38 protein-coding genes, 1 tRNA gene and 1 CRISPR repeat array (2 of these 40 cut by a window edge) are annotated in these 57,671 nt (G+C 58.5%); of the genes, 15 read left to right on the forward strand and 24 right to left on the reverse strand.

The annotated features are described in order from the left end of the window. A protein-coding gene (locus P8A25_RS06220) for a tetratricopeptide repeat protein (RefSeq protein ID WP_404838796.1) crosses the window boundary here: on the forward strand, window positions 1–686 show its 3' end. The gene continues 1,732 nt to the left of window position 1, outside the view; 686 of the gene's 2,418 nt are visible here — the last part of the coding sequence; its start codon lies off the left edge, out of view; the stop codon is at window positions 684–686. A gap of 451 nt (window positions 687–1,137) precedes the next feature. Here the strand turns inward: P8A25_RS06220 and P8A25_RS06225 are convergent, their stop codons facing one another. From P8A25_RS06225 to P8A25_RS06235, 3 genes are all read right to left on the reverse strand, one after another. Continuing rightward, window positions 1,138–1,968 carry an aldo/keto reductase gene (locus P8A25_RS06225; RefSeq protein ID WP_215442656.1) on the reverse strand — a complete coding sequence of 277 codons (831 nt, stop codon included), beginning with the start codon at window positions 1,966–1,968 and terminating at the stop codon, window positions 1,138–1,140. 713 nt (window positions 1,969–2,681) lie between these two features. Further along, entirely contained in the window at window positions 2,682–3,242 is a 561-nt protein-coding gene (locus tag P8A25_RS06230; protein WP_022397217.1) for a sugar O-acetyltransferase, read from the reverse strand. Between the two features lie 278 nt (window positions 3,243–3,520). Beyond that, complete coding sequence (locus P8A25_RS06235) at window positions 3,521–4,585, reverse strand: alpha/beta hydrolase (protein ID WP_215442655.1); 1,065 nt, start codon at window positions 4,583–4,585, stop codon at window positions 3,521–3,523. A gap of 260 nt (window positions 4,586–4,845) precedes the next feature. Between P8A25_RS06235 and P8A25_RS06240 the strand changes: the two genes are divergently transcribed. Next, window positions 4,846–5,706 (forward strand): AraC family transcriptional regulator N-terminal domain-containing protein, encoded by an 861-nt coding sequence (locus tag P8A25_RS06240; protein WP_404838802.1) that lies wholly within the window; start codon window positions 4,846–4,848, stop codon window positions 5,704–5,706. 178 nt (window positions 5,707–5,884) lie between these two features. Further along, window positions 5,885–7,407: direct repeats of the CRISPR family, unit length 31 nt; unit sequence GTTTCAATCCACGCACTCGTGAGAGTGCGAC. A 398-nt stretch (window positions 7,408–7,805) separates the two neighbouring features. Here P8A25_RS06240 and P8A25_RS06245 read toward each other — a convergent pair. The 5 genes from P8A25_RS06245 to P8A25_RS06265 all read right to left on the reverse strand — a co-directional run bounded on the left by P8A25_RS06245 (window position 7,806) and on the right by P8A25_RS06265 (window position 15,542). Beyond that, complete coding sequence (locus P8A25_RS06245) at window positions 7,806–8,960, reverse strand: acyltransferase (protein ID WP_022395957.1); 1,155 nt, start codon at window positions 8,958–8,960, stop codon at window positions 7,806–7,808. Window positions 8,961–9,471: 511 nt separating this feature from the next. Next, entirely contained in the window at window positions 9,472–13,053 is a 3,582-nt protein-coding gene (locus tag P8A25_RS06250; protein WP_215458368.1) for a bifunctional proline dehydrogenase/L-glutamate gamma-semialdehyde dehydrogenase, read from the reverse strand. A gap of 159 nt (window positions 13,054–13,212) precedes the next feature. Next, window positions 13,213–14,202, reverse strand: coding sequence for a hypothetical protein (locus P8A25_RS06255; protein WP_215442652.1), 990 nt, complete (start codon window positions 14,200–14,202; stop codon window positions 13,213–13,215). A 14-nt stretch (window positions 14,203–14,216) separates the two neighbouring features. After that, window positions 14,217–14,666: a R3H domain-containing nucleic acid-binding protein gene (locus P8A25_RS06260; protein WP_022395960.1), complete on the reverse strand. Its 450-nt coding sequence runs from the start codon at window positions 14,664–14,666 to the stop codon at window positions 14,217–14,219. A 240-nt stretch (window positions 14,667–14,906) separates the two neighbouring features. Then, window positions 14,907–15,542 carry a hypothetical protein gene (locus P8A25_RS06265; protein ID WP_102722439.1) on the reverse strand — a complete coding sequence of 212 codons (636 nt, stop codon included), beginning with the start codon at window positions 15,540–15,542 and terminating at the stop codon, window positions 14,907–14,909. Between the two features lie 191 nt (window positions 15,543–15,733). On the opposite strand from P8A25_RS06265, the gene katE reads away from it, so the two are divergent. Both katE and P8A25_RS06275 read left to right on the forward strand, forming a co-directional pair. Continuing rightward, the gene (gene katE / locus P8A25_RS06270) at window positions 15,734–17,989 is read left to right on the forward strand and encodes a catalase HPII (protein ID WP_215442691.1); all 2,256 of its coding nucleotides are present in this window, start codon (window positions 15,734–15,736) and stop codon (window positions 17,987–17,989) included. 450 nt (window positions 17,990–18,439) lie between these two features. Further along, on the forward strand, window positions 18,440–19,900 hold the full coding sequence (locus P8A25_RS06275; protein WP_102727144.1) for a hypothetical protein: 1,461 nt from the start codon (window positions 18,440–18,442) through the stop codon (window positions 19,898–19,900). A gap of 757 nt (window positions 19,901–20,657) precedes the next feature. Here the strand turns inward: P8A25_RS06275 and P8A25_RS06280 are convergent. The 5 genes from P8A25_RS06280 to P8A25_RS06300 form a co-directional block, all read right to left on the reverse strand. Continuing rightward, window positions 20,658–20,732 (reverse strand) — tRNA-Val (locus tag P8A25_RS06280). Between the two features lie 74 nt (window positions 20,733–20,806). After that, window positions 20,807–23,497: a cytochrome c biogenesis protein CcsA gene (ccsA, locus tag P8A25_RS06285; protein ID WP_215442651.1), complete on the reverse strand. Its 2,691-nt coding sequence runs from the start codon at window positions 23,495–23,497 to the stop codon at window positions 20,807–20,809. Between the two features lie 50 nt (window positions 23,498–23,547). Next, entirely contained in the window at window positions 23,548–24,123 is a 576-nt protein-coding gene (rbr, locus tag P8A25_RS06290; RefSeq protein WP_022397298.1) for a rubrerythrin, read from the reverse strand. 84 nt (window positions 24,124–24,207) lie between these two features. After that, window positions 24,208–24,834 (reverse strand): hypothetical protein, encoded by a 627-nt coding sequence (locus P8A25_RS06295; RefSeq protein WP_102727141.1) that lies wholly within the window; start codon window positions 24,832–24,834, stop codon window positions 24,208–24,210. A gap of 23 nt (window positions 24,835–24,857) precedes the next feature. Beyond that, entirely contained in the window at window positions 24,858–27,383 is a 2,526-nt protein-coding gene (locus tag P8A25_RS06300; RefSeq protein WP_102722446.1) for a DNA translocase FtsK, read from the reverse strand. A gap of 427 nt (window positions 27,384–27,810) precedes the next feature. On the opposite strand from P8A25_RS06300, the gene P8A25_RS06305 reads away from it, so the two are divergent. The 3 genes from P8A25_RS06305 to P8A25_RS06315 all read left to right on the forward strand — a co-directional run bounded on the left by P8A25_RS06305 (window position 27,811) and on the right by P8A25_RS06315 (window position 32,673). Continuing rightward, window positions 27,811–28,569 (forward strand): hypothetical protein, encoded by a 759-nt coding sequence (locus P8A25_RS06305; RefSeq protein WP_215442650.1) that lies wholly within the window; start codon window positions 27,811–27,813, stop codon window positions 28,567–28,569. A gap of 65 nt (window positions 28,570–28,634) precedes the next feature. Then, on the forward strand, window positions 28,635–30,605 hold the full coding sequence (locus P8A25_RS06310; RefSeq protein ID WP_215442649.1) for a family 20 glycosylhydrolase: 1,971 nt from the start codon (window positions 28,635–28,637) through the stop codon (window positions 30,603–30,605). 19 nt (window positions 30,606–30,624) lie between these two features. Next, window positions 30,625–32,673 (forward strand): sulfatase-like hydrolase/transferase, encoded by a 2,049-nt coding sequence (locus P8A25_RS06315; RefSeq protein WP_215442648.1) that lies wholly within the window; start codon window positions 30,625–30,627, stop codon window positions 32,671–32,673. A 35-nt stretch (window positions 32,674–32,708) separates the two neighbouring features. Here P8A25_RS06315 and P8A25_RS06320 read toward each other — a convergent pair whose 3' ends face one another. The 6 genes from P8A25_RS06320 to P8A25_RS06345 all read right to left on the reverse strand — a co-directional run bounded on the left by P8A25_RS06320 (window position 32,709) and on the right by P8A25_RS06345 (window position 36,882). Next, window positions 32,709–33,665 carry an acyltransferase family protein gene (locus tag P8A25_RS06320; protein WP_215442647.1) on the reverse strand — a complete coding sequence of 319 codons (957 nt, stop codon included), beginning with the start codon at window positions 33,663–33,665 and terminating at the stop codon, window positions 32,709–32,711. A gap of 165 nt (window positions 33,666–33,830) precedes the next feature. After that, a complete protein-coding gene (locus P8A25_RS06325) occupies window positions 33,831–34,274 on the reverse strand; it encodes a GNAT family N-acetyltransferase (protein WP_022398277.1) in 444 nt (147 codons plus the stop codon). 83 nt (window positions 34,275–34,357) lie between these two features. Then, on the reverse strand, window positions 34,358–34,957 hold the full coding sequence (locus P8A25_RS06330) for a GNAT family N-acetyltransferase (RefSeq protein ID WP_022398276.1): 600 nt from the start codon (window positions 34,955–34,957) through the stop codon (window positions 34,358–34,360). A 164-nt stretch (window positions 34,958–35,121) separates the two neighbouring features. Further along, window positions 35,122–35,379 (reverse strand): hypothetical protein, encoded by a 258-nt coding sequence (locus tag P8A25_RS06335; RefSeq protein WP_253231699.1) that lies wholly within the window; start codon window positions 35,377–35,379, stop codon window positions 35,122–35,124. Between the two features lie 432 nt (window positions 35,380–35,811). Continuing rightward, window positions 35,812–36,243: a hypothetical protein gene (locus P8A25_RS06340; protein WP_022398274.1), complete on the reverse strand. Its 432-nt coding sequence runs from the start codon at window positions 36,241–36,243 to the stop codon at window positions 35,812–35,814. Window positions 36,244–36,360: 117 nt separating this feature from the next. After that, the gene (locus tag P8A25_RS06345; RefSeq protein WP_215442645.1) at window positions 36,361–36,882 is read right to left on the reverse strand and encodes a phosphoribosyltransferase; all 522 of its coding nucleotides are present in this window, start codon (window positions 36,880–36,882) and stop codon (window positions 36,361–36,363) included. A 120-nt stretch (window positions 36,883–37,002) separates the two neighbouring features. Between P8A25_RS06345 and P8A25_RS06350 the strand changes: the two genes are divergently transcribed. Beyond that, entirely contained in the window at window positions 37,003–37,545 is a 543-nt protein-coding gene (locus P8A25_RS06350) for a hypothetical protein (protein ID WP_215442644.1), read from the forward strand. On the opposite strand, the gene P8A25_RS06355 is transcribed toward P8A25_RS06350, so the two are convergent. After that, window positions 37,502–38,089: a hypothetical protein gene (locus tag P8A25_RS06355; RefSeq protein WP_215442643.1), complete on the reverse strand. Its 588-nt coding sequence runs from the start codon at window positions 38,087–38,089 to the stop codon at window positions 37,502–37,504. The two genes, P8A25_RS06350 and P8A25_RS06355, sit on opposite strands and share 44 nt — an antisense overlap. Window positions 38,090–38,344: 255 nt before the next feature. Between P8A25_RS06355 and polA the strand changes: the two genes are divergently transcribed. Both polA and P8A25_RS06365 read left to right on the forward strand, forming a co-directional pair. After that, the gene (polA, locus tag P8A25_RS06360) at window positions 38,345–41,179 is read left to right on the forward strand and encodes a DNA polymerase I (RefSeq protein ID WP_404838602.1); all 2,835 of its coding nucleotides are present in this window, start codon (window positions 38,345–38,347) and stop codon (window positions 41,177–41,179) included. Between the two features lie 93 nt (window positions 41,180–41,272). Further along, complete coding sequence (locus tag P8A25_RS06365; protein ID WP_215442641.1) at window positions 41,273–43,315, forward strand: alpha-galactosidase; 2,043 nt, start codon at window positions 41,273–41,275, stop codon at window positions 43,313–43,315. Between the two features lie 151 nt (window positions 43,316–43,466). Here P8A25_RS06365 and P8A25_RS06370 read toward each other — a convergent pair whose 3' ends face one another. The 4 genes from P8A25_RS06370 to pepT form a co-directional block, all read right to left on the reverse strand. Beyond that, window positions 43,467–44,576: an efflux RND transporter periplasmic adaptor subunit gene (locus P8A25_RS06370; RefSeq protein WP_102728226.1), complete on the reverse strand. Its 1,110-nt coding sequence runs from the start codon at window positions 44,574–44,576 to the stop codon at window positions 43,467–43,469. 27 nt (window positions 44,577–44,603) lie between these two features. Further along, a complete protein-coding gene (locus P8A25_RS06375) occupies window positions 44,604–45,059 on the reverse strand; it encodes a YbjN domain-containing protein (protein WP_022398267.1) in 456 nt (151 codons plus the stop codon). Window positions 45,060–45,281: 222 nt separating this feature from the next. After that, window positions 45,282–46,706, reverse strand: coding sequence for an adenylosuccinate lyase (gene purB, locus P8A25_RS06380; RefSeq protein ID WP_102722081.1), 1,425 nt, complete (start codon window positions 46,704–46,706; stop codon window positions 45,282–45,284). Between the two features lie 345 nt (window positions 46,707–47,051). After that, window positions 47,052–48,305: a peptidase T gene (pepT, locus tag P8A25_RS06385; protein WP_022398265.1), complete on the reverse strand. Its 1,254-nt coding sequence runs from the start codon at window positions 48,303–48,305 to the stop codon at window positions 47,052–47,054. A 116-nt stretch (window positions 48,306–48,421) separates the two neighbouring features. Between pepT and P8A25_RS06390 the strand changes: the two genes are divergently transcribed. The 5 genes from P8A25_RS06390 to P8A25_RS06410 all read left to right on the forward strand — a co-directional run. After that, on the forward strand, window positions 48,422–51,178 hold the full coding sequence (locus P8A25_RS06390) for a tetratricopeptide repeat protein (protein ID WP_215442640.1): 2,757 nt from the start codon (window positions 48,422–48,424) through the stop codon (window positions 51,176–51,178). A gap of 36 nt (window positions 51,179–51,214) precedes the next feature. Beyond that, complete coding sequence (locus P8A25_RS06395) at window positions 51,215–52,048, forward strand: NAD(P)-dependent oxidoreductase (protein ID WP_102730452.1); 834 nt, start codon at window positions 51,215–51,217, stop codon at window positions 52,046–52,048. Between the two features lie 13 nt (window positions 52,049–52,061). After that, entirely contained in the window at window positions 52,062–53,612 is a 1,551-nt protein-coding gene (locus P8A25_RS06400) for a hypothetical protein (RefSeq protein ID WP_102728231.1), read from the forward strand. Between the two features lie 565 nt (window positions 53,613–54,177). Next, window positions 54,178–54,792: a PEP-CTERM sorting domain-containing protein gene (locus P8A25_RS06405; RefSeq protein WP_146019589.1), complete on the forward strand. Its 615-nt coding sequence runs from the start codon at window positions 54,178–54,180 to the stop codon at window positions 54,790–54,792. Between the two features lie 84 nt (window positions 54,793–54,876). Continuing rightward, window positions 54,877–57,671: the 5' portion of an autotransporter-associated beta strand repeat-containing protein gene (locus P8A25_RS06410; RefSeq protein WP_215442639.1), read on the forward strand. 583 nt of this gene lie beyond the right edge of the window; 2,795 of the gene's 3,378 nt are visible here — the first part of the coding sequence; the start codon lies at window positions 54,877–54,879; its stop codon lies off the right edge, out of view.

Consider the following 57,671-nt stretch of genomic DNA (forward strand, 5'->3'; position numbering starts at 1 on the left):
CCGCGGAAACGGACAACCTGGGCGTGCAGGCCTATGAACAGGGAGAATACGCCAAGGCCATTGACTACTTCAGCAGGGAAAGCAACGATACGGACCTCTCCAAGTCGGAACGCGCCTATGCCAGCTTCGGCATCGGCAACTCCTACTACCGCATGAACAAGCCCGGTCTGGCCGCCCTCAACTACCGCCGCGCGCTGGAACTCTCCCCGTACTTCACGGAAGCCAGATACAACCTGCAATTCATCGAACGCAAGGAGGGGGCCATCCTCCCCGCCAATACCACGGAAAACCAGTGGCTCACTTACATCAGCCATGATGCGCTCGGCCCCATCTCCATCCTGTCCGGCGCCGTCATGCTCACCTTCCTGGCGCTCCTGACCGTCACCCGCAGGCACGGGGCGCTGCTGACCATCCTGGCCACCCTCAGCGGACTGGTCACCGTGGCGGCCATCATGAACTACATCATGTACCCGGAAACCCCGGAATCCATCCCGGCGGACCGGCTGCTGGTCGTCACCCAGAAAACGCCCGGCAGGCACGCGGCGGACATGAACAGCCCGGCGGTCATCACCCTGCCGGAATCCACCCCGCTCATCCTGCGCGCGGAACGCGGCTCCTGGTACTACGCCAGCACCTTCCAGAACACGCCCGTCTGGATACCCAGGACGGACGCGCAGCCGCTGTAACGCTTTTTATCCCGCCCTCACCATGGGCCGCCCTTCCCGGAACACCGTATTTCCGGAAGGGCGGCCTTTTTTACGGCTGCGTTAAAACCCTCTTCGCAACCGGAAGAGGCTGGAACCAGAAAATGGCAGCACCTCTGATGCACCGTTCATGAGTGTTTTCCTCCCTTTTCCACTATGTGGCACGGAGATTTGCCGCCTTTCCCTGCTTCCTTTTTCCATTTCAAGTAGAAAAAATCTCCGGAAGGTCCCCTTCCGGAGACGCACAGGCGATTCCCCGGTCTCCATGAACAAAAAAAGCCAATGCCCCATCATGTCCACAGGGCACGCGTGTATTAAAAACCGTTCGCTGGCGCCCTTCCGCCCCAGTTGACGCAAGGGCTTGCGGCGCTCCTGATGATGCGGGAAAAATGCGTGCGTCCCGTTTCGCCCGCGGGCCGGCCCGCACCATGGCTCACCAGGAATCCAGATGCACCTTCCTGCCCGGAGGCGGAAAAGCCTCGTCCAGCAAATCCACATCCTCCGCAGTCAGCTTAATGGACAAGCTCCGGTAATTCTCCTGAACATGCATGACGGAACCGGCCTTGGGGATAGCAATCATTCCGGGGCGGCGCAGAATCCAGGCCAGCGCGATCTGCACCGGGGTGGCCTCATGCTTCTGCGCAATCTCCATCAGAACCGGATTGCGGGACAGCCGCCCTTCATCCGCAGGCGAATAGGCCATCACGGGAATGTGGCGCTCCCGGCACCACGGCAGCAGGTCGTACTCCACGCCGCGATGGGCCAGATTATAAAGAATCTGGTTGGCGGCGCAGGAGACTCCCCCCGGGACGGCATAAAAACGCTCCATTTCCGGAACATCCATATTGCTGACGCCCCAAGCCTTTATCTTACCCTCCTGCTGCAGCTCAATCATGGAGGCAACCGTATCTTCAATGGGATGGGGACCGCTCCAGTGAAGCAGGAACAAATCCACGTAATCCGTCCGCAGCTTGTTCAGGCTCCGTTCGCAGGCGGCCTTGGTTCCGGTCCTGCTGGCGTTGCCGGGCAGAACCTTGGTAACCAGGAAAACACGGTCGCGCAATCCGCGGATCGCCGTTCCCACCAACTCCTCGTTGCCATACATCTCCGCCGTGTCAACCACGCTCATGCCAAGCTCAATGCCCGCACGCAGCGCCTCTACTTCTTCGGCTTCCCTCAAGGCGGATTTTCCCATCTTCCAGGTTCCCTGCCCCAGGGCGCAAACCTTCCGATGGTCCGGAAAAATTACTGAGTGTTCCATCATCAACTATTCTTTCTACCTGATCGTACAATTCCATGCTGTATAAACCTTTGACAGCATGCGAGAAAAAAAGCTCAAGAATCAGGACGTTTCCCATGGCCGCCTCATCCAACTTCTTCTCCCCTTCTCCCGGCGCGGCGCAAAACACCACTCATTAAAACATTACTCAACATGCTACTGGTGAAAGCATTTTAAAACAACCTCCCATCCCATCCGGGCATGCTGGCATCAAAAAACCCGCGCAACCGTCCTGTCATACGTGCTGCGGGGGCACCCCGCCTCCTGCCTGAAAAAATCTTCTCCGTCCCTCTTCGGCAGGAGGCCGACCCTCCGGCACTTCCCCTCTTTCCCGTGAACTTTAACCCTCCGCTCCTTCCGGAAAAAGAACTTCTCCCGGCTCTTCACACGAACGGCAGCCGCACGGCGGGAGAGGTACTCCGAACTATTCAGGCTGAAAATTGCCGGTGCCGATAGCCCAGGCCATAACCGTCCTCCTTCCGTGTGGCGACAGTACCTTCCGGGAAAATCCGCCTCTGCGGACAACCGCAGCCGCCCCCTCTCCGTTCAGCCCTGCAAAGGTAAAATCAATCAACCGGAGTCCACGCCATTTCTTATCACGGCGCCGGCATCCGTCAACGCCTTAATCCCTCCACGGGCATTTCAACGCCGTTATTTCCCGGGATCTGCGGCTCCTTTTCGTTGCTCGCCCTGAATCGTCATTGCCTGATATTCCTGATGACCCGGGCCGGAACGCCGCCTACAATCGCGTTGGCCGGAACATCCCCGGTGACGACGGCTCCGGCGGCCACGATGGCATTTTCCCCCACCGTCACGCCGGGCAAAACGGTAGCCCCGGCCCCTATCCACGCCTTCCGTCCTATCACGATGGGGAGCCCATAAACATGACGGCGCAATTCCGGTTCCTCCGCGTGATTCTCCGTAATCAGCTTCACTCCCGGACCGATCAGCACGCCGTCACCAATCGTGATTCCGCCACGGTCCATGAACGTGCAGCCGCAATTCACGAACGCGTTCCTGCCGAACCGTGTAAAACGGCCGAAATCGGTATAAAAAGGCGGCACGATCCAAGTCGTTTCATCGATCAACTCCCCCGTCAATTCGCTCATGACAGCCCGCGTCTCTGCGGCATCATGGTAGCCTGCATTCAACTCTCCGGTGATGCGGAAGGCCCTCGTGATCAACTCTTCTATGACCGGGTACTCGGGATCGTCCAACCGTATCAACTCTCCCCGGCGCATTCTTTCCAATATATCCATCTGTTTTTCTTTTCAATTCTTCAAGTGACAATATCCATGGACCATTCCGCGCCCAGGGAACTACCGGGCGCCCCGGCAACGGGAAAGCGGAGAACCCTGAATAAAATCCATCCACTTACTCTTCTTGTACGCCATGGCCTTCTGCCAATGATGCAATAAAAGAGGCTCTCCCGTTCACACGGTCCCAATAAGACCTTCCCTTCCGTTCTCTAATCGTGTGCTCCGGGAACATTACCGGGAAAAAGCTTCCATGTGATACTCCCGGGCAGCACCAGGCCTCACTTCAGGTTTTTACTGAAAAAATCCGTCAATTTGTCAAAAGGGATCATATTCACCCGGTCGTACAGGTCCACATGCCCGGCCCTGGGCACCCGGTAAAGCTCCTTCGGCTCGGCGGCGCGCTTGTAGGCGTCTTCGCTGAACTCCCTGGAATGAGCTTCCTCCCCGGTGATGAAAAGCAGGGCGCGGGGAGAAATCGTCTCAATATCGGAAAACGGATAGAAATTCATGAACTTCACGTTGCTGGCAAGCGTCGGATGCGTGGTAAGCTCCGGCGACTGTCCCTCCGGAGTAAACTCGCCGCGGGGAGTGCGGTAGAACTCAAAAAACTCCCGCTCAATGGGACTGGAATCTTCGCGAAGTTCATGCACGGTCCCGCCGGTATTCTTGACGGGTCCGCCGGAAAACTCCACATACCGCTGCTCCGCCGCTTCCGCCAGAATCTTCTTTCTCTGACCGGGTGTCTGCGAATTCCGGAGACCGTTCCGGCTGGCAGCCCCCATGTCGTACATGCTGACGGTCGCAATGGCCTTCAGGCGGGGATCAATCTTGGCGGCGCTGATGGCAAAACTGCCGCTGCCGCATATCCCGATCACGCCGATGCGGTCCCGGTCCACAAAAGGCCGCGTGCCCAAATAATCCGCGGCCGCGCTGAACGCCTCCGCATACATATCCGGAGAAACGGAATTCCTGGGTTCTCCGTCGCTCCCGCCCCAGAACGGTAAATCCAGGGCCAGCGTCACAAATCCCCGTTCCGCCATCTTCGCGGCGTACAGGTTCGCGCTCTGCTCCTTCACCGCTCCCATGGGATGGCCCACGATAATGGCGGGGCACCTGGCCTCCTTATCCATGTCCTTGGGCAGGAACAGGTTCCCGGCCACCTTCATGCGATACTGGTTATTGAACTTAACCTCCTGCTGGGAGACCCGGCCGCTCTTGTAAAAATTGTCCGCGTCCGAGGGCTTGTCCGCCGGAGAAGCCATGCTGCCGGACACGGCAAAAGCGCCCAGCGCGGTTGCCGCCAGAATTCCGGCGTTACGGGTGATGATAAATTTCGTATTCATTGGTTGTTCCTTCCTGTTTTATTGTTCCGGCGTTCCCACCGGACCCTGCCAATATTAACAGGCAGAGGAAAAAACAGGTAGCCCGGTCCTCCTGCATTATTGCCTGATCCTGCAAAATGAAACAAAATGAAGTTGCTCCCGCACCCTGCCTTGAATAACATGAAGCCTTCATGAAGGAAAAAGAAAAGGAACAGGGGGAAACGTCCGCCTCCCTGCCAACTCCTGCTTGCCGTCAACGGAAACCGCTGCGCCTTGCCGGAATGATTGCAGGCTGGACGGATGGGAAACACCAGGTGAGCACGGCCATTCCCGGGCTGGAGCTCCACCGCTGGGAATCCCCCACGGAACCGCACAGCTATATGTTTTCCCCCCATCTTTGCCTGATCGCACAAGGAACCAAGCAGATCCTGCTGGGGGACGAAGCCTACCTATATGATGCGCAAAGTTTTGTTGTTTCCTCCGTGGAGCTTCCCCTCGTCTCTAAAATCATGGAGGCCAGCCCGGAAAAACCTTACCTGGGATTGACGCTGGAACTGGATTTACAGGAAATCTCCCAACTGATGCTTCACGACAGCGTGGCCACGCGTCCGGAACGCCCCACAGACCGGGGCATCGGCATCAGCAAAATGACTCCCGCCCTGCTCAATGCAGTGGAACGCCTGATGGAACTGCTGGAAACTCCCGCGGACATCCCCGTCTTCCTTCCCCTGGTGCGGCAGGAAATCTATTACCGTCTCCTGATGGACGAACAGGGAGGGAGCCTGAGACAGATCGTCGTGGCTGAAAGCCATAGCAGCCAGATAGCAAAAGCCATTGACTGGATAAAAAAGCACTTCGACCAGCCGTTGAGCATCGGGGAACTGGCAAGCCGCGCCGGCATGAGCCCGTCCAGCTTCCACCAGCACTTCCGTACCCTCACGGCCATCAGCCCGCTTCAATTCCAGAAACGCATCCGCCTCAATGAGGCCCGCCGCCTGATGCTTGTGGAAAACATGGACGCAGGAAACGCCTCCTTCCGCGTTGGGTACGAAAGCCCTACCCAATTCAACCGGGAATACAAGCGCATGTTCGGCAACCCGCCGCGGACGGACATTAAAAGGCTGCAAACCATGCCAATCTGAGAGGTAAACGGAAGGGAGCCGTCATCCCGTTCCACTACGGATTCTTACCGTCCTTTCTTAAAATAACAGGGGAACAGACCAAACACCAAACGATACGGTTGCGGAAAATAAAGCTTTGGTCTGCACCTCTTTCAAGAAGCAGTGCATGAGAGGCTTGCGCCCCGCGCAGACATGTGGACTTTCAATTAACGCACTCGTGAGAGTGCGACCGCAGGACGAACACGCTCCGCTGAAACCCAGCGAGTTTCAATCCACGCACTCGTGAGAGTGCGACTCCTTCTTCTTTAGGGCCGTTCGTACCTTCCCGGTTTCAATCCACGCACTCGTGAGAGTGCGACTCTCCGCAAAATCGGATGTTTCCTGCTCATTCTGGTTTCAATCCACGCACTCGTGAGAGTGCGACTGAAAAACAACTTACTCAACAATCACTAAAACATGTTTCAATCCACGCACTCGTGAGAGTGCGACTGAAAAACAACTTACTCAACAATCACTAAAACATGTTTCAATCCACGCACTCGTGAGAGTGCGACTCAGTTTCCGGGAATTCCCGTGCCTCAATACCCGGTTTCAATCCACGCACTCGTGAGAGTGCGACAATTGCGGAAGAAATTTTAGGGGATCTGATCGGAGTTTCAATCCACGCACTCGTGAGAGTGCGACTATTAGCAAAGATGTTCCCGGTCTTATTGTATATAGTTTCAATCCACGCACTCGTGAGAGTGCGACCTATTTTTAGGCATTAAAGTTCGTCTAGAAGTGGGTTTCAATCCACGCACTCGTGAGAGTGCGACTCGATCACTTCGTTGGCGACCATCCAGGCGTCGGTTTCAATCCACGCACTCGTGAGAGTGCGACCGGGCTGGGGCTGCCTATCGTGCAGCAAATGGCGGTTTCAATCCACGCACTCGTGAGAGTGCGACGGCAACGTTGCTCCGAACTGGGACAGGTCCACCGTTTCAATCCACGCACTCGTGAGAGTGCGACACTGCAAGCTATTTTGTTGTGAGGGTTATTTATCTGTTTCAATCCACGCACTCGTGAGAGTGCGACCCGCCGAATTCAAGCAAGCCCTGACGGAAATTCAGTTTCAATCCACGCACTCGTGAGAGTGCGACATTAACACCATTAAGAGCGTAAATCAAGACGGGTTTCAATCCACGCACTCGTGAGAGTGCGACCAACGCGCCAGCCAAACAGGCCATCACCGCCAAAGTTTCAATCCACGCACTCGTGAGAGTGCGACTTCATTTGCTATCCGGGGTTGGTTTCCTACGTCGGTTTCAATCCACGCACTCGTGAGAGTGCGACCGCGGACGACAAGCTTTTTGGCACGACCGGCAAAGTTTCAATCCACGCACTCGTGAGAGTGCGACCGTCGCCCATGCCCGGTACCTGATGGACGACAAGGGTTTCAATCCACGCACTCGTGAGAGTGCGACGCTTCGACTTCCTCCACGGTACACGGAGGGGGAAGTTTCAATCCACGCACTCGTGAGAGTGCGACCCGCGTCAAAATCGAGAGTAAGGAGGACATGGCGTTTCAATCCACGCACTCGTGAGAGTGCGACAAACGAAATCGAGGAAAAGATCGGCATGTCCATCGTTTCAATCCACGCACTCGTGAGAGTGCGACCCAGGACGTCAAGGAGGCCCTGGCGGAAGTGCTGGTTTCAATCCACGCACTCGTGAGAGTGCGACGGCCTGGACGCCTATGGCTTGAGTATCAACAGCGCAACGGGTGTTTTGCGCCAACCTCCCATGGAGGCACACATATTCCAGGCCGTAAAAAAGAGATGATAGTTGTCAAGATTAGAACCCCAACGGATTACGTAAATCGCCGGTGTCCCGGGAATTTTCTGTGAGCTTGGGGTTGGCGGAAGGGAGACCGGGAGACGCGCTTTTCATGCGTTAAAAAGCCCACATCTCCGGCAACCAGGGCCTGTGCACGATGCAGGAATATCCTAGCCTGTTCCCTCTTTCCCGTCCAGAATTTTGCAGGCCCCTCCCCGGAAACCGCCTTATTCTCTTTTCCACAAAAGAAAAGGCGCCCCGGGACTGCCGTGGTCCCGAAGCGCCCTGCGGAAAATATCCGCGGTTTACATAATGCTTTTGCGCGTCCACCTGTTCAGGCTCAACAGCCATACCAGCGCCAGGGAGACGGCGGAGGCCAGGCAGGCCAGCAACGGTATTTTCACGGCGGCGGGGAGCCCCCCCATTCCAATGAAGTTCACGAAGTCATAGGAACACTGGACAAAGAAGAAGTGGCACAGGTACACGCCGAAGGTGAGCGCCGCCACCTTGCCCAGCACCGGGCTGGGCTTGATCCTGAGCCTGCTGACGATGGCAAAGATGGCAAAGGTCATCAGGAAGACGTTGATGCCGGAGAAGTACCAGAGTACCTCAAGCTTGGAATATTGGCCGGGGAAGTGCTTCTGCGTTTCCAGGAAGCCGAAGAACGTGACGGCAAAGCCGACCAGGAAGAGGGGAACAGTGATGGCGAGCATCTTTTTCCAGCTCCAGGCCAGCGGGTATTTGGCCAGGTAATGGGCCAGCACCATGTACCCCAGGAAGCCGGCAAAGTTATAGAACATGCCGTACGGGTTCCAGTCGCAAACGCCCAGAATGCCCATGTTGCCGTAATTGCCTTCATAGCCCAGCGCCGGGGCAAGCATCTGGAGGTAGGGGAGAGTCATGCTGAATACCCAGATGCCCAGGAAGATTTTCACATCCTTCCTTTTGGCCTGCGTCAGCCACGCGCTCATGATGGGCATGAAGAGGTAGAGACCCACCAGCATGTATACGTACCACAGGGGCGTGGTGTCATAGTTGAAGTTGAAGAGAAAGGTGTAAAGCTTGCCAACGGTGGCGCTCCAGGTGTAGTTGTCCATCACGATGTTGGGGCTGGCCGTATGCACGCCCGCGGCAAAGTAGCCGAAGTAGAGCAAGGGAAGCACCAGGGACCAGACGACGAGCGGAATCAGCACCCTTTTGAGGCGCTTGGAGTAAAAAGCGCCCATTTCCATGGTGACGGGAAAGAGCAGCACGCCGGAGATCATGGCGAACAGCGGCACGCACGGCCGCACCAGACTGCCCCAGAAGACGGCGGATTTAAAGTTGAAGGTGCCGTCAAAACTGCCTACGAACGGATCGCAGCAATGGGCCACTACAACGAGAAAACAGGCCAGGATGCGCAGGAAGTCAACCCAGGCGATGTGGGTGCCGTGGGAGGTCAGTGGTTGGTTGGTGCTCATGGATGTGTGGTAGGGAAAATTGCCGCATCGTCGCGGACGTTCCAGGAAATATACCCGTTTCCCGGAAACGTTCTATCACAAAATGGGGAAAAGAAACAAAAGCGCCCAGGAACAGGCCTACGAGAGCGGAAGAAAGCCCGGGAAGAAGCTAAAAACAGCGGCAAGACAGTCAGAAGAGGCCGCGTTTCCTGTGGATTTCAACTTTTTTGCCGCCCGAAGGGCGCAAGGAACGCCGCAGGCCCTCTTCCGTGCTACTTTAACTTTTCACCGTTTGCCGGAGGGAATTTCCTGTATCCGGCAGAGTTTATCTTTTGCCCAACCGGGTAAGCCCGGTTTTCCCGCCCTTGCAAGAAAAATCCCTCCGCAGGGCTTCGGCGGCAGTTCATCCAATGAAGGCCGCCCGGCCTTCATTCCCAGGAGGGCGTTTTCCGTTTGGACTGCGGGGGCATTTTCCTGCGCTGTCTTTATACTCATAACCACGCCGCCTGGGAGCCAGGGTTCAAGGCTCCCCTCACGCCCCGGCCGTCTTGAAACTGCCCGGAGGCGGGATGATGTTGCCGTAGCGGTGAACGGTTTCGGAAACGGCTTGTTCCCGGAAATAGCCCAGCAGTTCCAGGCGTCCGTTGGCAAGCACGGGCCGGTCCAGCACTTCCACATCCCGGGCGCGTGCGGCATTCGCCAGAGCCTCGGAGATGCCCGTTCCACGCAGGAATTTCACGCCCTGGGCTGCCTCCGGCATCCGGTCGATGAGTTCGGCTTCCGTCTCCACCGTCAGGGACGCATAGTAACCGTTCATTTTCTGAATCCAGGGATGGCCTTCCTCCACGCTCAGGTGCAGGGCTGCTCCGCACAGTTTCGCGCCCAGCAGCAGGATGGCGGCGTCAGCGTCAGACATGTTTTCCACACGGGCCAGTATCCCCTTCACGGGTACGTAACGGAATGTGTTGTTTTCCCCGTAGATATGGGAAGGGTCATGCTCCACGCCGAATTCCTCCATCCACCACTTGGCCTGGGAACCGGCCGCGGAACGGATGCGCTTGGCGCAGTCCGGCAGTTCGGAGCACAGTTTTTCCACCAGCCCGGTGATGCGTTCCCCCGGCGTGCGCAGTTTCTGCGGGAGCGCCTTTTCCTCCCAGCTTCCCAGCATGGTGAGGTAGTTGGGGCCGCCGGCCTTGGAGCCGGGCCCCATGGAGGAGTGGTTCCACCCGCCGAACGGCTGGCGGCGCACGATGGCGCCGGTGATGACGCGGTTGATGTACGCATTGCCCACCTGCACCTTGCTTTTCCACAGGGCGATTTCCCGTTCATCCAGGGACTGAAGTCCCCCGGTGAGGCCGAATTCGGAGTCGTTCTGGATGTCAATGGCTTCCTCCAGGTTTTCCGCACGGATGATGCCCAGCACCGGGCCGAAGCATTCCGTCTGATGGAACCAGCTTCCAGGCTTCACGCCCAACCGGATGCCGGGCGACCAGAGGCACGGGTTGTCTTCCGAGGGTTCCGGCTTGAGCAGCCATTCCTCCCCGGGTTCCAGTTGCGTGAGCGCCCGGAGCAGGTCGCCTTCCGGTTCCTTGATGAGCGGCGTCACCACGGAGCTGACCTCCCAGGAGCCCCCCACCTTCAGGCTGGCTGCGGCATCCTTCAACTGGCGCAAGAAGGCCGGGTTGTCATAGACGGAGGCCTCCACAATAGCCACGCTGGCGGCGGAGCATTTCTGCCCGGAATGGCCGAAGGCGCTTTTTACCAAATCTTTCACAGCCTGGTCCGGGTCCGCCGTGGCGGTGATGACCATGGCGTCCTTCCCGCTGGTTTCAGCCAGTACGCGCAGATCCGGCCGAAGGCCGCGCAGCATCTTCCCGGTGCGGTAGGAGCCCGTCATGATGATGCCGTTCAGGCGCGGGTCCATCAGGAATTTGTGGGAAATTTCATTGCGCGGCATCGGCACGAATTGAAGCACGCTCTTAGGTACCCCGGCGCGCCAGAACGCCTGGACGATCTGCCAGGCCGTATAAACGGCCAGCTCGGACGGCTTGAACACCACCGTGTTCCCCGCCATCAGCGCGGCAGCGATTCCTCCCGTGGGAATGGCGAAGGGGAAGTTCCAGGGAGACATCACGCAAACGGTACCCAGCGGGGTCATTTCCACGCCGTCGTTCATGCCGTCGCGGTCCAGCCCTTCCGCATAATAGCGGCAGAAGTCTATGGCCTCACTCACTTCCACGTCCGCCTCCGTGGGCACCTTTCCGGCGTCCCTCACCATGGCTGCAATGGCCTCCCCCCGGATTCTGGACAGCTCCTGCGCCGCCTGGTGCAGGATTTCAGCGCGTTCGCCAACGCTCTTGGACGCCCAGGAGGCGCGGGCCTTGTCCGCCGTGTCCAGCGCGTGTTCAATCTGGTCAAAGTCCGCATACGCGAATTTGTAGGAGACTTCATTGTGGCGGGACGGGTCGCGCCCCACGCCCCACAGGTTGGTCGTGATTTCCTCACCGTTGATGACCAGGGGAATTTCCTCGCCGGATTTTTCCTTTTCCGCGGCAATCAGGCCGTTGATCCATTCCGCATTCTGCCGCAGGGACCAGTCCGTATCACGCTCATTGGCAAAGGCGTCCCGGTAATGCGTGGGCTGCACGGGGTCCGTAGCGCGGTTCTGCGTACGGTTGGGGCCGTATTTCACGTCGTCTTTCTCCTGGCAGGCTTTTAAGAACCGCTTTTTTTGCGCCTCCCAGCTCCGGGAGCCCGGCGTCATGCCGAAGAGGTCATGCAGGAAGTTTTCCTCACTGGTGTTTTCATCCAGCCGCCGCACCAGGTAGGCAATCGCGCTGTGGAAGTCTTCCTTCAGCACCACAGGGGCATACAGCAGCAGGCCGTCCGCCGCCTGGCGGATGACGCGCGCCTGATGGTTCGCCATCCCCTCCAGCATTTCAAATTCCACATGGTCCCGGACGCCTTCCCGCTCACGCAGCAGCATGGCATAACACAAGTCAAACAGGTTGTGGGAGGCAACGCCGAACTGCACATATCTGGCGTTCTCCGGCATGCAGCCGTAATGGAGCATTCTCTTGTAGTTGGCGTCCACCTGGGCCTTCGTGCCGTATGGGGCCTGCGCCCAGTCATGCATGGAGGCCTCCACTTTCTCCATCGCCAGGTTGGCGCCTTTCACCAGGCGTATCTTGATGCGCGCGCCGCCCTTCTCCACCCGCTCCTTCGCCCAGGCGCACAGCTTCATTTGTTCCTCCCAGGAGTCCGGCAAATAAGCCTGGAGCACAATCCCGGCTTCCATCTGCATGAATTCATCCTCCATCAGCGTGCGCTTGAACGCTTCCGCCGTCAGGTGGAGGTCACGGTATTCCTCCATGTCCAGATTCACGAATTTGGGTCTTTTGGAGCCGTCCGGCAGTGTCACCGCATTCGTGATGGCCGCCCGGTACAGGATGCGCAGGCGCTCCTGAATCAGCTGCACGGTTTCTTCAAAGGCCACCAGATGAATCTGGCTGAAAATGGCTGAAATCTTGACGGAAATATAGTCGCAGTCCTTGTCCGCCAGGCGGTCCACGACCTGCTGGAGGCGGTGGTGGGCCTCGCTTTCACCCAGAATGGCCTCTCCCAGCTGGTTGATGTTCATCCGGATGCCGGCCTTGCGCCTGCGGCGCAGGTGGGAGCGCAGTTTTCCATCCTCCGCCGGAAGAATCACGTTGGAGCTCTCCTTCCGCAACTGGCTGGTAATCATGGGCATCACTACGCCGGGAAATTGTACGGAGAATTTGTCCCCCAGCTTCATGGCGAACCGGTCCGCGGCGGACAAATAACGGGGAATACCGTAGCCGTCCAGCAGGTAGCGGAACAGCTCCGCGCCCCGCGCCGGCGAGGAAGGGCGGAACACGCGGTCCGCCAGCGCCAGCGTAAAGGCCTTGCCCGCAGGGTCGTTCATCATGCGCTCCATCTGTTCCGCCTGCTTTTTCTCCTTCCTGCGCATCCCGGCATTCGACTGTTTCAGAATGGATTCCGCCAGTTCCACAGCCTTGGCGGCCAGTTGCTGGTCAGTCCATTTGTCACGGCGCGCCGCCGCCATCATGTCCGGGATGGATGAGTCTGTCATAACGGTCCGAAGACTAGCCCCGGACAGGGGCAAAATCAAGCCAATTTGCCGGGCCCTTCCTGTGGAGAAGGGAATCACGAAGAAAAAACGCGTCCCTTGATTCCGTGACGGCAACCGGGAAGCCTTCCTGTCCGTTTCCGGAAGCTCCGGAAAACCGCATCAATCATACCGCGCGGCAGCCAGGCGAGCCCTCCTCAGCTCTTCCCGGAGCTGGTGCGCGCGCCTGCCGCAAACGCTGGTGCGGTCCATGTCCCGCACTTCCTCCAGAACGGCAACCGCCCGGTTGAAAGCCTCCTCACTCTCCGCCGTGTGGGCGTCCCGGTACAGCGCTTCTTCCAGCCGGACCCAGAGGGGATGCACCATGGAGAGCAGGATCAACTGGCGTTCTTCCACGGGAAGGGAGGGATCATCCGCCCTTTTCCGCCACGCTTCCAGGCATTTCCGGATGGAAGGGGCATCACAGGCCTGGAAGGATTCGCAGAGGAGCGCCGCCGTTTCCCGGTTTTTCTCCAGGCGGCGGGCTGCCGCGCGGGCGTTCAGAAAGGCCGGAACCGTGCAATTCAGTTTTTCCAGGCGTTTTATCGTTCCCGGATAATCCCGGAACCAGGCTTCCGCCGGCACCGGTTCCAACGCCCGGCAAATGGCGGCGGCCTCCTCCGCAGGGTCTCCACCCTTCGGAACGTCATTCACCAAAGTCACCGGGCGCACGCGCCGGGCCTTATCCGCCAGCAGGGCCGCCTTTTCCCGCAGGGATGCGGCATGCGCTCCCCCTTCCACCAAGTCAAATACACGCCCCCTGGAATCAAGCAAAACCACCGCAGGCAGCACGCGCACGCCATGCTCCGCAGCACGGAACAGGCTGCCGCCTTCTTCCCAATCCTTCACGGAGGGACGTTTGGGCACTGTGACAAACTGCACGTCACGGACATGTTCATCCAGCGCACGGCGTTCTTCCGTTCCTGGACGGAGCGCCTTCAGCCAGCGGGCTTCCGCCGCGCCGGGCTCCGCAGAACCGTACACCACCAGCACGGGAGGCGGCGGAGAAGGAGGCGGGGCGCAGGAAGCGGGGGAATCCTCCGCTTCCGCACGGCCCGGAACCGCCGTCACCAGCGCCAGGCAAACAGACGCAATAACCGCTGCAACCTTCATGAAAACTGCCGGCTTCAGGCGCGCCGGATGGTAATGCGCTTGTAACGGCCGTCGCCTTCCTCGGATTCCGTCGCAATGCCTTCCATGGATTGAAGGGCATTGTGCACCAGGCGGCGGTGGTAGGCGTTCAGCGGCTGCATCTTCATCGGCTTGCCGCTCTCCTGCACGCGTTCGGCCAGGGAACGGGCCTTTTCCAGCAGGCGGGCCTCGTTGCGTTCCCGGTAGTGATCGCAATCCACCTTCACGCGGGGTGCATCCTCCATCTTGCGCTGGATCATGCGGTTGACCAGGTACTGGAGGTCGTCCAGTCTGTCCCCGTCTCCCCCGATGATGTACTGGGAATCCGGGGAGGAAATATTCAGGCACACGATGCCGTCCGCCTCCGTTACTTCAATATCCGCGGAAAAACCCAGGGAGGCCAGAAGGCTCTTCAAACTCTGTTCAGCTATTTCTTGCACCGTCATCACTTTAATTCAATAGGAAAATGGTTCCATACCGGAAAAGCCGCTCCGCGCCATAACGGCATGAGCCTTTTTTCCAATACCCGATTGACATAAAAATCATAACCTATTTATTCCCCGCGTCTATGAAAATTTGTGGAAGTTCCGTCCCATTTCATGTACGCAGCGTACCCCCGTCCCGCTGCGCCGGAAACGCCGCTGCGCTTCTCCCTCCTATTCCGGCTTCCCCTGCTCCGCTCCTGTTTATTCCACCTCCTTCATTCCGTCCGCCCCCTGTTCCAGACGGTATTTTTTCACGGATGCCGGAATCTTTCCTCCTTCCGGATAAGTCTTTACCACCACCGTTCCGTCATCCTCCAGCCTGACGGTTCCCATTCCCGTGCGGCAGCAGCCCACCTGCTTCAGCATGGCAGAGGCGGAGATGCAGCTCTTATCGTCGTAGACATTCGGTTCTTGGGAAATGCGGAAAATGCGCATATATGAAGCTCCTGCTCCCGCTTCATGAACCAGAACCAGTTCAGGAATGCCGTCCCTGTCCAGGTCCGCCAGCCTCATGCACGGTTCCCCTGCGGGAGAACCGGCAAAGATTCCCACAATATGGGGCTGGTCCCCGTCTTCCCCGCAGAAATTCATTTCCGCCACCAGATAAATGGAATCTTCACCCGAGCCATGGGAGCGGTCGGCATAGAGATGCACGCGGCTAATCATGCCGTAGGGAATATCCGGATTTTTCGGCACTGAGAGGCTCTCCACCGGTTCCAGATGCAGGGAACGCGGAGGCTTCCCAAACGCCGTCCGCGTGTCCACGGCTACATCCCCGCGGTCTTCCGCCTGCTGCCCTGCTGCGAATGAAGCATGGACCACAGGCAGAAAAGCCATGCCAATCAAACAAGCCTTTTCCATAGATGCCATTCTCTATCATATAAACGTTTCAAGTCGAGTTCTTTTCAACGAATCTCCATCATCCCTGAACGGAGGCTGCTGACAAAACATGACAGAACATCACCGGAAAAAGAGAAGTCGAACCCTTACCCGTATAGAAGAAATTCGGTCCCATCATGAACAAGCAAATGAAAAAAAAGACGCCGCCCATGGAAGACAGCCTCGCTCCTTTCACCGACGGAAAGGAAGCGGAACCCCATTACACGGATACGATTGATCCGGAGCTGATCAAGCCCACTCCGAAGCCTACGCCGCCCAATGCGGAACCCTCCGCTCCCGGCTCCATGAAAATGCCGGACAATACCACGGAAAAAATCAAGGATCTGGACACCATGCGCTCCAACGGCATGGACCAGCCGCTCACAAGCAACCTGGGAGTTAAAATAGCCAATGACCAAAATACACTTAAAGCCGGAAGCAGAGGCCCCTCTCTGCTTGAAGACTTCCACTTTCTGGAAAAAATGGCTCATTTTGACCAGGAGCGGATACCGGAACGCGTGGTTCACGCAAGAGGTTCCGGGGCACATGGCTATTTTCAGGTATACAAGTCCCTTTCCAAGTACACCAAGGCGGGCTTTCTGCAGGATCCGGGAGAAAAGACCCCGGTCTTTGTGCGTTTTTCCAACGTGCAGGGCTTCCGAGGATCTCCGGATACGGTGAGGGACATCCGCGGCTTCGCCACCAAGTTCTATACCAAGGAAGGCAACTATGACCTGGTGGGCAACGACACGCCCGTCTTTTTCATTCAGGACGCCATCAAATTCCCGGATTTCGTCCATGCCGTCAAGCCGGAGCCCCACAATGAAATGCCTCAGGGGCAGACGGCCCACGACTCCTTCTGGGATTATGTCTCCCTCCAGCCTGAAACCCTGCACAACGTCATGTGGCTCATGTCCGACCGCGGCATTCCCCGGAGTTACCGGACCATTGAAGGCTTCGGCATTCACACGTACAAGCTGGTCAATGAAGAAGGGAAAAGCACCTTCGTCCGCTTCCACTGGAAACCGGCGTATGGTAAAAAATCCCTGATCTGGGATGAGTCCCAGGCGTTGACAGGACGCGATCCGGACTTCCACCGCAAGGATCTCTGGCAATCTATTGAAGCCGGGGATTATCCGGAATTCGAACTCGGTTTGCAGCTCATTCCGGAAGAGGACGCAGACAAATTCGACTTCGATATTCTGGACGCCACCAAGCTCATTCCGGAAGCGCTGGTTCCCGTGGAAATCGTCGGCAAAATGGTGCTGGACCGCAACCCGGACAACTTCTTTGCGGAAACGGAACAGGTCGCCTTCTGCCCCGCCAACATCGTGCCGGGCATCGATTTTTCCGACGACCCGCTGCTTCAGGGCCGCATCTTCTCCTACAGCGACACCCAGCGGCACCGCCTGGGCGGAGCCAACTTTACGGAAATCCCCATCAACCGGCCCGTCTGCCCCTTCCACAATAACCAGAGGGACGGCTTCCACCGCATGCAGATAGACACCGCTCCGGCCAACTACGATCCCAACTCCATCGGGGACAACTGGCCGCGTGAAACGCCCCCGGAAGAAGGCGGTTTCTCCACCGCCCCGCAGCCGGTGAGCGGCGTCAAGGAACGCCTCAGGAGCCCCTCCTTCGCGGAATACTATGCCCAGCCCCGCCTGTTCTGGATGAGCCAGACTCCCGTGGAGCAAAGGCACATCATTGACGCCTTCAGCTTTGAAGTAGGCAAGGTGACGCGCCCGTACATCCGGGAACGGGTGGTGGACCTGCTGACGCGCATTGACCCAAACCTGGCAGCCGGAGTAGCTAAAAACCTGGGCATTGAACTCACGGAGGAACAGCTTAGCCGGGAACTGCCCAAACCGGTCTGCGGCCTGGAAAAAGACCCGGCGCTGAGCCTGTACGCCAACCCGGACGGCAACCTCAAGGGCATGCGCGTCTCCCTGCTGGCGGCGGACGGCGTCAGCCTGAAATCCGTGGAGGAAATCTGCAGCGCCCTGCACAAGGAAGGCGTGCACCCCCAGATTCTTGCCCCGCACATGGGAAGCGTGAATACGGAGGAAGGGAAAGACCTGCTTGTGGACGGCACCCTGTCCGGCAACCCCTCCGTCGTGTTTGACGCCGTCATCGTGCCGGAAGGAGAGCAGAGCATTCAAACGCTCCTGATGAACGGAGACGCCAAGTACCACCTGCGCCAGGCATACCGGCACCTGAAGGCCATCGGCCTGCCCGGCGACGCCAGTGAAATGCTGGAAGCGACGGACCTGCCCCGGGATATGGACGACGCCGGGCTGCTCACGCCGAAAGACACCAAGGCCCTGATGAAACCTTTCATCACGGCCATGAAACAGCACCGCGTCTGGGCCCGCGAACCCAAGGCGCTGGATTTCGGCGCCTGATTCATTCCCATTCAGGAACCGATTCAATATATCATTAAACAGGGGCTGCCGCACCGAAAGGTGCGGCAGCTTTTTTATCCATAACGGCAGACGTCCAAATGATGCTCCAGGCAAAAGCAGCATTCATGCAGTCTTAACGTTCCATGCGGGATGACCTTTCTCCGGGACAGCCGTAGATTTTTTCCGAAGTGGGTTTCAACCGTTTCCATTTTATCCGGGGAATGTAAGGCACTTCAAGCCAGGGCGCCGCTGGATCAAATTTCAGCCCATCCGCAACCGAAGGAAGGGGAGGTTCTCATGAATCCCGTCCAGAGTTGCCCTGACCGTTGAAGAAGCCAGCCCGCGTGGAAGGTGCAAGCCTTCCATGCCGGATGAGCCGGAGTTCATCATGGATAAGGAGGCGCCAAAGTTGTTCAACTACCTCACTACAACCAATAATAAACAAAAATCATGGATAAAATTACTTCCATCAACGGGATTTTACTGACGGCCCATAATGATTTTTATGAGCATGAAAAAAATAATTCCGTTCACATCACAGAGGATGAACGAACGGCCTGGAACTCCAAGGCTGAAGCATCTGAAGTTAATTCCAAAGTAAGCACGGAAACATTCGATGCCCACAAAGCGGACGCGTCAGTCCATATCACGGAAGAGGAGCGCAACCGATGGAATACCGCTCCCCACTTGGATGAGAGCGGCAATATGACGCTTGCAGGAAGCCTGACGACAACGGGAACCTATAATGCCAACGGCGGCATTAACATTGGGGGGCCTGTAACACTCGGCGCCGTGCAGATACCTGCTGATGTCCTGCCCTCCCTCTACAAGGCAGCTGCGTATTATTACGCCTACCAGTATGAGTGGACACGGGAAAATATTATACGGGATTTTTGCGATGGCACAATTATTACCGCCTTGCCAGATGATATGCCGGAGCCAGCAGCCCTGACCGCATTGACAAATGGAACTAATCTTTTCACTCTCTCCAAGCTGACCCGCTTCCCGTCATCATGGAGATTCCCTAATTTAACAATATGCACTGGGATGTTTAGACAATCTGACGTTGATGAGGTGACGATATCGTCAACAAATATTACCTCATGCGATACATTGATTTACGGTGCTGCCAAATGCCGCCGCATTCATATGGACTTTGGCAATGTAACGTCCTTGTCCTACATGGCGGAGGGCGCGGGTCTGGTTGATTTTAAGCACAATCTAAAAAATGTAACTAATGTCAACAACGCGTTTATGTCCAACAAATCTATGGTGGAATTCGGCTCCGCATTACCGAAGGCCATGTACGCCACCAATTTTATGAGTTGGAATTTCAATTTGAAAACATGCCGCTATCCGGTTGATGCAAATGGACAGAGCATTTATGAGAGTGGCCTGGAGCAGGCATTGGATGCCGAAGGAAATGGCCTGTATGCCTATTTGACCCTGCCGGAAATAGTCGCCGGAGGGAATGCGTTTCATGCGACGCAATTGGATCTTCCTACCGCATTGAGTATCATCAATAGCTTGCGGATGTCCGCTGACGGGATAACTGGAGCAACGTGGGAATTGACCATTGGAGTCCATGTGGATCATAAATCGGCTCCCGAGCTTCTTGCAGCCATAGAAGGAGCCACGCACCGCGGGTGGACTGTTACGGTTCAATGGAATGGAACGTCTACGTCCAAAGCCAAAATCCGGCAGTTGGAAAAGGTATGGTGCAAAGCCGTACCGGGAGAAACCGGGGATTACGTAGATCAGAACGGAACGCGTTATATTGTTGACTGGGGACATCTGGTAATTAGTAAGACCATGAAGAACGAAGAACTGGGGTACAGTTCCTTTGATTCCCTTGATGACGCCCTTGATCAATGGGGGCTAACGAAGCAGAGAACTGAGCCGTTAATATAATTCTTTCAACGAAAACCGTCTGGCTGATTTTCAATTTCCTATGCCGCACCTCTTGGATAGGAAAACGATCGCAGAGTTTTTTTCACTGTGGAACCAGCGCTTTTTTTTACTCCTGTTCATCAGTTTGAGATACCTGCACATATATTCCAGATGGTTGTCGGGGGAGGTATCTGGCGTAACACCTAATGAAACCTGGTGGGCCCTGATGATCATTTTTTTCTGAGTCCGGTCACGCCTCGAAAATTTGTTGTATTATTTATTTATCCTCTATAGAAGATTTCTTATTACCTGAATTAATATTTATATTAAAACTAACGTGTTTTATGTTTGATTCCATCAAACAGATCAGCAATAAATTCAAACTCCATTCACAATCACTAAAATCAGATACGGCAAGAGAAACAACCAACTTTTACATGAACACAATTTTATTCATTTTGCGTGTTTTTAAATTTCATTCCTCAAGAAAAATATTTCCGGAGAAATTTGCCTTCTAAATTTTGCAGCTTCCGGAATTTTTAAAAATCATAAAAAACTTATAATAAACAAAATACAACAATTTTTAAATCTCAACTTCATACCATTGCATCAGCTGCTAACATAATTCCTACCACTGGTATTAAAAAAGCACTATACTTCTTCCATTACACTTCTTGTCCAGCATTAAATAATTAATTATATCATGCTTTAATAACAATAAAAAAGCCGCGCATTCAGAGCGCGGCTTTTTTATTTAATTTTTATAAAAGAAAGTCTTTGGTACACGGAGAGGGATTCGAACCCCCGACCAACTGTGTGTAAGACAGCCGCTCTACCACTGAGCTATCCGTGCATGAGGTGGCGGGAATATATACCGGGGAACCCGGACCGGCAAGGAGAAAATGAGAAAAATGCGTCCTTCTCCGCCTACCTGATGTCCACGCGCCGGAGCGCGCGGTAATGCAGGATGACGAAGAGGACGCACAGGACGGCTTCAGACCAGTAGAAAATGTCCAGGGCGTCACGGCCGGAGGTGAAGCCGTAGGAGTGCAGGCCCACGCCCAGCATGTTGACGCCCCACCAGGCAAAGGCGATGATGACGCCGCCCACCACGTTGCTGAAGTGGAGCAGCCAGGGGGACAGCCACCCGGCTTTCCGCGCGTGCAGCACGGTCAATTGCCACAGCACAATCATCAGGGCCCCGTTTTCCTTGGGATCCCAGCCCCAGAAGCGCCCCCAGGATTCATTGCCCCAGATGCCGCCGAAGACCGTTCCCACCAGCGTGAATACCAGGGAGAAGCACAGGATGCCGTAAGCCATGCGGTCCAGGGATTGTTCCGTTTTCCTGCCGATCAGGCGCAGGGGAGAGGCCAGCAGGTACACATGGGAGAGCACCGCCGCCAGCAACCCGGCCACGTACCCCAGCACAATGGTGATGACATGGGTGGAGAGCAGGAAGTTGGAGCGCAGGATGGCTACCAGGGGGTCCATGTGGTCCACGGCCTGGGAGGATTCGTACAGAATGCCCATCTGGCAGGAGAAGGCCCCCAGCAGAAGCCCCGCCGCCAGCACGATGCCCTTTTTGCTGAACAGCTCCGCCACCAGCGCGCAGAGCACGCCCATGCACGCGATGAAGGCGATGGTTTCATACGTGTTGCCCACCGGGGACCTCATGGTGATGAGCACGCGGATGACCAGGGCCGCCGCCAGCACGCCGGTCCCCGCCGCACCCAGCAGCCACGCAGGGCTGAACCCGCCGGGCCGCAGAAAACGGCGCCAGAGGGGAGCGTTGGCGGCAGGACGGAAGAGGGCGCAGAGCAGCAGGCACACGAACGCCGCCACAAAGACGGCCAGGGAGGCATAGAGCGGGTCCAGACGGTAGTAGAAGATTTCCCTTTCCAGGCTGTGCCGTTCCCCGGCGGAGGCGGCTTCATTGGGCTGCGCCAGTTTTTCCAGCAGCAGTCCTTCCGCCTTCATCCGCAGTCCGGAGGCTTCCGCTCCTTCCATGCCGATGGCCTTGCGTTCCAGCAGGGAGGCCATGGCCAGAAAGGCTCCGGTGGCTTTGTCCGGGGCGGCCGTCCACAGACGCTCCCCATGCTGGCCCGCAGAGGGGAACCAGCGGGGGAATTCCATCCGTTCCATGGCGGAGGGGTCTTCCAGCATGATACGGGAGCCGAGCATCCAGCCGCGCACCACGTCAAAGTTGCGGGAAAGGGCCAGGATTTCCTTCTGGGCTTCCGTCAAGTTCGTTTCTCCCAGCAGCCGGATTTCCCGGACGGCGCGGGTCATTTCCTCCCAGTGTTCCGCAATCTGCGCGTAGGAGTATTTTTTCCGCTTGTCCGCCTGGTCCGGCAGGTGCAGACGCCTGACTACTTCCTCCCGGTTAACCAGGAAGACGGGATACTGTTCCGCGAATTCCGGGCGGAACATGCAGTCCAGCATCCATTCCACCGGAGAGAGTTTCCTTTTCCCCTCCGGCGTCTCCATGGCAAAGCTTCTTTTGCCCAGGGTCCGGAGCAGATGGAAGCCCGCGTACGTGGAGACGGGCTTCAGGCGCCCGCCGTCCTGGACGGCCATCGCCCCGGCCCGTTCCACCAGGAAGGAGGACCAGGGCACGTAATGCTCCACCCGGACCGGATGAGAGGCAGGCCGGGCCGCCAGCATGCCGACGCCGAAGATTGCCGCCACCAGCACGCAAATGCCTATCAGGCGCAGGCGGCGCTTGCCGCCGGAAGCGGGCGGCGCCGGCTGGTCGTCCGCCGCCTCCGTTCCGGCGGGAGCCTGGCCGGGTTTGCGGCGCAGGTACCTTCCGAAGACGCAGGCAAAGTGCCACAGCAGTCCCGCGGCAATGATGTAGGAAGACCATTTGGGCATCTGCTCCAGGGGATTGTGGGAAGCGCGGAGGACGGAGATGAGCCTGCCCGGATGCAGGGAGTCCTGCCCCCAGCTCATCTGGTACAGCGTCCAGCCGGAAAGGCGGAGAGGCTCGTTCATGCGGATGACGGCATCATACTGGCCGCCGGATTCCGGAAAGACGGTTACCTGGGATTCATAGGATTTGGGCTTGGAGGTGCCGGGATAAAATTCCGGCACGAAGCGGTTCAGGCGCAGGTCAAACGGCAGGGACTGCTCGTGCACCCGGTCGCCCTGGGGCAGTTCCACCTGGTCCACGGCCACCGTCATTTTATTGCCCAGCATGATGCCGGCCAGCAGCAGCAGAATGCCGCCGTGGGCCACCAGCACGCCCGCGTGCCTCCAGGTCCACCGGACGCGGAACATCCCGCCTATGAGCAGGTTGGCAAACAGCAGGGCGCAGGTAATGCCCATGCCGGGCAGCGGCAGGGAAACCAGGGAGTTTTCCCCGCCCAGCGGTATCAGCACATACGGCGCGCCGAAGAAGGATTCTATGGCCGCCTCCGGCCCCATGGAGGAAGACAGCCGCACCTGATGCAGCGTTCCGGCAAACGTCAGCACCAGCAGGATCAGCATCAGAGCGATGCCCAGCCCGTAGCTTCCGGCGAATTTCCAGAGGCTGCGCCCATATTTCATCCACACCGCATCCGTGCGTTTCCAGTCCATCAGCGTAAGGCGTCCGTAAGTAAAAAGAGGGCCGATCACACGATCAGCTCGTGAAACCGGCCCCAATCATGTTTCTGGAGAAAGGACGATTAGAAGTTGTCCGCCAGTTCTTCAAAGAACGCCTGGGGATGCACGCAGGCCGGGCACACCTTGGGGGCGGTGGAGCCGGTGTGCACGTAACCGCAGTTGCGGCACTTCCACTGGATTTCCTTTTCCTTGGCAAATACCTTGCCTTCGCGCACGTTTTCAGCCAGCTTGAGGTAGCGCGCCTCATGGTGCTGTTCCACAGTGGCAATCTGGCGGAAGGTTTCCGCAATGGCGGGGAAGCCTTCACGGTCAGCCACCTCGGCAAACGTGGGGTACATTTCGGACCATTCGTCGCGCTCGCCGGCAGCGGCGGCCAGCAGGCATTCCTCCGTGGATTCCAGGGGAGCCGTGCAAACGGTGTGCGTTACTTCAACGCAGGCGTCCTTCAACAGCTTGAAGAACACCTTGGCATGTTCCTTTTCATTGTCGGCGGTTTCCAGGAAGATGGCGGCAATCTGCTCATAACCGGCTTTCTTGGCCACGCCGGCAAAGTAGGTGTAGCGGTTGCGCGCTTCGGATTCTCCGGCAAAAGCCTTGAGAAGGTTCTTTTCTGTTTCTGTTCCTTTGATGGATTTCATAAATTAGTCATCTGGTTGCGTAAGCGGGATTATCCTAATCCGGGCTTGCTGAAAAACAAGCTTTTATTGAATGAATCTAAAAAATCATTTTCCTGCCGATTTTCCGGAAAAAGCCTCGCGCCACGGGTCATCCAGCTTGCCCGGAACGCTTTCCAGCTCCCGGAGGATTTTCTCCCGCTCACGGGAAATGCGCTCCTGGTCCGCGGGATCCGGCGCGGGGGCCTCCCCGGGCACCGGAAGCAGCCCGTCCGGCGTTTTGCCGCCGTCCGGGGAAATCGGCGGGGTAACCTCCTTGCCGTCTTCATCCGTCCCCGGTTCCGGATTGTCCGGGTCCGGGTTATCCTTTTTTCCGGAGCTTTCCGGAGCGGCCAGGTTCCGGTACAGGAACACCAGGTCCCCTGCCTCCACGGCTCCGCTGCGTATGTCCGCCGGAATGCGCGCCCGGCCCATACGTTCCTCCGTCACGATCAGGTTCGCGACCCTGCGGTTTTCCTCCCTGCCCGGAGACTGGGAGATGAGCACGGTTCCGGGCTCGTAAACGTTCCCGGCCAGCGCAATGAGCACATAGTTGTGGCTGGGGTACACCTGCTCCACCTTCCCCACGTACACGGGAGGCCGGACGTTTTTTTTGACGGGCCTCACCTGCTGGGAGCAGGAGGCGCTCAGCAGCGCGAACGCCGCCAGAGCAGGCAGGGAAAGGATTCGTTTCATGGGGAGGGGCTTTTCTCGTCGTTTCATTCCACCAGCACCTTGCGCGGACGGTTGGTATTGTCCGCCGGGGCAATGATGCCGCGGGATTCCAGCAAATCCATCATGCGCGCCGCGCGTCCGTACCCGATGCTCAAACGCCGCTGCAGCAGGGAGGTGCTCACCTTGCGCTCAATGACAGCCACTTCCAGGCATTTGGCGTAGCATTCCTCCTCCGCGTCGTCCAGCGGGCTGTCCGCCCCTCCGCGGGAGGGTTCGTCCAGGGATTTCTGAACCTCTTCATGGAATTTCTGCCTGGCCTGGGAGGCGCAGTGGGCCACCAGGGCTTCCACTTCGTCGTCGGAGATAAAGGCGCCCTGCGCCCGCTCCACCTGGGCGGAACCCGGCGGCAGGTACAGCAGATCGCCCTTGCCCACCAGTTTTTCCGCGCCCTGCCTGTCCAGAATCACGCGACTGTCCGTGCCGCTAGCCACCTGGAAGGCGATGCGCGTGGGAATATTGGCCTTGATCGTCCCCGTCACCACCTGCCTTCTGGGCGTCTGCGTCGCCACAATGAGGTGGATGCCCGCGGCGCGGGCTTTCTGGGTCAGGCGGCCGATGTTCGTTTCAATGTCCGCGCCCACCGTCTGCATCAGGTCCGCAAGTTCGTCAATGATGATGACGATATAGGGGAAGCGTTCAGGGATGACGCCGTCGTCCTCCAGGTCCAGTTCATCATCCTCTTCCGCGGGCCATTCCCCCTGGGATTCCAGGTCACGGGCAATGGATTCCGCCAGGGCTTCATCCACCTCCCCGTCTTCCGGTTCCTCCGCCTCTTCCGCAGGCGCGTCCGGCGGCCGCTTGTTGAAGGCTTCAAAGTTGCGCACGCCCACCTTGGCAAAGCAGTGGTAGCGGTGCTCCATTTCATTCACGCACCAGCGCAGGGCATTGGGCACTTTCTTGGGGTCCGTCACCACCGGCACAATCAGGTGCGGCAGCTTGGAATAAGGCTGCATTTCCACCACCTTCGGGTCCACCAGGATGAGCCTGAGCTCATCCGGCCGGAATTTCAGAAGCATGGAGGAGATAATGCTGTTGATGCACACGGATTTGCCGGACCCGGTGGCCCCGGCCACCAGCAGGTGCGGCATGGATGCCAGGTCCCCGATCACGGTGCGGCCATACACGTCCTTCCCCAGGGCCAGCGGTATTTTCTTCTTGGGGGAGCAGAAGCCGGGGTCCTGCAAGAGTTCCCGCAATGGCACGGCCACCTTGTTGCGGTTGACGATTTCAATGCCCACCGTGTCCTTGCCCGGAATGGGCGCCACGATGTTCACGCTCTCCGCCTTCGTCGCCAGCGCGATGTCCTTCGCATACTGGTCAAAGGTGTTCACGCGCACGCCGCGCGCGGGGTAAACTTCATAGCGGGTGATGGTCGGGCCGCGGGTAATGTCCCCCGGCGTCACGTCCACGCGGAACGTCGTCAGGGTATCAATGATCTTCTGCTGGATTTCCAGCATTTCATCCTTGTCCTCTTCCGTAGGGCCTTCCGGCTTTTCTTCATAATGCAGCAGCTCAAACGGAGGAAGCTCGTAATCCCGGAATTCCTCCGTAGGCGGCGTGGACAGTTTGGAGAAAGGCTGCTCCCTGGGAGCGGGCTTGATTTCCGCCGGCTTCGCCACGGTAATCCTGGGGCGCGGCGTCAGCGGAAGATGCCCCTGCGTACGCGGTGCGCGGGGGGCGGGAGCGGGGTCTGCGGACCTGGCAGGGGAAGCCGCGGCCACTTCATTATATAAGCCTTCCAGGTCGTCCCCGGTGCGCTGCAGGCGGGGAGAGGATGCCCTGCCCTTTCCGGCCGGCCTGGGGGCGGACAGGGCCGCATCTTCCATGCTGGCCCTCACGCGCGCCGCCTCCCTGGCAAGCTGCGCGGACTGGCGCGCCATTCTTTTCTCCTTCCTGTTCATGCGCCAGGCGCGCCACTCCCGCAGCATGGCGCGGAACAGCGGGCGGGGATGCATTCCCGCGGCATAAACCAGGGCCAGCAGATAGCCCAGCCCGGAAAGAACCAGCACGGCGGACGTGCCGGTCAACGGAAGAAGCAGCCCCGTTCCCAGCAGATGTCCCGCCAGGCCGCCGGCGCCCTGAATCTGGTGGCGCGCCACCCATGCGTCACCCGGCACATGCCCGGCCGTCAGGAACAGGCAGCCGAACAACAGCAGGAAAAGGCCGCCGTACACCACGCTGCGGGGCAGACTTCCACGGTGCAGCAGACGGTAAAGCCCCCACCATTCCAACAGAATGACCAGCATCCAGGCCATGCCGCCCAGCGCCCAATAAAGAATCCCCGCGCCGTACAATCCCGCCACGCCCAGCACATTGGAGGTGCCCGGAATCACCTGCCCGGAATCATTTAAATAACTCCAGCCTATTTCCCGCACGTCAAACGTCAGCATGGCCGCAAGCAGCGCAGCCCCGCCCAGCAGGGACACGACGCCCCACGCCATTCCTATCCAAACAGGGGGACGCCCCTCTTCACGCTCAAATGCATGATGCTCCTGCACATCCAATGCCATACCTGCCTTCTATCCTAACAACTCCGCGCCCCCAACTCAAGGCTAAACAAAAGGAGGGGGTCCGGAAGGCCGCAGGTTTCTCCCGATTACGGTGGAAATGACAGATTTCAGGAAGGAAAAACCCGGAAGAGCCTCCTTTCCGGACTCCACCGAACAGCGTCATGCATAGTCCTTCCCTTACCTGCGCAAACGGCTTCATTCCCCTTCAAACCAACACAAATACAGCAATAACCAATTCAACCTTCCTATCTTATTGATTACACTAATTCAACCATATTTCTATTATAAAAAGACATGTTATTCAATACTTGGGCACCTGTAATAAAATATCCAGCGGATTGCAAATTCTGTAGTTTCATGGCGAATAAAGCGGAATTCGCGCCAGTGCGGAGCGGCCTTTCCGCTTTCCAACAGAAATTACATATAAATGAAAACGTCCTTTTTCCTGGCATTACCCGCAGCGGCAGTTCTATCGGCACACGGAGCGGAGGCGTGGAGTTCCCTTGACGGAATTATTCCGGAGCTGAAGATGGGGGAAACCTCCATCACCCGCATCGATTATTCCTCCGGAGGCGCCCTGATCACGAACGGAGGGCCTTCCGCAAGCGCCGTTCAATCCGTCCTTGGCTCTCTGGATGCGGGATGGTATTCCGGCAACAAGAATAACAATGACGGGACGCTTGCCTCCGTGACGGGAGATGGCGCCGCCAAGCTGGTTTCCGCCTCCGGCGCAGGAGGAGGATTTACGGCCGTCAAATTCAATGAATTGTCCGCCAATACCCTGTCCGGGTATGCAGCCCTGAGGATTTCCTTTGATACAGGAGGGCTTTCCAATACCAGCAGAACGGGACAGCCCCAGAATTTCAGCTTGTGGTACAGCCTGGGGGGAGAGGAAAATTCCGTTTTCCAGGCTGGTTCCACGATTTCCGGCCTGGCAGGCAACGTTAATAACCAATCCTATAGCTGGACGGTTTCCAACGATGAATACGGTTCCCTGTTCGACCAGGGGGCCACCTTTTATCTGGTGATGAATACCGATGTTCTTAACGCCAGCTATGCTTATCAGGAGCTTGCCGTGAAAAATTTCAGCGTGGAGGGCCTTCCGGTGCCGGAATCTTCCTCCTGCGCCGCGGCATTGTTCGGACTGGGAGGCCTGTGCCTGAGGAGAAAGCGTGGAATCCGGTAAAGGGAAACTGCCTCATTTTATGTTTGATGAAAGACAGTCCCGCATGTGAATGTAGTAGTAGTACCATGCGACTAAACCCTTCCCTCCTTTTGCTGGCATCAGGCCTGTTGCTTTGTTCCCATCCTTCCTATGGAGACTGGACTTCCCCGCATCCACTCCAGCAGGAAGAAGCCGCTCCGGCAGCCCTCATTCCCTTCCCGGCCCATGTTGACTGGAAGACGGGGACATGCCCCAAAAAGGCTCCCGTTTCCGTTAAAAAGAACGCGGCCCTGGCCAAGACGCTGGGCAAGGAAGGCTACGAGCTCCAGGTCCGCCCCAACGGCATCCTGATCAGGTCCGCCACGGATGCGGGCGTTTTCTATGCCCGCAGAACGCTGGACCAGCTGGGAGCCCGGGGGGATTATCCGTGCTGCGACATCAAGGACAGCCCGGCGTTCGCCATCCGCTGCTTCATGCACGACGTAGGCCGCAATTTCCGGTCCATTGAGACGCTCAAGGCGGACATTGACGAAATGGCCCGGCTGAAATTGAACGCCTTCCACTGGCACCTGACGGATTACCCGGCATGGCGCATCCAGTGCAGGAAGTACCCCGTACTGAATGACCCTTCCAAGAGGATCAAGGACCGGGACGTCAATGACACCTACACCTACGACCAGATCAGGGACCTGTTCCGCTACGCCAGGAAACGCCACATCCAGATCATCCCGGAAATCGACATGCCGGGGCACAGCACCTATTTCAAGAACTGCTTCGGCTTCCCGATGCACGATCCCAGGGGCATCAAGATTCTGGAGGAACTGCTGGAAGAGTTCTGCCGGGAAATCCCTGTGGAGATGTCCCCCTACCTCCACATCGGCGCGGATGAAATCCGCATCCCCAACGGGAAGCAGTTTGCGGACCGTATGGCGGCCAAGGTCAAATCTTTGGGCCGCCAGCCCATCCAGTGGGCGGGCAACAACGACCTGCCCGTCTCCGGAGACAGCTACGCCCAGTTGTGGAATGACGAAAATTCCGTAGGACTGCCGGACCCCGCCAAGCAGAAGAATCCCTATTTTGATTCCACGGCAGGCTACATCAATTCCTTTGACCCCGGCATCCTGGTGCGCCGGAATTTCTTCCGCCAGCCCTGCGGAACGGCCAGGAGCGACAACCATTCCCTGGGCGTCATCCAGTGCCTGTGGCCGGATACCCGGGTGGCAGACAAGAAGAACATCCCCATCCAGAGCCCCCAGTGGCCGGCCATGTTCGCCATGGCTGAACGCAGCTGGAAGGGGCTGCCGGAGGACGGCTCCCGCTTTGCCGGCAAACTGCCGGAGAAGGATACGGAAGCCTACAAGGCTTTCTCCCTGTTTGAGAAACGCATGGAAGCCCTGGCCGGGGACAAGCCCTTCCCCTATTGGCGGGATTCCTTCATGGAATGGACCGTCTTCGGCCCCGTTCCAAAGGACAGGGAGGAAGAAGTGAGAAACGGCCTTCTGGCGGGAAAAACCCCCGCAGGGCCGGAGCCCATCCAGGCCCGCGGCGGCAATCTGTACTTCCGCACCCGTGCGGGGGCGGAAGGCCTGTTCTCCAAAACGAAGCCGGGAAACACCGCCTGGGCGGAAACGACCCTTTATGCGCCCAAGGCCGGCACCATGTACGCCATGGTGGGGTTTGACGCTCCGGCCCGCTCCACGCGGCGCTGTTCCGGAGTCCCGGCAGCCGGGGAATGGTCCCAGTGCGGCACCAGAATATGGGTGAACGGAAAGGAAGTGAAAAATCCCCAGACCTACAAGCTGGCAGGACAGCGGCGTTATGAAAAGCACACCTGGAATTCCCCCGCCAATGAAATACCCTTTGACAATGAGGAATTCTGGTGGGCGCGTCCCCCCGTTCCCTTCCGGGTGAAGGCCGGAGAAAACAAAATCCTGATTGAACAGCCGTATACGGGCAGCTTCCAGTCCTGGGGCATCAGCTTTATTCCGGTGAAAAAATCGGGAGAACGCTGGATTGCCGATCCAGGCTATTCCGTCAAGACCGGGCCTGCAAAGTAAGATTCCATTTTTTGCTGAAATGAAAGAAAAACGCCTGCTTCCCCTGCTGGCCGTCCTTCTGGCAATTCCTTTCACCGCAGCCGCCCAGCGGCCCAACGTCATCCTGATCCTGATGGACGACATGGGCTGGGGGGATCTGCCCTCCTACCAGGACCAGCGCATGAAGGAGGGATTGCCCGCCATGGACAATCCCGGACTGAGAACACTGGCCAGCGAAGGAATGACGCTGACGCGCCATTATTCCTCCGCCCCGCTTTGCGCCCCGGCCCGCAGCTCCCTGTTCACGGGGGTGCACCAGGGCCATGCCAAGGTGATCCGGGACAGGTCCTTTGACCTGCCCATCGAACAGGCCCCAACGCTCGGCACCGTCATGCAGTCCGCCGGGTACAGGACGGCCCTCATCGGCAAATGGGGGATAGGCGGAGGAACGGAACACGCGGGCACTCCGCAGGAATCCACGGCCTACCCCACCAAACGCGGCTTTGACTACTACTTCGGCTACCTGGACCACGTCAGCGGCCACCACCATTATCCCAAGGAAGACCCCAATCCCATTTCCCCCACCAAGAGAAGCGGCATCTGGGACGGGGACAAGTGCGTCACGGCGGATTGCGACAAGGCGTACTCCGTGGACCTGCTGACGGCCCGCGCCAAAAAATGGATTATAGATACGCACCGCCAGAATCCCCGCCAGCCCTTCTTCCTGGCGCTGACCCACATAGCCCCCCACTCCCAGCTCCAGATCCCCACCGGCCCCTATCCGGAAGGCCGCGGCGTAAAGGGCGGCGTGCAATGGCTGGGGAAGCCCCACAAGCTGGTGAATACCGCGGAGGGCAAGATCAACTCCTACATCTATCCGCGCTATGCGGACAAGAAATGGCCCATGGCGCAGAAGAAGTACGCCACCATGATCGCGCGGCTGAGCGATTCCTTTGAAGACCTCATCCAGACCCTGAAAGACCTGAACATTGACAGGAACACCGTCATCATCATGACGTCGGACAACGGCCCGCATGACGAAGGCGGCCAGAATCCGCAGTTTTTCCGCAATTACGGCCCCTTTGACGGCATCAAGCAGGACGCATGGGAAGGCGGCTTCCGCGTGCCGACCATTGTCCGCTGGCCCGGCCGCGTTCCGGCCGGTTCCGTCAGCGACCATCCATCCCAGTTCCACGACTGGATGGCGACGCTGGCCGCCATCGGCGGCGTCAGGGATCCCTTCCGGAGTGACGGCGTTTCCCTGCTCCCCACCCTGCTGAACGACGGAACCCAGCCGGACAGCCGCCTGTACATGGAATACAGCGCCAAGATGTCCCGGAACAAGACGACGACGCCCGGCTACCAGGATTTTCTCCCGTCCAGGAGGAACGCCGTCCGGGGCGACCAGCAGATGGTCTACCTCGGCAAATACAAGGGAGTGCGTACCAACATCCAGTCCCATGCGGATCCGTTTGAAATTTACGATACCGCGAAGGACCCGGCGGAACGCCATGACCTAAAGGACACGCCGGAAGGGAAAAAGATGCAACCCATCATGCACGACAAGGTGCTGAGAATGAGGCGCGTTTACGATTATACCCACCCGGTGCGCGGCACCTTTGCCCAGCGGCCCTATGATGCAGAACCTGTTCCGGCCCTCCGGAAAGAGGAAATGCCCGGCACCCTGGTTCCCCTGACGGCGCAGTCCTCCCAGGGCGTCCGCCGGAAGGACGGCAGCATGAAAAGAGAGCTCTATCTGAACGTTCCGGAAACCGGGAAATACGTCTTCTTCATGAAAACCCCGGCGAAAAAGGGAGCTAAAGCGTTCGTCAGGCTACACGACGCGCATCTGCTGGATGCGGAATACGGCTACAAGCCCGGCGCGGAGGTATCCTCCTCCATGGGGGAAGGAACGACGGAAGGAGATGCAGGAAAAACTGGGCTGAAGCCCATCCCGCTGGAAAAGGGCTGGCATCCCCTGTTGGTTGAAACGGAAGGCTTCCCCGGGCTTCCCGACCTTTTCTGGCAGAGGGAAGGCGGCAGGAAAGAGGCCATTCCGGTCCAGGCCTTCCGCACGGCGGCTCCCTGAACGGATGGGGCGAAACGTCCGCGCCGCCCCTGAGGTCATTTTCCCCCGGTCATCAGGACGAGGGCGCGCGGGAAATACCGTTTGAGGAACAGGTAAACGCCTCGCGCCAGCATGTACACGACAGGCACCAGGCACCACCAGACCCAGGGCGCCCACGGGGACGGGAAGCACGTTTCCACCCCTGTCAGGGCAATCAGCACGAAGATGTGGGAACAGTACACGAAAAAGCTGCCGGACGACCACCGCGCCAGCCGTTCCGACAGTGCGGGGCTGACGACCCTAGCCACTATTCCGAAGCTCAGGAAGGCCAGAACAATCAGTCCGGAAAAAGCGACGTCCGGAACCAGGAAGGTATCCGCACAGCTTGCCCAGACAAGGGCCGCAGAGGCCAGAATAATGGATGAGTGCACGGCCAGGGGCATCTTCCCCCAGCGGTCCAGGCAACCCGGTGCGGAAGACGCCAGCATGATGCCGAGCACGAAGTCCCCGAACATATAGGGACTGGGCCACGCCAGGGTGTCATCCCACCGGTGCAGGAACAGGCAGAACAGGCCGAGCGCGTAAAGCGCGGGACGCCAGCGGTGCAGCAGGAACGCCGCCAGGGTAAAAATCATCAGGTCCCGCAGGAACCACATCGGGGTCAGCAGGGGACACGTTCCCGCCCCGAACACGGAAGCCAGCGAACCAGGGGAAAGGGACATGCCCGCTACCAGCCAGTAGGCCGCGCACCAGAAGAGGTACGGCCACAGCAGGGACAGCAGGCGGCCGCCCGTCCATTTTCCGGCCCCGCGCCCCTCCAGGCGGGAGGCGGAAAAATATCCCGCCAGCAGGAAAAACGTCGCCAGCGCCGGACCGATCAGCCATTCGTTGGGAAGAAAGGGGCCGGAAGGCACATGCTGCATGACGACGACCAGCGTTGCCAGCAGCCGCGCAGTCTCCACCCAGGGCAAACGGGGGCGAACTGCTGTGCCGGATAAGGGAGAGATGGTCATGACGGGTCCCATTCTGGATGATCGCTCTGAAAAAGCACTATTTTTATTATGTGAATAACCGGCCTGTCGTTCGCAAGGCTTCCAAATGCTTTCACAACAGGCACGCATGAAACAGGCGTTTTCCCATACCTGCTTTCTTATGCCGAAGGGGAAGCTGGCGGCGTGTCAATTCAATCTCATGTACAAGAGCGGGTAAGGGTTTCCCTGCTCGTCATGGGCCGTTCTTTTATGGACTTGAAAGCCCATGTATTCATAAAAACCTCTGGCGAGCGGATTTTGCTCGTTCACGGCCAATTCATTGATGGAATAAGCTTCGATTCCATATTCCACCAACTTCTTACCGAGGCCTTTCCCCCGTTCTTCGCTTGCAATGAACAGCATTTCAAGTTTCTGGCCGCCAATCCCCATCAGGCCGACAGGAAATTCGTTTTCGTTCTCCGCAACGATCAGATGAGGTATCTCTCTTAATGCTTGCGGAATGTATTCCTTAATATTTTCTATTTCGCTGTCCGGCAAAAACAGGTGCGTCTCCCTGACAGATTTTTCCCACAGTTCCATGAGCTGCCGTATCAGCAACGGAGTTTTTTCCTGGATTTCAATGATTCTCATATTCCACTAAAAGCTGTCTTCATTAATACCGGCCATACCTTGGCGTGCTTGCGCATTGGCAGCACTCCTACCTGACCGGACCTTTACAAAATCCCGTACTGCTCCGCAACCAGGCCCCTTATTTCATCAAAGGTTTTCACTGCGGGAGGATTGTCCGGGTGGTTTCCCAGATGTTTTTCCATCCACACCATATGGTACCAGCGGCCGAACTTGTACCCGCACTGATGAAACTTTCCTGCGAATTGATATCCCAAACGTTCGTGGAACTGCACGCTGTCCCGCCCAAGCCAGGGGTCTTCCGCCTCCGGACAGGCAATGCAGGCGTTTAGATTCAGGATATTCTGCAAGGAAAGAATCTTTTCCAGCGCTGCGTACAATTCCCGCCCTATGCCCATTTTTTTCCGGTCTTCCCGGACGTAAACCGTCGTTTCCACGGCCCAGCGGTACGCGGCACGGTTCTTGAAAACGCCGGCATAGGCATAACCGGCAATTTCCCCTTCCCTTTCGCAAATCAGGAAGGGGTATTTTTCCAGCACATGGCCAATTCTTTCCTCAAATTCCTGTACCTCCGGTACTTCATATTCAAACGTGACGGCTGTTTTTTCCACATACGGAGCATAAATTTCAAGCAGCTTTGCCGCGTCCCGCCTTGTCGCAATCCTGATGGTATGATGATTTTTCATCCCGCTCCCCGTCTTTTCCGATTGATCTCCCTGGGCCCAATGCCGCCATTCTAATTATTTCACAGGCAACTGTCAATGTTGGCGCCTCCGGCAGGGAAAACACGGCCCGGCGACAAGAAAGCCGGATAATGTGCCTCGCCAGCTTCCAGCCGCCGGTTCTTCCGTTATTCCTTCCTTTTAACGGCAAAAAAGAGGTCCATGGAAGGATGGCTGCGAATACTTTTTTCCGTATGGAGTTCGTACTCCATGTTCAGGGTCCCGTATGGGCTCTGCGGGAGCCATTTTTGGTAAAAGTACCTTTTGGCGGCCCCAATGGCCGCGCCCCATAAAAATCCCAGCCGGGGCCTGACCGTCATTCCGGCATATTCCCCGGGGGGAAGAAACGCCTGCTCCAGCCCGTCTTTTTCAAGTGTGCCGCCCACAAATAGTTCAAAGGAACCATTCCGGCCATCATAGTTTCTGGACAGAACAAAGAAGGGAAGCACGCTTCCCCGCGGCACGGAAGCCAGGGAATGATAAGCCTCTGAAAGGGCATGGATATCCGCGGAGATCGTTTGATCGCCGGATTGCCTCCCTATTCCCTAGATGGCCTGTTCCCCCAGGTTCACTATTTCCACTGCCGATTTTGACATGCCGTTTTTTCTCCTAATAAAGTTCCGTTTTTCCCTGCCCGCTTGAACCAGTGCGCCCAGTAATGAACATGCTGCCCTGCATCCATTGCGGCAACAGTATAAACCGGGTTTTTCACGGCCCTTCCCCTACGTTTCCCCGGTAGAACGAACGCCCGCAAAAAGGCCGGATTCCCCGCGGAACCCGGCCATTGGAAAGGATACGGCATCGTGCCGGTCCCCGGCTCAGGAATAAAACCCGATGTCCGGCTCACGTTCCTGCCGCCTTCGCTTGAAATACGGGTTGCGGTAGCGGTGGATGCACTTGCTGGGGGCGCCGGGAGTATAGTGGAGCGGGTCCGCCTCCTTGGCGGCTTCCCGGCCCAGTATCTCCACAAAGTCCTTCAGAGATATTTCCAGGTCTGCATCGTGGCATGCCAGGGCGGCGGACAGGCGCACCTTCCCGTTGTCATAGTCCACGTACATGGCAAACAGCGTGGTCTGGTACAGATGCCACGGTTCGCTTTCCAATTCTCCGGACTGGTGCTGGCTGATGGCCTCCAGCAGCCACGTCAGCGCGTGTTCCAGTTCCAGATTGTCCAGAACATCCCGGATGAGGGACGTTTCATGGCCGAAGACGGCCACGCTTTCCTGTTGTCTTGCCCTGTTGATTTTCATGTCTTGGTTCTCCTTTCCGGTTTCCCTTGTTGAGCGGGGACGGCGGATGGCTCTGCCGCTCCAACTAGCTTGGACACTTTTTTTCAACAGGTTGTTCAATATGAATTCGGGAATTTGTCAGCCCATGTCCACTTTCCCGATGTAGGGCAATTCCCGGTAACGCTCATCCAGGTCCATGCCGAAGCCTACAAGGAATTCATTTCCCTGCGTAAAACCTACGTAGTCAGCTTCAAAAGGCACTTTCCGGCAGCAGTGCTTGTCCACGGCCACGGCGGTGAGAACCTGCCGCACCCCCTGCCTTTTCAATTCCCGGCAAACTTCAGCCAGAGTAGCGCCCGTATCCAGCACGTCATCCACCACCAGAACGGGCACGTCAGGCCGGAACGGCCCGCAGTCCCCATCCCATGCCACGGAGCCGGAATGTTCCATTCCGGCGTAGCTGGTGATCTTGACGGTTTTCACCACGGGCCGGGATTTCAAATGCCCTTTCAGCATCGTGGCGAAAGGGATGGCGCCATTCAGCAGCAGCAGCAGAATATAGGGCCTGCCTGCCATGGCCGCGTCAATGGAGGCGGCCAGTTCCTTGACGCGCGCGCGGATGGCTTCCTCTCCAATCAGGGGTGTGATGGTGTAAGTCATGGAAACGGAAGCATGATAGCGTTCTCCCACAAGGAAATCAATCCTTGAAGGAGAACGGTTGACGGCGGAAAATGCTTCCGGTATGTTGCGGCTGAGATGATCGGCATCCCGAACTACCGCATGTTTTCAGGGTTTCTCCTGGTGATTCTTCCGCTGCTGTGGCTGGGCGCATGCGCTTTTACATGGATTTTCCTTTCCATTCCTCCCCAGTCGGAAGTTATGGGAGAGAGCATGAGAGCCGTTTTCTCCCTTTTCGCCCCGTTTTTAAGCGTGGGAATCCTGGCGGTTCTGCTGGACATCTGGTTCGGCAAGAGGATTTATGAAGCCAGGAACGGCTGGGTGCATGCGGAAAAAAGGCTGTTCGGCCTGCGCCGGGATGCTTTTGACTATGATCCGGAGCTTTTGTCGGAATGCTCCGTGCTTCATGTGGACGAGCATACACCGTTGAGCGGGGAAGAACTGGAACGGCTGAGGCATGCAGGCGCCACTATCTGCCGCAGGGGAAGAAGGGGGCCGCAATATCCGGCTCCCTGCTGGGTCTGCCGCCTCGTTTACGACGGCCAGGTCCTCTTCCTGCTGGCGGCGCCTTCACGGGAACCTGCCGACCGTCTGGCGGAGTTCATGGCAGCCGTGATACGGACACGCCGGGAAAGAGGCGCGTGATTTGCTCACAGACCGCTTCTGCTCCGGGAAGCGCGGGCCAGCCTTGCGGCTCCGGTTTTCCGTTTGGCGGGAACCGGTAGCGGAATACCAGGTCTTCCGGCCCGGCCCGATGGGCAACAAGGCGGATTTTCCGCAGTTCCGCCCCGTTCCACTGCCGGAACAGGACGCCATTGCCGTCCGCGGCCGGCCCCAGGGACAACAGGCGCATATTCGTCAGGGCGTGCAGGACGGCGTTGGCCCGGCGCGTTTCCAAAACCGCGTTGATCAAAAGCATGCCGAGGAGGGCAATACCAAAAAAACAGCATATTCCCATGACCGCCAGCGTGAACATGACCTCACCCGTCCAGACCGGAGCGGACGCCGCTATGCAACAACCCCAGACCCATGCCGCGGCAAAGAAAACCGAAAACAGCATTCCCTTCCATTCCTTCGCGGCCCTTCTCCACCATCCGCAGCGGGATTTTCCCTGCCACAGGATTTTTTCTCCCGGCAACAGGCGTTCGGCCAGTCTGTCACGTTCCTCCCGTGTCAACAATTCCTGCATGTTTATCCTCTCCGTTTCCGCCTCTATACCAGACGGAAAGGCGGCTTGCACTCCTTTTGTTCCGGGAAATGCCGATCAGCAACGGCGTAGTATTGAAATGAGCGTCGGCAAACTTTTTCCTGAAATCCGTTACGTCCCTGCGGACGCGTGCCGTTCAATGGCCTCCAGGGGCTTGCGGCGCTTCATCCGGCAGAGGGCGCGGAGGCGCATTTAACGGTAGCCTACCGCTGGGCCGCATGGTAAAGTAGGGCAGAAATGACTGATTCCCCTTCCAAGCGCCTTTTTATTCTGGATGGAATGGCTCTGGCCTATAGAGCCCATTTTGCCTTTTTCTCCAACCCCATCCGCAATTCCAAGGGCGTCAACACGTCCGCCGTGTACGGCTTCGCCAATACGCTGCTGGGCATTCTGGAGCATGAACACCCCACGCACATCGCGGCCTGCTTTGATACTTCCGCCCCCACGGCGCGCCATGAGCTTTACCCCGCCTATAAGGCCAACAGGGAGTCCATGCCGGAAGATTTGAGCTACCAGATGCCCCTGATTTTCAGGCTTCTGGAGGCCATGAACATTCCCATCCTGCGCTATGAGGGGTATGAGGCGGACGATACGATAGGCACGCTGGCCCGCATCGCGGACGGCACGAAGGAGTTCCAGACCTACATGGTTTCCCAGGACAAGGACCTGGGCCAGCTCATTTCCCCCACCTGCTATTTGTGGAAACCCGGCAAGCGGGGCAACGACCACGAGGTGGTTGACCTGGAAAAGCTCAAGGAACAATGGGGCATTGAACGCGCGGACCAGGTGATCGACATCCTGGCCCTCATGGGCGACAGCTCGGACAATATTCCGGGGCTTCCCGGCGTGGGTGAAAAGACGGCCAAACTGCTGATTGGGGAGTTCGGCACCGTGGAGAACCTGCTGGCGAATGCGGACAAGCTGAAGGGAAAGCGCAGGCAGATCGTGGAGGAAAACGGAGCCTTGGCGACCCTTTCCAAACAACTGGCTACCATTGACCGGGACGTTCCCCTGACCGTGACCCTGCCTGAACTGGTCAAAAGGGATCCCAGTCCGGAAGAGCTGCTGGCCCTCCTTCAGGAGCTTGAGTTCCGTTCCATGCAGGCCAAGCTGTTCGGGAAAAAATCGCCGGAAGCCAGGAAGTCCCCCCTCCCTGCGGACGATTTGTTTGCTCCGGCCCAGGCGGAACAGCCCCCCGCGGAGGCTCCCGCCGCTCCTGCGGCGGACGCGCGGCAGAACGGTTCCGGCCAAATGGATTTGTTTGAGGAACGCCATCTGAAAACGGTGGATGATTTCAAGCACGAGTATATCATTGCGGATACGGAGGAAGCCCGTTCCGCCATGGTTGCCGAGCTGGAAAAGCATGATTCCTGGTGCTTCGACACGGAGACGACGGGCCTGAATCCCCTCACGGACAAGCTGCTGGGCGTCGCCTTCTGCGCGGAACCGCACAAGGCATGGTACATGCCTGTCTCCGGTCCGGCGGACCTGGAAGCGGTCAGGCCGCTTTTGGAAGGCCCTGCGGAGAAGACCGGGCACCATCTGAAGTTTGATCTGGAAGTTTTGCGCGCCAACGGCATACGGGTTAAAGGCCCCTTTTTTGACACGCTGTTGGCGCACGCCCTGATCGCCCCCGGCATGAAGCACGGCATGGACCTTCTGGCGGAGAACCTGCTGCAATATTCCACCATCAAGCTGAAGGACATTGCCGCGCCGGGAGCCAGGAAGCGCGAGCTGGATACCAGCGGCATTCCCGTGGAGGTCATGGGCAAGTATTCGGCGGAGGATGCGGACATTACCCTCCAGCTTTCCGCCATCCTGAAAAAGCAGGTGAAGGAGAGCGGCATGGAGGAGCTGTTCCGCACGGTGGAACTGCCTCTTCTCCCCGTGCTGGCGGACATGGAGTTCACCGGCATCCGCGTGCTTCCGGAATCCCTGGAAGAGGCTTCCGTCAAGGTGGGAGCCATTATTGACGGCCTGCGGGAGAAGATTGAAGAGGCCGCCGGCCATCCCCTGAACCTGAATTCCCCCAAGCAGCTCGGCGATTTCCTGTTCGGGGAGCTGGAGCTGGTGAAGAAGCCCAAGAAGACGAAGACGGGCCAGTTCGTGACGGATGAAGATACCCTCTCCACCCTGGCTCCCCAGCATCCCATTGTGGCGGATATCCTGGCCTACCGGGAGAACATGAAGCTGAAGAGCACGTACCTGGACGCGCTGCCCAAGTACATCTGCCCGCGGGACGGCCGCATCCACACCCAGTTCCATCAGATGCTGACCGCCACCGGGCGGCTGGCTTCCCAGGACCCCAATCTCCAGAATATTCCGGTAAGAACGGAACAGGGGCGCCTGATCCGCACGGCCTTCGTCCCCGCCTCCGGGGAGTACACCATGCTTTCCGCGGATTATTCCCAGATTGAGCTGCGCATCATGGCGGCGCTTTCCGGAGACCCCGCCATGTGCGAGGCCTTCCGGGAAGGCCGGGACATCCATACGGAGACGGCGGCCAGGGTGTACGGCATTCCCCGCGACCAGGTGGACGCCGTCATGCGCCGTGCGGCCAAGACGGTGAACTTCGGCATCATTTACGGCATTTCCGCCTTCGGCCTTTCCCAGCGGCTGGGCTGCCCCCGCAGTGAGGCCGCCACGCTGATTGAAAATTACTTCATCCAGTTCCCCGTGGTCAAGTCCTTCATGGAGGACCTGGTGCACAAGGCGGAACAGGCCGGTTACGCGGAAACGCTGCTGGGCCGCAGGAGAATGATTCCGGAGATCAATTCCGCCAACAAGACCATCAAGTCCGCCGCGGAGCGCACCGCCATCAATACCCCCATCCAGGGCACCGCGGCGGATATGATCAAGATAGCCATGATCCATGTGGACAAGCTGCTGGAAGGCACCAGGTCCCGCCTTATCCTGCAAATTCACGACGAGCTGCTGGTGGACCTCCACAAGGACGAGACGGAGCTCATTCCAAAGATTGAGGAAGCCATGATCGGCGCCCTTCCCCTTCCCAACGGCGTTCCCATTCTGGTAGAAGCCAGAACAGGGAATAACTGGCTGGAAGCCCACTAGGATTTTGCGGCGGACCAGGGGCGCGGACCGCCCCTCCCGTCCCCCGTATTTTTGAATTGACGGATGCCTCCCGATTGCGGATTCTTCCGGATTATGCACTCATCATCCCTGCCGGCAATTGCCCTGGCTGCCTGTTCCTGCGTTTGCTTTCAGACAGCCGCCGCGTCCGTAACCTATCCGGGAACAACACCGGGAGCCCCCGCCGCCCACCGGGAAGGGGATGTTTATACGTTAAGCAACAATATTCTGAACGCCTCATGGAAGGTGGACGGCAGCAGGCTGATTCCCCTGGGAATCGTGAACAAGGAGCGGGGCGCCACGGACGAAAAGGCCGCCACCGGCGCCCAGGCTCCGGAATTGTTCCGCCTTTCCACGGAGAAGGAAGCCTACAATCTCCCCTCCTCCCGGTTTGTGATGGAAGGAGTTCCCGCCATCAGCGCATTGAAAGGGCATTCCGCCGGCCTCCGCCTGGGGGAACGGCCGGAAGGGGCCGTTATTTCCGCCGTTTTCCGGGACAAAAACAGCGGGCTGACGGTTCACTGGAAGGCGGAATTGAGGGAGGGTTCCTCCTACGTCAAGGAAACCTACCGGATTGAAGCGTCCAAGGAGGTGGATTTGAAGAAAGTCCAGTTGATTGATTTGCAGGATCCCACCCTGGCCGTGAAGGGCACCGTACCGGGCAGCCCACTGGTCAGCGAGCGGGAAGGCACGTTTGCCGGCATTGAACTTCCCGTAGCCAGGGCCCAGGCCGCCGGAGGAACGGGAACCGTCGGGTTTGACTGCAACCTTCCCATGGGCAGCGGTAACGCCCAGACGTTCACCACGGTGCTGGGCGTATGGCCGGAGAACCAGCTTCGCCGCGGGTTCCTTTATTATCTGGAACGGGAACGGGCTGCGCCCTACCGTCAGTTTCTGCATTACAACGGCTGGTATGACGACGGCCTGGACCCCACGGAAAAGACGCTCGTCAAGACAGCCGGGGAATACAGGAAGGAACTGGGTTCCCGCCACGTCAGGCTGGACGGCTTCGTGCTGGATGACGGCTGGGACGACGTTAATGAAGACCTCTGGCAGCCCTCCACCAAAAAATTCCCGCACGGGTTTGAACCTGTAGTCAAGGCGGTCGGGAAGATTCCTTCCGGCTTCGGCATCTGGATTTCTCCGCTGGGAGGGTATTTCGGCCCGGAAAAGAGGGTTCAGCATGCCAAGGACAAAGGCATTCTCCCGGCTGACGCCGCGGGATTCGACCTTTCCTGCCCCCAGTATTACAAGTGGTTCAAAAAACGCTGCTCCGACTTGATGAAGAAGGACAAGGTGACCTATTTCAAGTGGGACAAGGCCGGAGACGGCATCAGCCCCCATTTCATGGCCCTTCTTTCCATCGCCAACGACCTTCGCCGGGAGAATCCCCGCCTGTTCATCAACACGACGGTAGGCACCTGGCCCTCCCCCTTCTGGCTCAACCATGTGGATTCCACCTGGCGCAGCGGTACGGCGGACGTAGGCTGGACGGGCAAGGGAGACGACCGCGAACAGTGGATCACGTTCCGCGACGGGGCCTGCTATAACGTCATCGTCAAGCCCGGCCCGCTTTATCCCCTGAACTCCATCATGCACCACGGCATGGTGCTGGGCACCAAGTTCCAGGCCGCGCGCGTCAGCAAGGGAGAGGACGGGAAGCAGGACAACAGGGACCTGAAGAACGACGCCCGCATTTATTTCAGTTCCGGAGCCAATCTCCAGGAACTTTATCTCACGCCGTCCATGATGGACAAAAAGGCGTGGGACGACGTGGCGGCCGGGGCCCGCTGGGCCCGGCGCTTCCAGGACGTCCTGGCCGACGTGCACTGGGTGGGCGGCAACCCGAACCAGCTGGAACCGTACGGCTATGCGGCATGGAGCCCGCGGGGCTGCACGCTGGCCCTCCGCAATCCGGACGACCGGCCGCGGACGATTGATCTGGATGCGTCAACCGTCTTTGAACCCGTCAAGGGAGTGCCCGCCGTTTTCCCCATGAAGGCCTCCTACCCGGACCAGCGCGTCAAAACGCTGAATTTGGAACAGGGCAAGCCGGTGAGCCTGGAACTTCAACCTTTTGAGGTGCTGGTGTTCGACATGAGAACGAACGGACACTGACCCATGGGCCGCCGGCCATTGAGCGCAACGCCATGCCTCCCCCTTCCGGGCGGCATGGTTTTTTTATGGCCTCTCCGGAGCCTGATTTCCGGAACGCCTTTTGAAAGGGACAAGCCCTCGGAAAAAATAGGGGAAGAAGAAATCCGGAATATCAAAGAGCCAAAGCGTCCCCGTCCCGTAATTCCGGAACGGTTACCAGGGCTTTCCCGTCTTTCAGCGCCACCACGCGCACCTTGCGCTCCTGCATCCCTTCCGCGGTTTTTACCTGAATGGAGCTTCCATCCCGGACGGCAGAGGCGGGAATCCACGCGGAGGCGGGAACCTGCACGCTGATGTTCACCTGAAGGGCCATGTTGACGGGGGCCACCTGCCATTCGGAAACATGGGAGGCGTTCGGCTCCAGGGAGGCTATCAGCACGGCGGAATTGCGCTCGGTATCCAGTGCGGCGTCCACCGCCGTAACGCGGCCCAGCCATTGCAGCCGTTTTCCATTGTTCAGCACGCAGGAGGCGGTCAGCGCCGTGCTTACCCTGCCCTGTTCATCCCTGGGCAATGCGGAAAATTCTTCCAGCGGCACGGGAACCCGTATCATCCGCTCCTGGAGGGGAATCACCTTCCCCACCGGCTGCCCGGCAACCACGCGGGCCCCGGCTCCCACGGAGCATTCCACCACCTGGCAGGTATAGGGAGCTTCCAGCACCGTGTCCCGGAGGGCCTGTTCCGCTTCCGCCACATACGCCTCCGCGGCGTTCAGCCGCGCGTTCACGGCCCGTCGCTGCGGCACCCGGAGCACCAGTTCCGACTCTTTTCCACTTTTGGAGACGGAGCTGTACGTCTTCTTGATGGCTTTCAGGGCTTCCGCCTGTTCCGTGGATACATCCAGGCGAGCCTGTTCCAGCCCAGCCTGCGCGTTCGCCAGGCGTGCACGGTATTCAAATTTTTCCAGCTCCAGCAGGGGCGTTCCCTTCAGGACGATTTCTCCCGCGCTGAAGAGGGGGTGCACCTTGTCCACCTTCCCGGAAACGCCGGGGGAAAGCATCGTCAGGTGGGAGGCCTTCACGATGCCGGGCGCGGAAATGGCAAGAGTGTTCGTCTGCAAATGCAGCGGCTCCACCGTTCCTGCGGCCGCCTTGTCCTTTTCTCCGGCAGAGCCCGAGACGGACGGGTCCGTTAAAATGGCCGTTCCTATCAAAAGCGCCGCGATCCCCAGGCCGATGCCTATGGACCAGGATGTTCCCTTTTTTTGAGGGGCCTCGCTCATGAACAGCTCCGGGGGGAACGCGGCCCGTTATTTGGGATATTCCGTCTCCATGATGTGGGAGTAGGCTTCCGCCGTTTCCACAGCCACGGTTTCAATGTTCTTCATCAACTGGGCAAACTGGGCTTCCGTGAGGTCCATGCCTTCCAGAACGAAGGACTGGCGGTAGTAGACGTATCCGCTGTTGGGGTCCAGCTGGAAGGCGCCGGCCGTCTGGTCCGCATTCAGCTCACTGAGGATGATGCTGACTTCCACACGGCGGTTTTCAGGCACCTTGGCGGCAAAAAGCACGTCAATCACCAGCGTCTCCGGACGATCAATCATCGTGTACAGGAGGCTCACGGGCGTGAACGTATCACAGGGGACGAACGCGATGCCCGTTCTGAGGTTGTGGTTGTCCGCGGAAGTAATCCATTCCGTTTCTTCCCCTCTCTTTCTGAGAACGGTGTACACACGGTCCAAAAGGCTGAGCTGCTGGTTTTCCATATTGAAAATTGTTTAACAGGAGGGTTGCTTGCGAAGGCGCATGCAACGTACGCGCCCGTTTACTGGATTCAAGCTTACTGGCATCCTTCTGATTCGTCAAGCTCTCCTGACGTAAAGAAATTGAAAAAGCATGTACGCATCCGGCATAAAAACGGACGCCGCCCGGATGGACGGCGTCTGGGAAGTCTGGGAATAAAGTGCGTACCGGAGGGTACGGCGCCCTTACAGGATGTCTCCGGGCTGGTAGCCCGCGCCGTTCGGGAACCTGTCCGTCAGCTCCTGCACCATGGAGCGGAACGCTTCCACCTGGGCGTCCGCCATGCCCGTGGCGGAGGAGTTGGAGTCAAAGATGGTCTGGAGGTCCGCCCGGTCAATGCCCAGGCGACCGTCTTCCGCCAGGCGGTCCAGCAGGTTGTTTTCCATGATTTTTCCGGCCCTCAGGTCGTTGGAGACGGCCACGGCGTGTTCCTTGATCACCTCATGGGCGGTTTCCCGGCCAATGCCGCGCTTGACGGCTTCCATCAGGATGGTGGTGGTCATCAGGAAAGGCAGGTAGCGGCGCAGTTCCGCGGCCACCACGGCTTCATATACCCCCATTTGGTTCAGGACGGTCAGGAAGGTTTCAAACAGGCCGTCCGCGGCATAGAAGGAATCCGGCATGACTACGCGGCGCACCACGGAGCAGGATACGTCCCCTTCGTTCCACTGGTCCCCGGCCAGTCCGGAGATCATCATCAGGAAGCCCTTCAGGATGACGTGGAAGCCGTTGACACGTTCGCAGGAGCGGGCGTTCATCTTGTGCGGCATGGCGCTGGAACCGGTCTGCCCCTTGGCGAAGCCTTCCGTAGCCAGTTCATGGCCGGCCATCAGGCGCAGGGTCTTGGCGAAGGAGGAACAGCCGGAGGTGAGCTCCACCAGGCCGGAAACCACGGAAAAGTCCAGGGAACGGGGATACACCTGCCCCACGTTCATCCACTTGGAGGGAATGCCCAGGTGGGCGCACACGCGGTCTTCCAGCTCCAGCACGCGGCCCGCGTCCTGCCCGAAGAGGGAGAGCTGGTCAAGCTGGGTGCCCACGGCGCCTTTCAGCCCGCGCACGCTGTAGCGGTCCATCAGGGAAATCCAGGAACCCAGGCCGTGCACGATGTCTTCCCCGAACATGGCGACGCGCTTGCCCATGGTGGTGGTCTGCGCGGCTACATTGTGCGTGCGGCCGGCGATGGTCACGTGCTTCCATTGTCCGGCAAGGGCGCTCATGCGGTTCAGCACGGCCACGGCCTTGTCCCGGATGATCTGCATGGACTTCCATATCTGGAGCTGTTCCACGTTTTCCGTCAGGTCGCGGGAGGTCATGCCCTTGTGGATGTGCTCGCAGCCGGCCAGCTCGCAGAACTCTTCAATGCGCGCCTTCACGTCGTGGCGCGTGACGCGTTCGCGGGCGTCAATGGCGGGAAGGTTCACCTGGTCCTTCACCCGTTCGTAAGCTTCAATCACGCCGTCCGGAATATCCAGCCCCAAATCCTTCTGGGCCTTCATCACGGCGATCCAGAATTCGCGTTCCAGGACGATGCGGCCCTCTGCGGACCAGATGGATTTCATGGCGGCGGAGGCGTACCTTTCAGCCAGGACATTGGGAATCACGCTCATATCAAAATGTGTGTATGCGGGGGTTATCAAAAACGGTGAGCCGCCATGATCATGACGGGAGGGAAAAAAGCAAGCACTTTCCCGCAGCTTCACGGATTAGGAATCCCACGGGATTCCACGGTCCGGAAAAGAGGTCCTTTCCAATGTTCAGGGATGGCTGACAGGCCCCTAATAGACGCCCGATTAACATTCCCGCCATTCCCTTTTCACAGCCGCACACCACGCTGGGAGCCAGAGCCTCCCTGCCCTGGCGGCTATTTAAACGAAAGCTTCCGCGCCACGAAAGGCAGGAGCCTGCCGCTCCCAGGAGACGGAGCCGCAAAGCCGCCCTCCATCGCCGTTCCGCTAGTTTCCGGCGGGAGGTTCCAAACCGTACCGGGCGTAGCCGGAAACGATTTCCTGGAGAATGGCGGAAATTTTTTCCAGGGAACGGACAGGAACGTATTCATACCTTCCGTGGAAGTTGTGGCCTCCGGCGCACAGGTTGGGACACGGCAGCCCCATGAAGGAAAGACGGGCTCCATCCGTACCGCCGCGCACCGGGATAATTTCCGGCTCCACGCCCACGGCCGCCATCGCCCTGCGGGCATGTTCCACCAAGTGCATGTGCGGGAGGATTTTTTCCTTCATGTTGTAATAGGAGTCCTTTACCTCCACCTGCACGGTTCCTTCCCCGTACTTCCGGTTCAGCAGGGCGGCGCACTCCTGCATGAATTCCTTCTTGCGCTCAAATTCCGCCGTGTCGTGGTCCCTGATGAGGTACTCCCCGACCGCCCGTTCCACATCCCCCCGGAACGAGTCCAAATGGTAGAAGCCTTCGTATCCTTCCGTAAAGGCGGGATTCTGGAACGCGGGAAGCATTCCCTGGAATTCCATGAGGACCAGGCACGCGTTCAGCATCCTGCCCTTCGCGCTGCCGGGGTGGATGCCGGTGCCGCGCACCGTCGCCACGGCAGAGGCCGCATTGAAATTTTCATATTCGATTTCCCCCAGGGCTCCTCCGTCCACAGTATAGGCGAAGTCCGCGCCGAAGCGCTCCACGTCAAAGGCATCCGCCCCGCGGCCTATTTCCTCGTCCGGCGTGAAGGCGATGCGTATCTCGCCGTGGGGCCGTTCGGGATGCAGCAGGAAGGAGGCGGCCATATCCATGATTTCCGCCACTCCGGCCTTGTCGTCCGCGCCAAGCAGGGTGGTTCCGTCCGTCACGACCAGGTCCTGGCCCGCATAGTCCGCCAGTTCGGGGAAAACGGCGGGGGAAAGCACGATGCCCTGTTCCCGGTTCAGGACGATGTCTCCGCCGTCGTAGGAGCGCACGATGCGGGGCTTCACGCCTCTGCCGGAGACGCCCGGGGCCGTGTCCACATGAGCCACCCAGCCGATGACGGGAACCTCCCTCTCCACGTTGGACGGGATGGAGGCGTACACGATGCCGGAGGCTTCATCCAGCTCCGCCTGGGCTCCCAGCGCCTTCAGCTCCCCGGCCAGCAGCCGGGCCAGTTCCGTCTGGCCGGGAGTGGACGGAACGCTGCGGGAATCAGCATCAGACTGGGAACCCACGGAAACATACTTTAAAAAACGGTCTAAAACGGAGATATTCATCAGAAAAATCAAGGATTGAGGAGAGTCTAGCACCGGGCCCCGCGAACACAAGCACAAGACACGGTTTATCCTTGCGATTCAAGATGGTTTACAGTATGTAAACAAAGCTTCTCCCCATGATGACTCCTCTACCTCTTGGCATTGCCGTTGCCTTATCCCTGACCTGCGGCGCCCTGCCCCTTCTGGCCCAGGGCGCCTATGTGCCGGGTCCCATGCCCGTTTCCGCCGGGACAAGGCAGGACCCCACGGACATGTACCTGGAAGCGTTAAAGCTGGTAACCAGGTCTGCCGAACTGGTGGAAAAACGCGACTACATAGGAGCCATCCGCCTGACGCAACAGGCGGAAGAAAAGTTGGGACGCCTGGTGAAGGCCTATCCGCAATGGCGGCCCAACCTTCTTCAAACACGCCGCCAGCTCAACAGGGAGAAGCTGGACCAGTGGCAGAAGCTGGCGCAGCAGCAGGCCGCCGCCGTTTCATCAGACCCCGGCCTGGAATTGGAACGTCCGGCCGCCGTGCCCAAGCGACCCAGGCCCAAGCCCAACATCGTCCTTCCTCCGGGCTACAAGGGAGTGGAGTTTCCTTCCCGCCCCGGAGAATCCCTCGTCAACACCATCCCGTCCCCGTCCGTTTCCCCCGGAGCGGCCCCGGAAGTGGTGGAAAGCAATTACGAGCGCATCCGCAGGCTGCTGGACAAAACCACCATTGAAAACAAGGCCCTGATCCAGGCGCTCAAGCGCACCCGCAAGGAACAGGAGGACATTCTGGCAAAACTGGCCATAGCGTCCGCCGGAGAATCCGTTTACCGGGACGAACTGCTCAAGGTCAAGAAGCAGATGGAGGATGAGAGAAAGACCAGCAACAAGCTCCTCCAGACCCTCACCAAGCGGGTGGAGGAGCTGGAACAGAAAGTCACCACGCTGGAACAGGAAAAAGTCCAGTATCTGGCGCAGATTGCCGATCTCCAAATTCAGCTCAAGGAGCACCAGGACAAGCTGGCCAAGGTCACGGATGAGAAAAACGCCCTCCAGAAAGACCGCGACCAGTTGGCCGCCCTGGTGGAACTCAACAGCCCGGACAAAACCAAAAACCTGCTGGACCGCAACCTGACGCTGGCGGCCCAGCTCAAGGACGCTCAGGATAAAATCGCCGCCCTGGAAACGGCCAAGTCCGACTCCGAAGAACAGCGGAAGGCCAACCTGAAAGCCCTGGAAGAGGCGCGGGAGGAATCCGCGGACCTGAAGCAGAAACTGATTGCCATCCGGGATGAAAACATCGGCTACCGCAAGCGCATTACGGAGCTGAACACCAAGCTCATCAATGCGGATGTGGAGCTGTCCAAGCTGGAAGCCAATCCGGAAAAAAGCCCTCTCCTGCTGGAGGAAAACCAGTTGCTGCGCTCCACAATCGCCAAGCAGCTCCGCATCCTTTCCGTGCAGGACCAGAGCCGTTCCCTGCTCATCAGCACTTACAAGCGCCTGCTCCAGGAAAACGCGGACACTTCGGAAATCGCCTCCCTGATGGACAATGAAGAAGCCATCAAGCTCACCCCGGCGGAAAAGCAGATTGTCAACGTCATCGCCAGAGACAACAAGATAAACATCCCCCTGACGGACCAGCAGAAGGAAAAGATCAACAAGCTGGCCCAGGCCCTTTCCGCGGAACGCGACAAGGCCGCCCAGCTTGCCAGGGAACTGGAACTGGCGCGCAGCCAGACGAAGACAAAAGCGGCCAAATCCGCCAGGAATGACAAGAGCCATGCGGAAGCCCTGGCCCGGACCCAGAAGGCCCTGGAACAGAAAAACCTTCAAGTGGAGGAGCTAACCCGGCAGATGGATGAACTGAAAGCCCGTTCCGCCGAACAGGCGCGCCTGGCCGCCATTTCCGCCGGAGCCATTACGCCGGAGCAGGAAAAAGCTCTGAACAGGAGTATGGAAGCCACGGTGCGCCGGAAGCTGGAAGCGGAAGCCCTGGGACAGGGAGCCGCGGAGGCCTTCGCCAAAAAACGCTACGCCGCTGCGGAACAATTGTACCGCACCCTGCTGGACTTCCAGCCGGCCCACGTTCCGGCCCTGGTCAACCTGGGCACCATCCTGCTCCAGCGCAACAAGGCGGAGGAAGCCATCGAATACCTGAAAAAGGCCACGGAACTGGATGCAGCCTCCTCCCCCGCATGGTTCATGATGGGCGTGGCCCAGTACCGCGCCGGGCAGGACCAGCACGCCATCGCCTCCCTGACGGAAACGGTCCGGCTGGACCCGGCCAACGCTCCGGCCCTGCTTTACCTGGGCAACCTGGAAACCAGCGCAGGCAACTATGAAAAAGCGGTGGGCCACTTTGAAAACGCCTTGAAAATCCAGCCGGAATCACCGGACGCCCACTTCAACCTGGCCTGGACCTATTCCCGGCTGGGCCGTACGGCGCAGGCACGCAAGAGTTATGACGCCGCCATCCGCAGCGGCGGCCTGCCGGATTCCGACCTGGAACTCGCCATCACCGGGACCACCACCCTTCCCCGCAAAAAACAGGCTCCGGACAAAGCTCCCTCGCCTGCCGCGAACGAGGATGAAATGCGCCTGGCCGCAGCAGTAAGCGATCCATCCGCCATTCCCCACGATGCCTATGAGGTGCCCGCCCATGTGGCGGAGGACCCCAATGCCCTGGAAAGGCCCTCTGCCGGGCCCAAGCAGGTCGTGGTCAGCCACCGTCCGGAAGCCGGGCCCGTCTCCCTGGCGGACCAGATGAGGGAAACGGCCTCCGCGGCGCCTGCCGCACAGCCTCCTGCGGAAACCGCCACCGCTGCAGCGGAACCGCCCAAGCCGGAAAAACAGGAAGCACCCCGCAGGAGAAGCCGCTTCCGCATCGGTTCCTGACGGATCCGCCCCTTCCTTTTTCTCCTGAAAAACGCCATGTATCAAGTTTCCATTTTAGGACTGGGCCTCATCGGCTCACGGATTGCACGCCACATGACCGGACTGGGTGACAAGGTCACCGTCTGGAACCGGACGCCCCGGGAAGACTTTCCGGAAGCCGTTCCCACCCCGGCGGACGCGGCCCGCGCCTCCAAAATCATCCAGCTCTATCTGAAAGACAGGAATGCCTGTCTGGAAGTATTTGAACAGATGAGGGGCGCGCTGACCCCGGAACATGTCATCCTGAACCACTCCACGATTGACCTGGCCACCGTCGGCAAGCTCTCCCTGATGTGCTCCGCCATCGGCTGCACGTATGTGGACTGTCCGTTCACCGGATCCCGCCTGCCGGCGGAAAAAGGGGAGCTGGTCTATTATGCGGGAACGGACTCCTCCACCCTGGACCGCGTGCGGCCAGTACTAGAACACAGTTCCCGTGACATCCTGCACCTGGGGGGGATAGGGGCCGGAACCGTCGTCAAACTGGTCACCAACATGGTCTCCGCCACCATGGTGCAGAGCCTGAGCGAAGCCCTGGCCATCACCCAGGCATACGGCATTTCCCCTCAACTGCTGGGGCAGGCCATTTCCCGGAACGTCATCGCCTCCCCCCTGGCGTCCTTCAAGCTGCCCCTGATGGCGGAACGCGACTTTTCCACCCACTTCTCCCTGGACAATATGCGGAAAGACAGCATCTACGCCCAGGAACTGGCCGCTGAAAAGGGAATCCACCCGCCCGCTGCCGCGCTGGTCTCCTCCATCATGGGGAAACTGTGCCGTGAAGGGCACGCGGAAGAAGACTTCGGCTGTCTGGCGGAACAATTCGACTAAGCTTTTCCCATTGATGAAATTCAGAGGAACATGCGCCCTTCTGCTGGCCCTTCTCCTGCCCCCCTGCGTTCGGGCGCAGGAACAGAAGGAGGCAGGGAACGCCCCTTCCGCGGAAGCGCAGGCCGCTTCCCCCGTTCCCGTTCCGGACACCGCCCTGATCGATGACGCTTCTGACCGTCCGGTATTGCAGGGCAGCTCCAACGTGAGCGCCGTACCCCCCGCTCCCCAGCATCCGGCCGCGGCCCCTGCCGGAACGGAAGGACAGTCCGTCAAACGGCAGCCGTTCACCAGCGTTTCCGCTTCCAAGCAATTTCACGTTACAGGGATGGATTCCCTGTTGGCCGGGGCCATTGCCACGCGGGCGGACTCCATACGCACGGCCCTGGTGAAAATCCTCAAGCAGCCTGACGAATGGAAAAACAACATCATCATCCGTCTGGTAGGGGAGCCGGGAAGCCCGGTTCCGGCCAACCCCATCCGCATGCAGACCGTGATTGTGGGGAATACCCTCTCCTACAACATCTTCATTCACCTGGGACGCGGCATCAACCAGGACAGGCTGCGCCACGCCATCGTCTCCACCCTGCTTTATGAGATGATGCTGCGCACGGTGGACCCGGAAGGACTGCCGGACGAAGTAACGCTGCCCCCCTGGCTGATTGCCGGGCTGGAGCAGGCCGTCCTGTGGCACACCAATGAAGCGGACCGGGCCATGTACTCCACCCTGTTCCAGCAATCCGGCATCATGACCCCGGAAGAAATCCTGAACTGCCCGGAACCGGAAAAGGAACTGGACGCCACCTCCTACGCCGCCTATCAAACCTCCTGCGGCGCGCTGGTGCTCAGCCTGCTGAACCAGGAAAACGGTCCGGAAGGGATGAAACAGCTTCTGGACCAGGCCATTCTGGGCAATGACGATCCCAGGAATCTCATCAAGCGCCATTTTCCGCAGCTCAACCTGACCCCCTCCTCCCTTCATAAATGGTGGACGCTCCAGCTTTCCCGCATGGCGACTCCTCCCCTGACGGAAACCCTCACGATCACGGAAACGGAACGTCACCTGCAGGAAGCCCTCACCCTGGTCAAATACGATCCGGACACCCGGACGACCGTCACCTTCCCCCTGGACAATCTGGACCAGGCCAATTCCCTGACGGACCTGAACAGGCAGCTTTCCAACATATCCGGCAGCCTGCTCAACCTCAGCCGGCGCTCCTTCCCCGCCTACCGGCCCGTCATTGTGGAATACGCCAAGCTTGTGGCCCTGATGCAGACCGGAAAAATCAACGGCCGGGAAGCCGCCCCGAAAATCAGGCAGCTTCGGGAAATCAGGGAGCTATCCATGAAAACCGCCCGGCGCGTCCGGGACTACATGGACTGGTATGAAATCAATACGCGGTCCGGAACCGGCAAGACATTCGCCTCCTACGCGGCAGCCGTCAAACTGCTCCGTGAACAGGAACAGCCTGCCAATACCCCCATTTCCCGGTATCTGGACGATATTGAAAAACTGTACACCCTCCCGGCGAAGGCTCCCGTTCCTTCCCTGCATGGAAAGAATTGAAGGAAACCCGTTCCGCTGCCTGGAACGGCCATTTCTTTCCAGATGAATCTCCGCCCTCCAGGGGCAATAGGCATTCACGCATTTCTATTAAAAGACGGGAGATTTCGCGGTATTTTGATCTATACCTGATTCAACCATGATTGCTTTATTTTTCATAAGTTAATCATGCATAACAGGATAATTCCGCCGCGGATTTACAATCCGGAAGACCGCTTCAAATTCAATAACTTCTTATAAATAAATAAGGTTTCCGTATTAGGCGTTGTTTATTATTCCTACTTTATATGTGGGAATATTTGCCGTTACTTTTTTGAACTCAAAAAAATAAGTTGACTTCCGGATTGTAAATCCGATACTGGCTCCATTCAGTAATTTTTTTAATAATTTCATGAAATCCTCTCTGTATCTTACGATGTTCCTGCTTTGCTCAGGGTTGGGAGCCCAGGCCGCCACATTGAAATATTTTTATGATTTCAACAAGCTTGACGGAAACCTGTCATCTTTAAATGATAATAACTTGGCCGGCCCAAATGCGGGCAGCGCCACGTTCAGCGGATCAGGCTGGATGAATTATACCGATGGCTATGAAGGCCGGGGCTATGACAGCCGCACGAACGGCGGACAATTGACGCTGGGCTCCTCCAGTACGGGACTGGGGCTGAATGCTACGGAAGGTTTCAGCCTTTCCATTGCCGTCAAGGACTACTCCCCCGGCAATACATCGTCCTCGGCTATATGGAAAAGCATTCTGACCTTCACATCCGGCAACAGCCAGAACATGTACCTCCAGAAGGATTCCGGCGACGCCTCCACCGCCGGGGCATGGGCGGCCTATTGCGGCGGAAACGTGGGCAACTGGGCCAACCTGACGATTTCCAGGGATTCCTTTTCCAACATCATCATCACCTTCCAGAACGGGGAATTGAACATTTATCTGGACGGGCAGAAGAAAATCACGGCCTCCGGAGTCAATTTCACCGGAGACGTGCAGTCACTCAAGCTGGCGTCCACCGCCAATACGACCATGGATGACCTCCAATTATATGCCGGTGTCCTGAATGACGGGGAAATAGCCGCGCTGGCGGCCAACCCCGCCCTTCCCGTTCCGGAACCCGCCACGGCCACACTGAGCCTGCTGGGGCTGGTTTCCCTATCGTGCATGCGCCGCCGCCGGGGTTAAGTCCCCTGATTTTTTTTAAGGGAAAACAAGTTCGTTCTTGTTTTCCCTTTTTTATTCACTATCACTCTATCTGTTAGAACCTACATGAAAATTACCGCACTGTTCTTCGGCGTGTTCGCCGGCTGTCTCTCCTGCATCCCGGCCCATGCGGCGGACTACCTCTGGAATGGAGGAAACGGCTCCTGGACGGATTCCGGAGCGTGGCGGCTGGATGATTCCTCCGCCGACTGGAGCAATGGAAATACGGCCCAATTCCAGACGGATTCCTCCATCACAGTAGGAAGCGGAATCTCTGCGTCCGGAATGCTTTACAACGGTGCGGCCATCACGCTGAACGGAGGTTCCCTTACCCTGACGGGCGCGGCTGCCGGGAACAACGGAGGTTCCGCCACTCTTTCCAATACCGGGCTGATTCTGGACGCCCCCAATGCGGAAGACTCCTATGAAGTCCGGGATACCAGCCTCACCGGCTCCGCCACGCTCGCCAAGACAGGCGCCGGAACGGTTACCCTGGATGGAGCGCATACGGCCAGCGGCGTCTGGAACATCAACGCGGGCACCCTGGTTTTCACCGGGGAAAGAAACATCACCGCCAGTGACAACAACCGGATTAACGGAAAAATCAACATTGCCTCCGGAGCCGTGCTGGATGCCAGCAATGGCCGCTTGTTTCATAACGGCGTTTATACAGCCAATTTCCAGTCCCCCACCATTACGCTGAACGGAGGAACGCTCAAACTGAACCAGTTCGGGTATGACTCCGCCTCCCTGGGCAAGCTGCACAACAATTTTTACGCCCTTAAATTCGCTTCCGGAACCTCCAGCCGCATCGTCATTTCCCAGGGCTATGAATCCGGAGGCACGGCCAGCCGCGGCATTTACATCGCCGGCTGGGGCACGACGGCCACCATTGAACTGGGAGCCAACCAGACCCTTACATGGACTTCCTCCAATGCGCAGAACCAGGATGCCATTGTCTGCGAAACCGGAGCCGGCAGTGCGCTGGCGCTCGCCATCGGAGAAAATTCCGTACTCTACTTCAACCAGGTCTTTGCCAATAAAAACACGTCCGGCGAATACGGAGACCCCACCACCGCCAACTTCTCCGGCCTGAGCCTCATTAAATCCGGCGCCGGAGAGCTGGTCATCCAGAGGGCCAATACGATTTCCTCCGGCCGCACGGTCCGCGTGGATGCGGGCAAGCTGACGCTGGAGGTGGACAACGCCTTCGGCGCCGGCAGCAATCTGGGCAATGTAAGCATCGCTTCCGGAGCCCTGTTCTCCATGAACGGCCACACTCTTGCCAATGTCATTGACGTCCAGGACGGAGCCACTCTGGACATGGGCGGCAGCTCCTATGCCAGCATGGTCAACTGGCATGAAGGCGGCATCCTCCTGAACACGGAAAACAACAAGGGCACGCTCAACATCATGACCCGCGCCGCCCTGGAACTGGGCTCCAAGGCCTGGGCGGGAAGCGTGCTGACGGATACGGATACCGTTTTTACGCTCACGGCGGACCAGAATCTGGGAGCCCTGGGAGCAAACGTCAACTGCTGGACAGGCGGCCGCGGGTATAACAACACCCTCCAGAGCATCACCTTCACGGGCGGCCACGGAATCAACATTGACAACTACGGAGCCAAGTGGGCCGTCATTCTCTCGGAAAACGTCACCTTCCAGGACATCGGCAGCCTGACCTTCTCCAATAATGCCGCCGACATGTCCAATACAGAGGCCCTTTACGGCGCGGGGGCCATTGCCGCCAATGATACGGTCGCCTTCAGCAACACCGGAGCCCTTACGTTCAGCAACAACAGCGTGAGCGCGGATTCCGGCGCTTCCGGCGGAGCCATTTACGCCTCCGGAGGAGCCTCCTTCACCAGCACGGGCGCCATCAGCTTCTCCGGCAACTCCGCCATGACCCACGGGGGCGCCATCCATACGGGAGGCACCACGGGCAGCCTCACCTTCTCCGACATCGCGGAAAACATCTCCTTCACCGGAAATACGGCCGGAGAAAACGGCGGCGCCATCAATAACGATTATGAAACCGTGGAATGGTCCAGCGTGGGCCACGTGGCCTTCTCCGGCAACCTGGCGGAGGCGGGCGCGGGAGGCGCCATCTGGTCCGGCGGGGACGTAACGGCCAATACCGCCGCCTCCTTCAGCATGACGGGCAACGAGGCCCGGGACGGCGGCGGGGGCGCCATCTATTCGGATGGAAACGTCACCTTCTCCGGAGTGGGGGCCCTGACCTTCTCCGACAACCACGCATCCACCTACGGGGGCGCCATCGGAGCCTACGGGGACATCACCATCTCCGATTCCGGCGCCGCCTCCTTCTCCGGCAACACAGCTTATGAAGGGGGAGCCCTGGACGCCTACAACGTTGCCATTTCCGGCAACACCGGGACGGTGCTGTTTGAAAACAACAGTGCGGAAAACGCCGGAGGCGCCATCAACCTGCAGGGAGGAGGCTCCATTTCCCTGACGGCGGACCAGGCGGACATCATCTTCCGCGGAAACACAGTCCAGGACGGAAGCGTTTACAACGCTATCCATTTCAACGACGGCGCCATGGCTTCCTTCAATGCGGCGGACAACCGTCGGATCCTCTTTGAAGACGGCCTCAGCTCCCAGGACGAATCCGTCGTGGACATCAGCGTCAATGACGCCGCCGGGGCCGGAGGCACGGTCGCCATGTCCGGCGCAAACAGCCAGTCCGGCATCCGGGCCAATACGACCGTGTACGGAGGCACCTTTTCCGTCAGCAGCGGGGCAACCTACGGCTACCATTCCGCAGACTGGAGCACGGAAGAAGCGCGAACCTCCTTCACCGTAAGCGGAGGAAGCCTCCACATTGGCGAACAGGCCGC

This window comes from Akkermansia sp. BCRC 18949 (assembly GCF_045011645.1).
GTDB lineage: Bacteria > Verrucomicrobiota > Verrucomicrobiia > Verrucomicrobiales > Akkermansiaceae > Akkermansia > Akkermansia massiliensis.

Bases quoted from the DNA above. Each gene is read 5' to 3' on its own strand.
- P8A25_RS06225 (WP_215442656.1), bottom strand. From the start codon at position 1,968: ATGATGGAACACTCAGTAATTTTTCCGGACCATCGGAAGGTTTGCGCC.
- P8A25_RS06230 (WP_022397217.1), bottom strand. From the start codon at position 3,242: ATGGATATATTGGAAAGAATGCGCCGGGGAGAGTTGATACGGTTGGAC.
- P8A25_RS06235 (WP_215442655.1), bottom strand. From the start codon at position 4,585: ATGAATACGAAATTTATCATCACCCGTAACGCCGGAATTCTGGCGGCA.
- P8A25_RS06240 (WP_404838802.1), top strand. From the start codon at position 4,846: ATGATTGCAGGCTGGACGGATGGGAAACACCAGGTGAGCACGGCCATT.
- P8A25_RS06245 (WP_022395957.1), bottom strand. From the start codon at position 8,960: ATGAGCACCAACCAACCACTGACCTCCCACGGCACCCACATCGCCTGG.
- P8A25_RS06250 (WP_215458368.1), bottom strand. From the start codon at position 13,053: ATGACAGACTCATCCATCCCGGACATGATGGCGGCGGCGCGCCGTGAC.
- P8A25_RS06255 (WP_215442652.1), bottom strand. From the start codon at position 14,202: ATGAAGGTTGCAGCGGTTATTGCGTCTGTTTGCCTGGCGCTGGTGACG.
- P8A25_RS06260 (WP_022395960.1), bottom strand. From the start codon at position 14,666: ATGACGGTGCAAGAAATAGCTGAACAGAGTTTGAAGAGCCTTCTGGCC.
- P8A25_RS06265 (WP_102722439.1), bottom strand. From the start codon at position 15,542: ATGGCTTTTCTGCCTGTGGTCCATGCTTCATTCGCAGCAGGGCAGCAG.
- katE (WP_215442691.1), top strand. From the start codon at position 15,734: ATGAAAAAAAAGACGCCGCCCATGGAAGACAGCCTCGCTCCTTTCACC.
- P8A25_RS06275 (WP_102727144.1), top strand. From the start codon at position 18,440: ATGGATAAAATTACTTCCATCAACGGGATTTTACTGACGGCCCATAAT.
- rbr (WP_022397298.1), bottom strand. From the start codon at position 24,123: ATGAAATCCATCAAAGGAACAGAAACAGAAAAGAACCTTCTCAAGGCT.
- P8A25_RS06295 (WP_102727141.1), bottom strand. From the start codon at position 24,834: ATGAAACGAATCCTTTCCCTGCCTGCTCTGGCGGCGTTCGCGCTGCTG.
- P8A25_RS06300 (WP_102722446.1), bottom strand. From the start codon at position 27,383: ATGGCATTGGATGTGCAGGAGCATCATGCATTTGAGCGTGAAGAGGGG.
- P8A25_RS06305 (WP_215442650.1), top strand. From the start codon at position 27,811: ATGAAAACGTCCTTTTTCCTGGCATTACCCGCAGCGGCAGTTCTATCG.
- P8A25_RS06310 (WP_215442649.1), top strand. From the start codon at position 28,635: ATGCGACTAAACCCTTCCCTCCTTTTGCTGGCATCAGGCCTGTTGCTT.
- P8A25_RS06315 (WP_215442648.1), top strand. From the start codon at position 30,625: ATGAAAGAAAAACGCCTGCTTCCCCTGCTGGCCGTCCTTCTGGCAATT.
- P8A25_RS06320 (WP_215442647.1), bottom strand. From the start codon at position 33,665: ATGACCATCTCTCCCTTATCCGGCACAGCAGTTCGCCCCCGTTTGCCC.
- P8A25_RS06325 (WP_022398277.1), bottom strand. From the start codon at position 34,274: ATGAGAATCATTGAAATCCAGGAAAAAACTCCGTTGCTGATACGGCAG.
- P8A25_RS06330 (WP_022398276.1), bottom strand. From the start codon at position 34,957: ATGAAAAATCATCATACCATCAGGATTGCGACAAGGCGGGACGCGGCA.
- P8A25_RS06340 (WP_022398274.1), bottom strand. From the start codon at position 36,243: ATGAAAATCAACAGGGCAAGACAACAGGAAAGCGTGGCCGTCTTCGGC.
- P8A25_RS06345 (WP_215442645.1), bottom strand. From the start codon at position 36,882: ATGACTTACACCATCACACCCCTGATTGGAGAGGAAGCCATCCGCGCG.
- P8A25_RS06350 (WP_215442644.1), top strand. From the start codon at position 37,003: ATGTTTTCAGGGTTTCTCCTGGTGATTCTTCCGCTGCTGTGGCTGGGC.
- P8A25_RS06355 (WP_215442643.1), bottom strand. From the start codon at position 38,089: ATGCAGGAATTGTTGACACGGGAGGAACGTGACAGACTGGCCGAACGC.
- polA (WP_404838602.1), top strand. From the start codon at position 38,345: ATGACTGATTCCCCTTCCAAGCGCCTTTTTATTCTGGATGGAATGGCT.
- P8A25_RS06365 (WP_215442641.1), top strand. From the start codon at position 41,273: ATGCACTCATCATCCCTGCCGGCAATTGCCCTGGCTGCCTGTTCCTGC.
- P8A25_RS06370 (WP_102728226.1), bottom strand. From the start codon at position 44,576: ATGAGCGAGGCCCCTCAAAAAAAGGGAACATCCTGGTCCATAGGCATC.
- P8A25_RS06375 (WP_022398267.1), bottom strand. From the start codon at position 45,059: ATGGAAAACCAGCAGCTCAGCCTTTTGGACCGTGTGTACACCGTTCTC.
- purB (WP_102722081.1), bottom strand. From the start codon at position 46,706: ATGAGCGTGATTCCCAATGTCCTGGCTGAAAGGTACGCCTCCGCCGCC.
- pepT (WP_022398265.1), bottom strand. From the start codon at position 48,305: ATGAATATCTCCGTTTTAGACCGTTTTTTAAAGTATGTTTCCGTGGGT.
- P8A25_RS06390 (WP_215442640.1), top strand. From the start codon at position 48,422: ATGATGACTCCTCTACCTCTTGGCATTGCCGTTGCCTTATCCCTGACC.
- P8A25_RS06395 (WP_102730452.1), top strand. From the start codon at position 51,215: ATGTATCAAGTTTCCATTTTAGGACTGGGCCTCATCGGCTCACGGATT.
- P8A25_RS06400 (WP_102728231.1), top strand. From the start codon at position 52,062: ATGAAATTCAGAGGAACATGCGCCCTTCTGCTGGCCCTTCTCCTGCCC.
- P8A25_RS06405 (WP_146019589.1), top strand. From the start codon at position 54,178: ATGAATTATACCGATGGCTATGAAGGCCGGGGCTATGACAGCCGCACG.